Origin of the sequence: Paenirhizobium naphthalenivorans (assembly GCF_007992095.1) — a bacterium.
In the GTDB taxonomy this organism is placed as follows: domain Bacteria; phylum Pseudomonadota; class Alphaproteobacteria; order Rhizobiales; family Rhizobiaceae; genus Allorhizobium; species Allorhizobium naphthalenivorans.
The window spans coordinates 222,895-276,410 of record NZ_BJZP01000004.1 but is presented as its reverse complement, the minus strand read 5'-3'; the positions used below and the strand labels follow the sequence as shown (position 1 = coordinate 276,410).

General features: G+C 63.7%; 65 protein-coding genes and 1 pseudogene (2 of these 66 only partly in view). 31 read left to right on the top strand and 35 right to left on the bottom strand.

Annotated elements, in window-relative coordinates:
• Together RNA01_RS06480 and RNA01_RS06475 are read left to right on the top strand one after the other, a co-directional pair.
• Positions 1-87 carry the 3' portion of an antitoxin MazE family protein gene (locus RNA01_RS06480; RefSeq protein WP_147179132.1) on the top strand. Its footprint begins 135 nt before the window's first position, so the window shows 87 of its 222 coding nt (coding positions 136-222); the start codon falls outside the window, past its left edge; its stop codon occupies positions 85-87.
• A pseudogene (locus RNA01_RS06475) lies at positions 84-408 on the top strand (type II toxin-antitoxin system PemK/MazF family toxin). The gene RNA01_RS06480 and the pseudogene RNA01_RS06475 overlap by 4 nt, the downstream one beginning before the upstream one ends.
• A gap of 9 nt (positions 409-417) precedes the next feature.
• On the opposite strand, the gene RNA01_RS06470 reads toward RNA01_RS06475, so the two are convergent.
• From RNA01_RS06470 to RNA01_RS06460, 3 genes are all read right to left on the bottom strand, one after another.
• Positions 418-2,355, bottom strand: a complete 1,938-nt coding sequence (locus RNA01_RS06470; protein WP_147179131.1) for an FAD-binding monooxygenase — start codon at positions 2,353-2,355, stop codon at positions 418-420.
• Positions 2,356-2,630: 275 nt separating this feature from the next.
• On the bottom strand, positions 2,631-3,266 hold the full coding sequence (locus RNA01_RS06465; RefSeq protein WP_147179130.1) for an NrsF family protein: 636 nt from the start codon (positions 3,264-3,266) through the stop codon (positions 2,631-2,633).
• The gene (locus RNA01_RS06460) at positions 3,263-3,778 is read right to left on the bottom strand and encodes a sigma-70 family RNA polymerase sigma factor (protein ID WP_371864052.1); all 516 of its coding nucleotides are present in this window, start codon (positions 3,776-3,778) and stop codon (positions 3,263-3,265) included. The genes RNA01_RS06465 and RNA01_RS06460 overlap by 4 nt, the downstream gene beginning before the upstream one ends.
• 266 nt (positions 3,779-4,044) lie before the next feature.
• On the opposite strand from RNA01_RS06460, the gene RNA01_RS06455 reads away from it, so the two are divergent.
• The 5 genes from RNA01_RS06455 (at position 4,045) to RNA01_RS06435 (ending at position 6,845) form a co-directional block, all read left to right on the top strand.
• Entirely contained in the window at positions 4,045-4,317 is a 273-nt protein-coding gene (locus tag RNA01_RS06455) for a BufA1 family periplasmic bufferin-type metallophore (protein ID WP_147179128.1), read from the top strand.
• A 38-nt stretch (positions 4,318-4,355) separates the two neighbouring features.
• On the top strand, positions 4,356-4,646 hold the full coding sequence (locus tag RNA01_RS06450; protein WP_147179127.1) for a BufA1 family periplasmic bufferin-type metallophore: 291 nt from the start codon (positions 4,356-4,358) through the stop codon (positions 4,644-4,646).
• 75 nt (positions 4,647-4,721) lie between these two features.
• The gene (gene bufB / locus RNA01_RS06445; protein WP_147179126.1) at positions 4,722-5,576 is read left to right on the top strand and encodes an MNIO family bufferin maturase; all 855 of its coding nucleotides are present in this window, start codon (positions 4,722-4,724) and stop codon (positions 5,574-5,576) included.
• A gap of 7 nt (positions 5,577-5,583) precedes the next feature.
• A complete protein-coding gene (locus RNA01_RS06440) occupies positions 5,584-6,354 on the top strand; it encodes an HvfC/BufC N-terminal domain-containing protein (protein ID WP_147179125.1) in 771 nt (256 codons plus the stop codon).
• Complete coding sequence (locus tag RNA01_RS06435; protein WP_147179161.1) at positions 6,354-6,845, top strand: DoxX family protein; 492 nt, start codon at positions 6,354-6,356, stop codon at positions 6,843-6,845. The genes RNA01_RS06440 and RNA01_RS06435 overlap by 1 nt, the downstream gene beginning before the upstream one ends.
• A gap of 103 nt (positions 6,846-6,948) precedes the next feature.
• On the opposite strand, the gene RNA01_RS06430 is transcribed toward RNA01_RS06435, so the two are convergent.
• Together RNA01_RS06430 and RNA01_RS06425 are read right to left on the bottom strand one after the other, a co-directional pair.
• Positions 6,949-7,572 carry an FMN-binding negative transcriptional regulator gene (locus RNA01_RS06430; RefSeq protein ID WP_147179124.1) on the bottom strand — a complete coding sequence of 208 codons (624 nt, stop codon included), beginning with the start codon at positions 7,570-7,572 and terminating at the stop codon, positions 6,949-6,951.
• Between the two features lie 187 nt (positions 7,573-7,759).
• On the bottom strand, positions 7,760-8,230 hold the full coding sequence (locus tag RNA01_RS06425; protein WP_147179123.1) for a YcgN family cysteine cluster protein: 471 nt from the start codon (positions 8,228-8,230) through the stop codon (positions 7,760-7,762).
• Positions 8,231-8,443: 213 nt separating this feature from the next.
• On the opposite strand from RNA01_RS06425, the gene RNA01_RS06420 reads away from it, so the two are divergent.
• Together RNA01_RS06420 and RNA01_RS06415 are read left to right on the top strand one after the other, a co-directional pair.
• The gene (locus tag RNA01_RS06420; protein WP_174824538.1) at positions 8,444-10,615 is read left to right on the top strand and encodes a transglycosylase domain-containing protein; all 2,172 of its coding nucleotides are present in this window, start codon (positions 8,444-8,446) and stop codon (positions 10,613-10,615) included.
• Between the two features lie 191 nt (positions 10,616-10,806).
• Complete coding sequence (locus RNA01_RS06415) at positions 10,807-12,030, top strand: GGDEF domain-containing protein (RefSeq protein WP_147179122.1); 1,224 nt, start codon at positions 10,807-10,809, stop codon at positions 12,028-12,030.
• 48 nt (positions 12,031-12,078) lie between these two features.
• Here RNA01_RS06415 and RNA01_RS06410 read toward each other — a convergent pair whose 3' ends face one another.
• Entirely contained in the window at positions 12,079-12,288 is a 210-nt protein-coding gene (locus RNA01_RS06410) for a hypothetical protein (RefSeq protein WP_147179121.1), read from the bottom strand.
• 236 nt (positions 12,289-12,524) lie between these two features.
• On the opposite strand from RNA01_RS06410, the gene RNA01_RS24320 reads away from it, so the two are divergent.
• The 8 genes from RNA01_RS24320 (at position 12,525) to RNA01_RS06375 (ending at position 18,036) form a co-directional block, all read left to right on the top strand.
• On the top strand, positions 12,525-12,656 hold the full coding sequence (locus tag RNA01_RS24320) for a hypothetical protein (RefSeq protein WP_268906685.1): 132 nt from the start codon (positions 12,525-12,527) through the stop codon (positions 12,654-12,656).
• Between the two features lie 68 nt (positions 12,657-12,724).
• The gene (locus tag RNA01_RS06405; protein WP_147179120.1) at positions 12,725-14,416 is read left to right on the top strand and encodes a DUF6119 family protein; all 1,692 of its coding nucleotides are present in this window, start codon (positions 12,725-12,727) and stop codon (positions 14,414-14,416) included.
• Between the two features lie 311 nt (positions 14,417-14,727).
• A complete protein-coding gene (locus tag RNA01_RS06400; RefSeq protein ID WP_147179119.1) occupies positions 14,728-15,054 on the top strand; it encodes an ArsR/SmtB family transcription factor in 327 nt (108 codons plus the stop codon).
• Positions 15,051-16,118, top strand: coding sequence for a permease (locus RNA01_RS06395; RefSeq protein WP_147179118.1), 1,068 nt, complete (start codon positions 15,051-15,053; stop codon positions 16,116-16,118). The genes RNA01_RS06400 and RNA01_RS06395 overlap by 4 nt, the downstream gene beginning before the upstream one ends.
• 13 nt (positions 16,119-16,131) lie before the next feature.
• Positions 16,132-16,368, top strand: a complete 237-nt coding sequence (locus RNA01_RS06390; protein WP_147179117.1) for a thioredoxin family protein — start codon at positions 16,132-16,134, stop codon at positions 16,366-16,368.
• Positions 16,368-16,772, top strand: coding sequence for an OsmC family protein (locus RNA01_RS06385; protein WP_147179159.1), 405 nt, complete (start codon positions 16,368-16,370; stop codon positions 16,770-16,772). The genes RNA01_RS06390 and RNA01_RS06385 overlap by 1 nt, the downstream gene beginning before the upstream one ends.
• 131 nt (positions 16,773-16,903) lie before the next feature.
• On the top strand, positions 16,904-17,488 hold the full coding sequence (locus RNA01_RS06380; RefSeq protein ID WP_147179116.1) for a DUF1214 domain-containing protein: 585 nt from the start codon (positions 16,904-16,906) through the stop codon (positions 17,486-17,488).
• Positions 17,485-18,036 (top strand): DUF1254 domain-containing protein, encoded by a 552-nt coding sequence (locus tag RNA01_RS06375; RefSeq protein WP_147179115.1) that lies wholly within the window; start codon positions 17,485-17,487, stop codon positions 18,034-18,036. The genes RNA01_RS06380 and RNA01_RS06375 overlap by 4 nt, the downstream gene beginning before the upstream one ends.
• A gap of 193 nt (positions 18,037-18,229) precedes the next feature.
• Here the strand turns inward: RNA01_RS06375 and RNA01_RS06370 are convergent, their stop codons facing one another.
• Positions 18,230-18,400 carry a hypothetical protein gene (locus RNA01_RS06370; protein WP_235916456.1) on the bottom strand — a complete coding sequence of 57 codons (171 nt, stop codon included), beginning with the start codon at positions 18,398-18,400 and terminating at the stop codon, positions 18,230-18,232.
• Positions 18,401-18,739: 339 nt separating this feature from the next.
• On the opposite strand from RNA01_RS06370, the gene RNA01_RS06365 reads away from it, so the two are divergent.
• Entirely contained in the window at positions 18,740-19,951 is a 1,212-nt protein-coding gene (locus RNA01_RS06365) for a DUF2336 domain-containing protein (RefSeq protein WP_235916454.1), read from the top strand.
• A gap of 126 nt (positions 19,952-20,077) precedes the next feature.
• A complete protein-coding gene (locus RNA01_RS06360; protein WP_147179114.1) occupies positions 20,078-20,494 on the top strand; it encodes a rhodanese-like domain-containing protein in 417 nt (138 codons plus the stop codon).
• Positions 20,495-20,507: 13 nt separating this feature from the next.
• Here the strand turns inward: RNA01_RS06360 and RNA01_RS06355 are convergent, their stop codons facing one another.
• From RNA01_RS06355 to RNA01_RS06330, 6 genes are all read right to left on the bottom strand, one after another.
• Positions 20,508-20,858 carry a DUF1491 family protein gene (locus RNA01_RS06355; RefSeq protein WP_147179113.1) on the bottom strand — a complete coding sequence of 117 codons (351 nt, stop codon included), beginning with the start codon at positions 20,856-20,858 and terminating at the stop codon, positions 20,508-20,510.
• Positions 20,859-20,993: 135 nt separating this feature from the next.
• Entirely contained in the window at positions 20,994-21,461 is a 468-nt protein-coding gene (locus RNA01_RS06350) for a YbhB/YbcL family Raf kinase inhibitor-like protein (RefSeq protein ID WP_147179112.1), read from the bottom strand.
• 260 nt (positions 21,462-21,721) lie between these two features.
• Positions 21,722-22,843 carry a glycoside hydrolase family 25 protein gene (locus RNA01_RS06345; protein WP_147179111.1) on the bottom strand — a complete coding sequence of 374 codons (1,122 nt, stop codon included), beginning with the start codon at positions 22,841-22,843 and terminating at the stop codon, positions 21,722-21,724.
• 158 nt (positions 22,844-23,001) lie between these two features.
• Positions 23,002-24,453 carry a methyl-accepting chemotaxis protein gene (locus tag RNA01_RS06340; RefSeq protein ID WP_147179110.1) on the bottom strand — a complete coding sequence of 484 codons (1,452 nt, stop codon included), beginning with the start codon at positions 24,451-24,453 and terminating at the stop codon, positions 23,002-23,004.
• Between the two features lie 148 nt (positions 24,454-24,601).
• On the bottom strand, positions 24,602-25,573 hold the full coding sequence (locus RNA01_RS06335) for a peptidoglycan-binding domain-containing protein (RefSeq protein ID WP_147179109.1): 972 nt from the start codon (positions 25,571-25,573) through the stop codon (positions 24,602-24,604).
• Positions 25,545-27,074 (bottom strand): sensor histidine kinase, encoded by a 1,530-nt coding sequence (locus RNA01_RS06330; RefSeq protein ID WP_147179108.1) that lies wholly within the window; start codon positions 27,072-27,074, stop codon positions 25,545-25,547. The genes RNA01_RS06335 and RNA01_RS06330 overlap by 29 nt, the downstream gene beginning before the upstream one ends.
• 473 nt (positions 27,075-27,547) lie before the next feature.
• Between RNA01_RS06330 and RNA01_RS06325 the strand changes: the two genes are divergently transcribed.
• Together RNA01_RS06325 and RNA01_RS06320 are read left to right on the top strand one after the other, a co-directional pair.
• Entirely contained in the window at positions 27,548-27,985 is a 438-nt protein-coding gene (locus tag RNA01_RS06325; protein ID WP_147179156.1) for a DUF5330 domain-containing protein, read from the top strand.
• A gap of 296 nt (positions 27,986-28,281) precedes the next feature.
• Positions 28,282-28,698 carry a SufE family protein gene (locus RNA01_RS06320; RefSeq protein WP_147179107.1) on the top strand — a complete coding sequence of 139 codons (417 nt, stop codon included), beginning with the start codon at positions 28,282-28,284 and terminating at the stop codon, positions 28,696-28,698.
• A gap of 13 nt (positions 28,699-28,711) precedes the next feature.
• On the opposite strand, the gene RNA01_RS06315 is transcribed toward RNA01_RS06320, so the two are convergent.
• The 10 genes from RNA01_RS06315 to RNA01_RS06270 form a co-directional block, all read right to left on the bottom strand.
• Positions 28,712-29,524, bottom strand: a complete 813-nt coding sequence (locus RNA01_RS06315) for a DUF6456 domain-containing protein (RefSeq protein ID WP_147179106.1) — start codon at positions 29,522-29,524, stop codon at positions 28,712-28,714.
• Complete coding sequence (locus tag RNA01_RS06310; protein WP_147179105.1) at positions 29,521-29,931, bottom strand: helix-turn-helix domain-containing protein; 411 nt, start codon at positions 29,929-29,931, stop codon at positions 29,521-29,523. The genes RNA01_RS06315 and RNA01_RS06310 overlap by 4 nt, the downstream gene beginning before the upstream one ends.
• A 228-nt stretch (positions 29,932-30,159) precedes the next feature.
• Positions 30,160-30,588 (bottom strand): Ros/MucR family transcriptional regulator, encoded by a 429-nt coding sequence (locus RNA01_RS06305; RefSeq protein ID WP_147179104.1) that lies wholly within the window; start codon positions 30,586-30,588, stop codon positions 30,160-30,162.
• A gap of 455 nt (positions 30,589-31,043) precedes the next feature.
• Entirely contained in the window at positions 31,044-31,388 is a 345-nt protein-coding gene (gene mnhG / locus RNA01_RS06300) for a monovalent cation/H(+) antiporter subunit G (RefSeq protein ID WP_147179103.1), read from the bottom strand.
• Complete coding sequence (locus RNA01_RS06295) at positions 31,385-31,834, bottom strand: cation:proton antiporter (protein ID WP_147179102.1); 450 nt, start codon at positions 31,832-31,834, stop codon at positions 31,385-31,387. Before RNA01_RS06295 ends, mnhG begins: the two co-directional genes overlap by 4 nt.
• A complete protein-coding gene (locus RNA01_RS06290; RefSeq protein ID WP_147179101.1) occupies positions 31,831-32,304 on the bottom strand; it encodes a Na+/H+ antiporter subunit E in 474 nt (157 codons plus the stop codon). The genes RNA01_RS06295 and RNA01_RS06290 overlap by 4 nt, the downstream gene beginning before the upstream one ends.
• Positions 32,301-33,920, bottom strand: coding sequence for a Na+/H+ antiporter subunit D (locus RNA01_RS06285; protein ID WP_147179100.1), 1,620 nt, complete (start codon positions 33,918-33,920; stop codon positions 32,301-32,303). Before RNA01_RS06285 ends, RNA01_RS06290 begins: the two co-directional genes overlap by 4 nt.
• 219 nt (positions 33,921-34,139) lie before the next feature.
• Complete coding sequence (locus tag RNA01_RS06280; RefSeq protein ID WP_147179099.1) at positions 34,140-34,517, bottom strand: Na+/H+ antiporter subunit C; 378 nt, start codon at positions 34,515-34,517, stop codon at positions 34,140-34,142.
• Positions 34,517-34,936, bottom strand: coding sequence for a Na+/H+ antiporter subunit B (locus RNA01_RS06275; protein ID WP_147179098.1), 420 nt, complete (start codon positions 34,934-34,936; stop codon positions 34,517-34,519). The genes RNA01_RS06280 and RNA01_RS06275 overlap by 1 nt, the downstream gene beginning before the upstream one ends.
• Positions 34,933-37,320, bottom strand: coding sequence for a putative monovalent cation/H+ antiporter subunit A (locus RNA01_RS06270; RefSeq protein WP_147179097.1), 2,388 nt, complete (start codon positions 37,318-37,320; stop codon positions 34,933-34,935). Before RNA01_RS06270 ends, RNA01_RS06275 begins: the two co-directional genes overlap by 4 nt.
• A 373-nt stretch (positions 37,321-37,693) precedes the next feature.
• Here RNA01_RS06270 and msrB point away from each other — a divergent pair, with 373 nt between their 5' ends.
• Together msrB and RNA01_RS23640 are read left to right on the top strand one after the other, a co-directional pair.
• The gene (msrB, locus tag RNA01_RS06265; protein WP_147179096.1) at positions 37,694-38,104 is read left to right on the top strand and encodes a peptide-methionine (R)-S-oxide reductase MsrB; all 411 of its coding nucleotides are present in this window, start codon (positions 37,694-37,696) and stop codon (positions 38,102-38,104) included.
• Between the two features lie 221 nt (positions 38,105-38,325).
• Positions 38,326-38,469 (top strand): hypothetical protein, encoded by a 144-nt coding sequence (locus RNA01_RS23640; protein WP_170253361.1) that lies wholly within the window; start codon positions 38,326-38,328, stop codon positions 38,467-38,469.
• 31 nt (positions 38,470-38,500) lie between these two features.
• Here RNA01_RS23640 and RNA01_RS06260 read toward each other — a convergent pair whose 3' ends face one another.
• The 3 genes from RNA01_RS06260 to RNA01_RS06250 form a co-directional block, all read right to left on the bottom strand.
• The gene (locus tag RNA01_RS06260) at positions 38,501-39,568 is read right to left on the bottom strand and encodes a DMT family transporter (RefSeq protein WP_147179095.1); all 1,068 of its coding nucleotides are present in this window, start codon (positions 39,566-39,568) and stop codon (positions 38,501-38,503) included.
• Between the two features lie 185 nt (positions 39,569-39,753).
• Positions 39,754-39,999 carry a hypothetical protein gene (locus RNA01_RS06255; RefSeq protein WP_147179094.1) on the bottom strand — a complete coding sequence of 82 codons (246 nt, stop codon included), beginning with the start codon at positions 39,997-39,999 and terminating at the stop codon, positions 39,754-39,756.
• 52 nt (positions 40,000-40,051) lie between these two features.
• On the bottom strand, positions 40,052-40,399 hold the full coding sequence (locus RNA01_RS06250; protein WP_147179093.1) for an HPF/RaiA family ribosome-associated protein: 348 nt from the start codon (positions 40,397-40,399) through the stop codon (positions 40,052-40,054).
• A gap of 499 nt (positions 40,400-40,898) precedes the next feature.
• Between RNA01_RS06250 and RNA01_RS06245 the strand changes: the two genes are divergently transcribed.
• From RNA01_RS06245 to RNA01_RS06235, 3 genes are all read left to right on the top strand, one after another.
• On the top strand, positions 40,899-41,063 hold the full coding sequence (locus tag RNA01_RS06245; protein WP_147179092.1) for a DUF3309 family protein: 165 nt from the start codon (positions 40,899-40,901) through the stop codon (positions 41,061-41,063).
• An 89-nt stretch (positions 41,064-41,152) separates the two neighbouring features.
• The gene (locus RNA01_RS06240; protein ID WP_147179091.1) at positions 41,153-42,046 is read left to right on the top strand and encodes a transglutaminase family protein; all 894 of its coding nucleotides are present in this window, start codon (positions 41,153-41,155) and stop codon (positions 42,044-42,046) included.
• Between the two features lie 93 nt (positions 42,047-42,139).
• Positions 42,140-42,949: a transglutaminase-like domain-containing protein gene (locus RNA01_RS06235; protein ID WP_147179090.1), complete on the top strand. Its 810-nt coding sequence runs from the start codon at positions 42,140-42,142 to the stop codon at positions 42,947-42,949.
• A gap of 29 nt (positions 42,950-42,978) precedes the next feature.
• Here RNA01_RS06235 and RNA01_RS06230 read toward each other — a convergent pair whose 3' ends face one another.
• Positions 42,979-44,130 carry an AraC family transcriptional regulator gene (locus tag RNA01_RS06230; protein ID WP_235916450.1) on the bottom strand — a complete coding sequence of 384 codons (1,152 nt, stop codon included), beginning with the start codon at positions 44,128-44,130 and terminating at the stop codon, positions 42,979-42,981.
• Positions 44,131-44,263: 133 nt separating this feature from the next.
• Here RNA01_RS06230 and RNA01_RS06225 point away from each other — a divergent pair, with 133 nt between their 5' ends.
• The gene (locus tag RNA01_RS06225) at positions 44,264-45,001 is read left to right on the top strand and encodes a hypothetical protein (protein ID WP_147179089.1); all 738 of its coding nucleotides are present in this window, start codon (positions 44,264-44,266) and stop codon (positions 44,999-45,001) included.
• A gap of 45 nt (positions 45,002-45,046) precedes the next feature.
• Here the strand turns inward: RNA01_RS06225 and RNA01_RS06220 are convergent, their stop codons facing one another.
• Entirely contained in the window at positions 45,047-45,547 is a 501-nt protein-coding gene (locus RNA01_RS06220) for a GNAT family N-acetyltransferase (protein WP_147179088.1), read from the bottom strand.
• A gap of 26 nt (positions 45,548-45,573) precedes the next feature.
• Here RNA01_RS06220 and RNA01_RS06215 point away from each other — a divergent pair, with 26 nt between their 5' ends.
• Positions 45,574-46,143 carry a helix-turn-helix domain-containing protein gene (locus RNA01_RS06215; RefSeq protein WP_147179087.1) on the top strand — a complete coding sequence of 190 codons (570 nt, stop codon included), beginning with the start codon at positions 45,574-45,576 and terminating at the stop codon, positions 46,141-46,143.
• 3 nt (positions 46,144-46,146) lie between these two features.
• Here the strand turns inward: RNA01_RS06215 and trhA are convergent, their stop codons facing one another.
• Positions 46,147-46,800 (bottom strand): PAQR family membrane homeostasis protein TrhA, encoded by a 654-nt coding sequence (gene trhA, locus RNA01_RS06210; protein WP_147179086.1) that lies wholly within the window; start codon positions 46,798-46,800, stop codon positions 46,147-46,149.
• Between the two features lie 193 nt (positions 46,801-46,993).
• Between trhA and RNA01_RS06205 the strand changes: the two genes are divergently transcribed.
• Together RNA01_RS06205 and RNA01_RS06200 are read left to right on the top strand one after the other, a co-directional pair.
• Positions 46,994-47,377: an MAPEG family protein gene (locus tag RNA01_RS06205; RefSeq protein ID WP_147179085.1), complete on the top strand. Its 384-nt coding sequence runs from the start codon at positions 46,994-46,996 to the stop codon at positions 47,375-47,377.
• A 225-nt stretch (positions 47,378-47,602) separates the two neighbouring features.
• The gene (locus RNA01_RS06200) at positions 47,603-48,520 is read left to right on the top strand and encodes a hypothetical protein (protein ID WP_147179084.1); all 918 of its coding nucleotides are present in this window, start codon (positions 47,603-47,605) and stop codon (positions 48,518-48,520) included.
• A 181-nt stretch (positions 48,521-48,701) separates the two neighbouring features.
• On the opposite strand, the gene RNA01_RS06195 is transcribed toward RNA01_RS06200, so the two are convergent.
• The 4 genes from RNA01_RS06195 to RNA01_RS06180 all read right to left on the bottom strand — a co-directional run bounded on the left by RNA01_RS06195 (position 48,702) and on the right by RNA01_RS06180 (position 51,433).
• Positions 48,702-49,520 carry a class I SAM-dependent methyltransferase gene (locus RNA01_RS06195; protein WP_170253377.1) on the bottom strand — a complete coding sequence of 273 codons (819 nt, stop codon included), beginning with the start codon at positions 49,518-49,520 and terminating at the stop codon, positions 48,702-48,704.
• A 10-nt stretch (positions 49,521-49,530) separates the two neighbouring features.
• Positions 49,531-50,445, bottom strand: a complete 915-nt coding sequence (locus RNA01_RS06190; protein WP_147179082.1) for a metal-dependent hydrolase — start codon at positions 50,443-50,445, stop codon at positions 49,531-49,533.
• Positions 50,446-50,647: 202 nt separating this feature from the next.
• Positions 50,648-50,968, bottom strand: a complete 321-nt coding sequence (locus RNA01_RS06185) for a TraR/DksA family transcriptional regulator (protein WP_147179081.1) — start codon at positions 50,966-50,968, stop codon at positions 50,648-50,650.
• A gap of 54 nt (positions 50,969-51,022) precedes the next feature.
• Positions 51,023-51,433, bottom strand: a complete 411-nt coding sequence (locus RNA01_RS06180) for a universal stress protein (protein WP_147179080.1) — start codon at positions 51,431-51,433, stop codon at positions 51,023-51,025.
• Between the two features lie 225 nt (positions 51,434-51,658).
• Here RNA01_RS06180 and RNA01_RS06175 point away from each other — a divergent pair, with 225 nt between their 5' ends.
• Complete coding sequence (locus tag RNA01_RS06175; RefSeq protein WP_371864051.1) at positions 51,659-52,642, top strand: VOC family protein; 984 nt, start codon at positions 51,659-51,661, stop codon at positions 52,640-52,642.
• Positions 52,643-52,684: 42 nt separating this feature from the next.
• Here RNA01_RS06175 and greA read toward each other — a convergent pair whose 3' ends face one another.
• A complete protein-coding gene (gene greA, locus RNA01_RS06170) occupies positions 52,685-53,167 on the bottom strand; it encodes a transcription elongation factor GreA (RefSeq protein ID WP_147179078.1) in 483 nt (160 codons plus the stop codon).
• Between the two features lie 138 nt (positions 53,168-53,305).
• Positions 53,306-53,516: the final stretch of a polysaccharide deacetylase family protein gene (locus tag RNA01_RS06165; RefSeq protein ID WP_235916448.1), read on the bottom strand. Its footprint extends 626 nt past the window's final position; only the last 211 of its 837 coding nucleotides appear in the window; its start codon lies beyond the right edge, outside the window; the stop codon is at positions 53,306-53,308.

Genomic DNA, 53,516 nt, shown 5'->3' with positions numbered 1-53,516 from the left:
GCGGTTGTCGTCGCCGATAGGAACGACCGTGACCTTCAAGACCTGCTCGACGCGGCACTAGCCGATATTGCCGAGGATGAAGAGTGAAACGCGGAGACGTCGTCACCGTCGCAATCTTCGGTGATTTCGGCAAGCCGCGCCCGGCCGTCGTCATCCAGGCCAGCGCCTTCGACGCAACCGGCACGGCCACGGTTCTGCTGGTGACCAGTACGCTAACCGATGCGCCGCTGCTGCGACCAACCATCCAGCCCGACGCCGAAAACGGCCTCAGCAAGCCCTCGCCAAGTCATGGTGGACAAGGCAATGTCGGTCCGGCGCGAGCGTGTCAGGCCACCACTCAGACGGCTCGACGACGATACGCTACTTTCCATCACACGGGCACTTGCCGTCTTTCTCGGGGTAGCCTGAGCCCTTCCCTCACCCTCTCGCGACCATGAAGCCCTCGAAATAGGCCGCAAGCGCATCATACGCATCGAGCGGCAGGACATGGGCGACATATTGGTCCGGGCGAACAACGACGACACAGCCGCTCTCCCGGTCGACGCCGCGCAGGTCGAAGATGTCGGGACCGTTCTTCAGGTCGGGGCAGAACATCTTCTCGTAGTCGATAAGGCCGTGGCGTCCCTTGGCGGGCCTGAGCAGATCCGGCATGGCGTCGAGCGACAGCGTGCGGTGGCCCTGCTGGAAGATCGCCCTGAGATCGATCAGCGCGTCGACGTCTGTGCCGGCCGGGGTGAAACGGCGCATCGGCGATTGCGGCGAACGCGCGAGGAAATCGCAAAGCGAGCGGATCGCCGAGGTCGGAGCGGCAGGATCCTCGCGCCCGGCGAAGGCATAGAGCCGAAAGCGGCCGTCAGCCTCTGCCACATGGCCGAGCTGGACAAGCTTGGCGTCGGCCAGGCGAACGACCGGGGCGGAATGGAAGCGCATACCGATGGTAAATCCCTCGGCCAGATGCTGGTGGGTCGGCTCGCCCTGGATGATCGACGGGCGGTAGCGCGTCGCGGTGCCGGCGGTGAAGCGGCCTTGCTTGACGAAATAACGCTGGAACTCCTGCGGATCGACAGCATCGGCGCCGGCGCCGGCAGCGCCCTTCGGCGGGGCGCTGAACATCTTGGCGAATTCGCGGTCGAAATCGATCAGCTCCTTGGCGATCGCCTGGCGTTCGGCCGAATAGGTGTCGAGCAACTCCGGCTGGCCGATGCCGCGCAGCACGGCGGCCAGCTTCCAGCCGAGATTGAACGTGTCCTGCATGGAAACGTTCATGCCCTGCCCGGCCTTGGGGCTGTGGGTATGGCAGGCGTCACCGGCGATGAAGACGCGTGGCTGCTGTTGGCCGGCGTGCCCGTCCGGCACGTCGTCGAACTTGTCGGTCAGCCGCTGGCCGATCTCATAGACCGACCACCAGGCTATCTCCTTCACGTCGAGCGTATAGGGATGGAGAATGCGCTTTGCCGCCGCCACCAGCTGGTCGGCGGTGATGGCGCGGTTCGACACCCGCTCGTCGGCCTTCAGCTTGTCGAGCTCGATGTAGAGCCTGACCAGATAGCCGCCCTCGCGCGGAATGATCAGTATATTGCCCTCATTGGCCGAGTGGATCGCCGCCTTGAGGCGGATGTCGGGGAAATCGGTGACCGCCAGAACGTCCATCACCCCCCAGGCCTGATTGGCGGAATCGCCCTTCAGCTCCCGCCCGATCGCCTTGCGCACCGCGCTGCGCGCGCCGTCGCAGCCGACGACATAGCGCGCCTTCACGGTCTCCACCTCGCCCTCATGGCCGCCGTCGAGGCGCTCGAGCCTGACCGTCACCGGATAGCCGGACGTGGCCGAGGGGTCGATCTCGAGATCCAACAGGCGGCGCGCATAGTCCGGCTCCAGCCGCTGCGGCGCGTTGCGCATCACGTCGAGGTAGAAGTCGTGCACGCGGGCCTGATTGAGGATCACATGCGGAAATTCGGAAAGGCCGTCCTCGGTGTCCTCGATCCGGCCATGGCGGACGATGGTCTTCAGCCCGGCATCGTCCGGCTTCCAGAAGGTGGTCTCATTGACGAAATAGGCTTCCCGCAACACACGGTCGGCAAAGCCGAAAGCATTGAACATTTCCATCGTCCGGCAAGCGATGCCGTCGGCCTGGCCGAGCGTCAGCGGGCGATCGCGCTGCTCAACGATGCGCGTGGTGATGCCGGGAAAGGCACACAGCTGGGCGGCCAATGTCAGGCCGGCCGGGCCGCTGCCGACGATCAGCACGTCGACCTCGCCGGAGGGCGTGACCGCGTGGCCGTCGTCCTTGCTGGATAAAAGCGGCTCGGCGATCGCCGGATCGCCGGTGCGGAACCCGTTCAAATGAAACTGCATGGCTTTTTTCCTCCACCCTCTTGTCCGATCGGCGCCAGCCGGCCACTTGGCCGCCCGCGCTCAACCATACCTCCGCCACCCTCCCGGTGGATCAGTCAATTTAGTTAGTATACTTCCTATATAGCTCTGTCAATCGGCAGGATCATTCCGGGGATCGGCTGACGGACAGGCCTCCGCAGCGGGGACGATATGTTCAAGCCCCCGGTCGCCAAGGGTACAGAGAACCATGGCAGACCGGCGCAAAAAAGCGACCGATCAGAATTCTCCCTCGCCCGCTACCAGCGCAGAAGGCGGCGACCGACGGCATAGCCGGCGGCAATGACCAGCAGGATTGCCAGAGTATACCAAGCGGCACCGAAAAGCGGGCTGTCGTCCGGGCAGTGCCAGGCATAGAGCGCAGCCCCGATCGCGCCGGCGGCAAGGCCGGCGGCGGCACCGGCTAGGCCGGGATTGTCCGGCGCGCCGTTGCGTAGCGCCGCGAGGAAGCCCGTAAGCGGCGCAAGCGACAGCAGAGGAATGAAGAACAGGCAGAAAGCGGCATTCTGGCCAATGAGCTTTGCCGCCCAGGCATCCTTCGGCACAACCACAAGCTCAACTCCGACGGCCACGACCATCAGCGCAAGCGGCAAGAGAAGCGTAAGCGCCCAAGGCCGCAGCGGCACACCCGGCCTGCCAATCCGCGAGACTAGGCCGACGGCCGCAATGGCAAGCACAAGCGTCATGCCGATTTTGAAGGCGACCCGCGCGGTCTCGATGGCGCTTTCGAGATCGTCGCGCAACCCGACTGTCGACAGCAGCAGCGCGGCCGACACCGCGACACCGGCGACGACGGCAAGCGCCAGCATCCGTCCGAGGCGCATGCGCACCGGCGCGTCTTGCGATAGCAGCCTGATCAGGTCGTCCGTCTTCACGTCTCACTCCGATAAAGGGCGGCGAGGGATTTCAACGCCCGATGCAGCGCCACCCGGACCGCACCTTCGCTCATCTTCAGTCGCTCCGCCGTCTCGCGCACCCCGGCCCCCTCGAGAGAAATGGAGCGGACGATGTCGCGCTGCGGATCTTTCAACCGCGCAAGCACGGTTTCCGCGTCCATCCGGTCGGTCGCATCGGTCCGCTCGGTGGCTTCGAGCGTCTCGATCACGTCCTCGATCGGCACGTTGACATGGCGACCCCGGCGCCTGAGGCTGTCGATCAGCTTGTGGCGCACGATGGTCGAGAGCCAGGGGCCGATCGGTCGCGCCGGGTCCCAGCTGCCGCGCTTCAGGTGGACCGCGAGCAACACCTCCTGCACAATGTCCTCGGCCTCGCCGGCCGGCGCGCCATACTGCTCACAGCGGCGTCTGGCCATGGCGCGCAGATGCGGCGTCACAGCGACGAGAAAGCGCTGATAGGCCTGCGCATCGCCATCGAGGGCGCTGCGCATCCATTCCGCCCATTCGCTCTCGCGCTCTGCCTGCCCCACATCAACCTCTACGTTGGCTCACACGTTTTTGTTACCGGCACATTCCATAGATCTTGTAACGTCAGCCAAACCTCGGAAATCGTTCTGGTTTTTCCGCCTGAAACCAGAACCGGCCCGCAGAGAGGCGGAGAAAACCGACAAACCTCGGCGTAACGTTTCCCCAGCCGCCCCCGTAGCTCCCAGTGTCCAGGCCAATTCCGGCTTGTCACTCCAAGGGAGAACTAACCATGAAAAACGGATTTGTCACTCTGGCGCTTGCCGGCTCGCTCGCAACCGCCCTCGCCTCCATCGCCGTCCCCGCCGCCGCCCAGGATGCCGGCAAGGAAAAGTGCTACGGCATCGCCATGAAGGGCCAGAACGATTGCGCCGCCGGCGCCCATGATTGCGCCGGCCATTCGACGATGGACTACGACAAGCAGTCCTTCAAGCTCGTTCCCACCGGCACCTGCGCGACGATGATGGCACCGGATGGCAGCCACGGCTCGCTGACCCCGGCCTGATCGTCACAATATCCGCCATCATCGCAAAAGGACAAGACATGACCAAAACAACCTACACACTCGCCGCCTCGCTCGCCGCAGCACTCACCCTTGCCGCCGCCCTGCCCGGCGCCGCCTCCGCCGAGGATGCGACCAAGGAGAAATGCTACGGCGTGGCGCTCAAGGGGCAGAACGACTGCGCCGCCGGTCCCGGCACCACCTGCGCCGGAACCTCGAAGATCGACTATCAGAAGAACGCCTGGAAGCTCGTGCCCGCCGGCAGCTGTATGACGATGATGACGCCCGACGGCGGTCACGGCACGCTGGAGCAGGGTCCCGCACCGGTCTGAGCCAGCCTTGAACCAAAAGCTGCGGCGCGGGTCTTCCGCGCCGCGCCCTCCCCCTGTCCAATCGGAGAAAGCCCAATGAAACCGTCCAAGCTTCCGTCCCGCGCCGGCGTCGGCTTCAAGCCCGAGCATTTCGCCGCGATCGACGCTTGCCCCCAGCCGCTCGGCTTCTTCGAGGTTCATGCGGAAAACTACATGGGCGCCGGTGGCCCGCCGCATGCGAAGCTTGCGCGGCTCAGGCAGGACTATGCGCTCTCGATCCATGGCGTCGGCCTGTCGATCGGCACGATGCAGCCGCTCGACCGCGACCACCTTGCCCGCCTGAAAACCCTCTGCGACCGCTACGAGCCGGAGAGCTTTTCCGAACATCTCGCCTGGTCGAGCCATGGCGAGGTCTTCCTCAACGACCTCCTGCCTCTGCCCTATACCGAAGCGACGCTGGCGCGTGTCGCCGAGCATATCGATAGGGTTCAGGACGTCTTGCAAAGGCAGATGCTGCTGGAAAACCCGGCGACCTATCTCACCTTCGCGGAAAGCACGATCGAGGAGACCGAATTCCTCGGCGAACTGGCGCGCCGGACCGGCTGCGGCCTGCTGCTCGACGTCAATAATGTCTTCGTCGCCGCGACCAACCACAATCTCGACCCGCGCGCCTATCTCGCCCGTTTCCCGCTCGCCGATGTGCGCGAAATCCACCTGAGCGGCCATTCGGAAACGGTCGACGATACCGGCGAAACCCTTTTGATCGACAGCCACGACACGCCGGTCAAGGACCCTGTCTGGGCGCTCTACGAGGATGTGCTCACCCGCACAGGTCCGGTCGCCACCCTGATCGAATGGGACAACGACGTGCCGGACTGGCCGGTGCTGCTCGACGAGGCGCGAGCGGCGGAAACGCTGCTGGTCGCCTGTGCCCGCAGCCGGGCGGCGTGAGCCGATCATGACAACCGTTCCGCAGTCCGATTTCGCCGCCGCCCTTGCCGACCTCTCCCGGCCCGTGCCGGAGGGGCTTGCCGCCTGGACCGGCCGCCGTCCCGAGCGCCGCTTCGGCGTTTATCGCAACAATGTCCGCGTCGGACTGACCGGCGCACTCGCCGCGCGCTTTCCGGCGACGGAAGCGATCGTCGGCCATGAGTTCTTCACCGCCATGGCGCAGGCCTTCATCACGCTCCACCCGCCGCGCTCGCCGCTTTTGCTGACCTACGGCGACGATTTCGCCGATTTCGTCGCAGACTTCGAGCCGGCGGCCGGACTTGCCTATCTGCCAGACGTCTTAAGGCTGGAGGCGGCGCGCAGCCATGCCTATCACGCAACCGATGCCGAACCGCTCGACGCCGCCGATCTCGCCCAGATTCCACCCGAGCGACTGGCGGATCTGGTGCTTGAACCGCATCCGTCGCTGGCCGTCCTGCGCTCGCCCCATCCGGTCGCCACCATCTGGGCGATGAATGCCGGCGAGATCCCGCTTGCGTCGATCTCTCCATGGGTCGGCGAGGATGCGGTTGTCGTGCGCCCGCGCATGACGGTGGAGGTCCATCGCCTGCCGCCGGGCGGCGCGACCTTCTTCGAGACGCTCGCGGGCGGGCAAACGCTTGCCGCAGCGGCGGAACGCGCCCACGCGGAAACGCCGGGCTTCGACCTTTCCGCCAGTCTCGCCGGCCTCATCACCACCGGCGCCTTTATCCAGCTCGCATTCAGGGAGGAAACATGATGTCCCACGATCTCGCTCAAAAAACCGCGCTGACACCTGCGGCACAACACCCGACGCTGCATCGGATCGGCGACACCATCGCCCTTGCCGAGCGCATACCGCACGATCTGATCGCGCTCATCGCGCGTCTGTCGATCGCCGGCGTGTTCTGGCAGTCGGGCCAGACCAAACTCGATGGCTGGCGGGTCTCGGACAGCGCGATTTACCTGTTCGAGAACGAATACCGCCTGCCTTTCATTTCACCCTGGCTCGGCGCCCATCTGGCGGCTTTCGCCGAACATTTCTTTCCCATGCTGCTGGTGGTCGGCCTTGCCAGCCGGCTTTCCGCGCTCGCCCTTTTGATGATGACGCTGGTGATTCAGATCTTCGTCTATCCCGGTGCCTGGCCGACCCATGGCACCTGGGCCGCATGCCTGCTCCTTATCCTCGCCCGCGGACCGGGCCGCGCCTCGCTCGACCACTGGCTCGCCGGCGTATTTGGCCGACGTTGAGGGATGGTGGAGACCACCACGGAGGAATGTTGGCCAACTCAAGCCGCACAGGGCCAAACCGCCGAAAGCCCTGGCGCGCTGACCACGGTTCACTCTGGCCCGTTCACTCTGGAATAAGGGCGCCGACGATGCGGTCCATCGGATCTGCGCTTGCGGCGAGTCCGGTTTTCACTCCGGCGCGGTCCGCTTCCGGGCGGTTCTGACTGAGCTTCTTCTTGCCGATGACCGCCGTGATCGGTATGCGCAGGCCGACGATGCCGCGAAGGTGGGCGGCGATGAAGGCTTCCGGTGCGTCGGACACCGCCCAGGGCGCCGCTCGCTGCCCCTCGTGCCGCTCTGTCAGGCGGGTGACGCAATCGCGCAGGCGGGTGGGATCATCGAAGAATTCGACCGGGCCGCGCGCCTCGACGGCGACATAGTTCCATGTCGGCACGACCTTGCCGTGCTCGGCTTTGGCGGCATACCAGGACGGCGACACATAGGCATCCGGCCCGGAAAAGAGAGCAAGGCTGTCGCCGATCGTGGGCACCTGCCATTGCGGATTGGCGCGGGCCATATGACCATAGAGCGTGCCGTGCGGCCCCTCGTGCTCATCGAAGATCATCGGCAAAGGTGTGACAAGCGGCCCCTGGTCGGTGGCGGTGACAAAGGTGGCGAGCCGGCAGGCGTGCACGATGGCACGGATCTCCTCGGCATCGGAGACGGAGAAGGCGGGCGGGCTGTACATGGCTTGTCTCTCTTGCGAAGAAGCGAAGGATGGCTCATCCGGTAAGCGACGACGCGCCGTCCCGATAGGTCCAGTTCGGCGGAATAGCGCCGGACCAATCGTCATCCGCAATCAGCGGCCAATAGATAGCGTCGCGGCACACTCTTGCCCCGTCCTGTGCGGGCACCCCTTCCGACAGGGCAGACGATCAGCCCTGCTCCGCCTCGTTCCCCACCGTCAGCGGCCAGTCGACCACGTAATCCTCGAAGTCGTCGACGTCGACCTCGTCTTCGGAGATCGTCCGGCCGCGCGCCGAGATTCCGGCCTCGTGCACGGTCTCACGGTCGCCGGAGACCAGATAGTGCCACCAGTAGAGATCGCGCCCCTCACCGACCAGACGATAGGCGCAGGTCGGCGGCAGCCAGGAGATCTCGTCGACGCCCTCGACGGTCAGCTGGATGCAGTCCGGCACGGTTGCCTGGCGGTTCTCGTAGTCCTTGCAGCGACAGCTCTGACCGTCGAGCAGACGACAGGCGACCGAGGTGAACACCACATCGCCGGTGTCCCAGTCCTCGAGCTTGTTGAGACAACACAGGCCGCAGCCGTCGCACAGGCCCTCCCACTCGGGGTTGCTCATTTCGGCCAGCGTCTTGGTCTTCCAGTAGGGTAAATCGTTCATCCGTCATCACCGGCTGCCCGCCGGGCCCTGGCCAAAGGCCATGCCCGATAAAGGGCGCCGCCTCGCTTTTTTCTTGTCCTTTGTCGGCAAATCGACAATCTATCAGCAAATCGAGACAAATGCCGTTTTGCCGGCGCAAGGCTTGCTCTTGAGCCCTGCCGGCACGCACGTCAAGGGCGAGGTGCCCGTCTCTTTTGCAGGGATTGTTTGGAAGTGGCCGAGGATCGCGAACCGGAAGACGGAAAGCCGGAAGACAGGAAGCCGCGTCTCAAGCGCCACATCCTGCTGCGCGTCGACAGCTGGATCGATTCCTCGATGTGGAATGCCGGTTTCGAGCTGTCGGAAGCCTGGGAGGAGATCACCATCTTCTTCCGCCGGTTTCGCGTGCATGGCTGGAAGAAACTGTTCTTCGAGATTCTCGGCGAAGGCATGACGCTCGGCACCGCCGGCGCCGTGCTGATGCTGGCGCTGGCCATGCCCGCCTTCGAGGAAACCAAGAAGGACTGGCGCAATCACGACGACTTCGCCGTCACCTTTCTCGACCGCTACGGCAACCAGATCGGCCATCGCGGCATCATCCACGAGAATTCCGTGCCGATCGACGAGCTGCCGGACCACCTGATCAAGGCGGTTCTGGCGACCGAGGACCGGCGCTTCTTCGAGCATTTCGGCATCGACTTCCTCGGGCTCGCCCGCGCCATGAGCGAAAACGCCAAGGCCGGCGGCGTCGTGCAGGGCGGCTCGACGCTGACCCAGCAGCTGGCCAAGAACCTCTTCCTGACCAACGAGCGCTCGATCGAGCGCAAGATCAAGGAGGCCTTTCTGGCTCTGTGGCTCGAGGCTAATCTGACGAAAAAGGAAATCCTCTCGCTCTATCTCGACCGCGCCTACATGGGCGGCGGCACGTTCGGCGCGGCGGCGGCCTCGCAGTTCTATTTCGGCAAGCCGCTGACCGAGGTCAATCTGGCGGAATCGGCCATGCTCGCCGGCCTGTTCAAGGCGCCGGCCAAATATGCCCCGCATGTCAACCTGCCGGCGGCGCGGGCGCGCGCCAATGTCGTCTTGTCCAACATGGTGCAGGGCGGGCTGATGACCGAGGGCCAGGTGATCGCCGCCCGGCGCAATCCGGCCAGCGTCATCGACCGCGACGAGGCCGAGGCGCCGGACTATTTCCTCGACTGGGCCTTCGACGAGGTGCAGAGGATCGCCGGCAAGTTCAAGAACCATACGCTGGTGGTGCGCACCACGATCGATACCGGCCTGCAAAAGGCGGCCGAGGCGGCGGTGGCGGCGAGCCTGCGCGAATATGGCGAGCGCTATAACGTCAAGCAGGCGGCGCTGGTGCTGATCGAGAACGGCGGTGCGGTGCGGGCCATGGTCGGCGGTCGTGACTACGGCGAAAGCCAGTTCAACCGCGCCTCGCGCGCGCTTCGCCAGCCGGGATCCTCGTTCAAGATCTACACCTATTCGCTGGCGATGGAGAAGGGCCTGACCCCCGATTCGCCGATCACCGACGCGCCGATCTCCTGGGGCAACTGGAGCCCGCACAATTACGGCAACTCCTATGCCGGCCGGATCGACATCAAGACGGCGCTGGCGAAATCGATCAACACCATTCCGGTCCGCCTCGCCAAGGAAAAGCTCGGCCCGGGCGCGATCGACCAGATCATCGCCGAGGCGAAGAAGTTCGGCGTCGAGACACCGATCCGCAAGGACGTGACCATTCCGATCGGCACGTCGGAAGTCACCGTGCTCGATCAGGCGACGGCCTACGCCGTCTTCCCCACCGGCGGCTACCAGTCGCGCCGCCACGGGATCGCGCAGATCATGAACTACGATGGCGACGTGCTTTATGATTTCGCCCGCGACGCGCCGCCGGCGACCCGTGTGCTGTCGGAAACGGCCGCCGCCTACATGAACCAGATGCTGACCCGCGTGCCTTATGTCGGCACCGGGCGGCGCGCGGCGGTCAACGGCGTGCTGACCGGCGGCAAGACCGGCACGACGCAGGGCTATCGCGACGCCTGGTTCTGCGGCTTCACCGGCAATTACGCCGCCGCCGTCTGGTTCGGCAATGACGACTATACCTCGACCAACAACATGACGGGCGGCTCGCTGCCGGCGATGACCTTCAAGACGCTGATGGACTATGCCCATCAGGGTATAGACCTCAGGGCCATTCCCGGCGTGGAAACTCCCAATCCCGAGGCGCAGAAGGCGATCGCCGCCGCAAAGCCTGCGGCCGGCGGCGAGGCGCTGCCGCCGATGGTGCGGCCGCGTTCGCTGTCGTCCGAGACGACCCGGATGATCCGCGACATCGGCCGGAAGCTCAAGGAAGCCAAGCCGCTTTCGCTCGACCCAGGCAAGGTGGCCAGCATCGACTGAGGCCACGCACCGGTCTTGAGGTGAGACTTGGGACGGACTGTGGACGCTCTGGGGAACCGTGCATTTACCCCCGGTTAACCGTGCCGGCCAGTCAGCATGGGCAAGGAGCAAAAACCCGCATATTTTAAGGGGTACTTAAGCGCCGCGACTCTATGGCCGCAGCTTCAACTCTCGTCATGTAACAGGCCTGGATGAGCATCGCACGCAGTATGGACCACTGGCTCGGCCTTGCCGCGCTGCCGCACCTGACGGAAGAACAGGCCGCGACCTACGAGCGCGGCCATACGGCCGACCGCCGCCGCATCCTGTCGGGCCTGACCGTCACGCTTGCGGCCCTCTACCTGCTTTACGCCGCCGTCGACACGATGATCCTGCCCGGTGTGGTCTGGCTGTCGCTCGGCCTTCGTTTTGGCCTGATCCTGCCGCTGGCGCTGGTGCTTGTCCGCTTCCAGGCGGTTCCCTCGCGGTCGATCCGCACCCAGGAAATCGCCACGCTCGCCGTATCGATGGCCGGCAATCTCGTCTGGTGTCTCGTGCTCGTCTTCAGCCACAGCCCAGCGGCGCTGGATTACTTCTATGCCGCGGTGGTGTTCCAGATGGTGGTGACGATCGCGCTTCGCCCGAGCCTCGACCTGGCGTTCAAGGCGAGCCTGGCCACGGCGGTGATCAACTATGCCTTCATCGGCTTCCTGGCGGGCGCCACGCCCGGCTATATCGCCTATCATCTGGCGCTCTATGTCCCGACCTTCGTGCTGACGCTGGTGGCGGCCCACCAGATCGAGGCCGAGCGGCGGCGCGCCTTTTTGCAATTGCACGAGAACGACACGCTGAAGCGCGAGCTGTCGCGCCAGAACGACGCGCTTGTGCGGCTGTCGGCCACCGACCCGCTGACGCAGCTGCCCAACCGGCGCGGCACGGAGACGGAGATCACCCGCATGCGCCGGGTGCTGAAAGCGCACGACTTGCACAACAGCGCCGTGCTGATGGTCGACATCGACCATTTCAAGGCGTTCAACGACAGCTATGGCCACGGCGCCGGCGACGAATGTCTGAAACAGGTGGCCGAGGCCATGCGGCGCGAGCTGCCGGCAACCATCCACCTCGCCCGCCTCGGCGGCGAGGAATTCCTCGCCGTTCTGCCGGGCTCGGAGGCCACGCGCACCGCCATTCTGGCGGAGCGGCTGCGCCACGCCGTCTCGGCCCTTGCCATCCGCCATGACCACACCGGCGACCGCAACAGCCATATCACCGTCAGCATCGGCGCCGCCTGCGGCTCGATCGCCACCGACGCGGCCTTCGCCCATCTGGTCGAGACGGCCGACGAGGCGCTCTATGCGGTCAAGGCGGCGGGCCGCAACGGCTGGCGGTTCGCCGAACGCCACAGCGTCCTCCCGGCCAAGGACGAAGCCGCCTGACATCCGCATCTCCGGTGCTTAAAGGCCCCCGGATGGCGTTTTTCCTGCCTATTCGGTGCTGACCGCGTCCCGCTCCGGCAGGCGCGATTGCTTGAGCAGCACGACATCGGCGGGCCCCGGCTGATCCACAGCAACACTCGCCGTCGTCATCGACCGGTCGACATCGGCGGACGCACTGGTCTGGTGAGAACCACATTCGCCAAAGGCGGCCCCCGCCGACAGCGACAACACGGCGGCAATCAAGACAAGAGTCTTCATGGCTCATTCCTCCGTTGACTTCACAGGCTGGAGAATAACGCGTTCTTGAGGATATGCTAAATCACGATTTCGAGGGTGGGGTGGAGGTGGACGCCAAGGATGGCGATGAATGACCGATTTGGGGCCGGAAATGGACTGGCAGGTTCAGGAATCTTACTGGGCCATGCGGACATTGTGCCAGGCAACCATCGCCTCCGCTTCGGGCCCCGAGCTGCCACGCAATCGGAGCCGAACCAATGACCATTTTCGCTGACCGTAGCCACTTCTATTGTGAATGCTTCACCTCAATGAACCGACGATGGCAGCATTTCGACCAGGTGCTGATGGAGGACATCATGGATGAAGCGGAGAGGCTAGTGGGACGTTAGGGGATTTGTCTTTGGCTTCTCTACTTATTGATGTATAAAGAGTCCCCTGATGCTCTAATGGGGTGGCGATGGCAGACAAGGCGCGAAACTTCACGGTGTTCTTACTTCGCGACGGGGTAGATGCCACCAATTGCCTCACGGATGAGCACAAGCTTTCTGGCACCTTCACAGCAAAGAACCTGCCTGAGGGGGCGACGCTATTTGTGTTGGACACCAAGGAAAGCGAGCCATGGTGGAAAAGCTACTTTCAAGTAGGTGGCAAGCTCCCTCAGGTAAGCAAGGGCGCTGTAATAGTTGTGCCTGTAAAAAATCGCCATTTCGCGCTTTGCTTTGGCCATGTTCAGCATAATCTTCGAAACGACGCCTATGTCTATGACTTTGGATTACGTGTCACACTCAATTCAATCGACCGTGAGAAGCTGAAGAGTACAGATACTCTGGAACCGGGCGCATCTAGACGGCGCCGGACGCAGCTTCCAAATGAGTCAGATCTAACGTTATTCGACTTTGACCAGGACAGCTCTATCCTCAGAAGCTTGACGGGAAAGGTCAAGCCAGAGCTGGAGGACCTCTTCAAGCACCCGACAGGTACGAGCAATTTGCGCCTGAGCACGAAGCGAGCGTCCAGCAAACTTCCGGAACTTTGCGAGAAGTTGCTCGAACTCTACGCATCTAAGGATTATGAGACAATCTTTCCCGATATTCGGAATATTGAACCGGTTCGGGATCCTACAACGATTGCATCTCTCAACGATAACCTCGTTGCGAGCATTCGTGCAAAGAGCAATGACGTCACCCTGACCATTCCTGAGATCGTAGACTACAGCAGGATCTCACAATTCACTCTTTCGGGCGCTGGCGCCGGCAAAGTGTATCAAGATATCTTCATAGGGCGCTACTACGAATATCTGGAAAACTCGAAAGTTGACCTGAACGACATAAACGTAGCATCGCTCGAGCGGTACCGATTGGTGGCACTAGATGACGATGAAAACCAAGTGAAGCCATTCTCAATATATAGATGTCTCGTATTTGACACGAAACTCAATGGAGACCCCGCGATCTACCATCTAGACGAGGGCGTGTGGTATAAGTTCGACGCCACATTGGTCGAACGCCTGAATACATACCTTGATCCATTATTGCGGGCTACGCCGGACCTCCCAGACTATAATCACGGAAGAGAAGACGCATACAATATCGCTGTTGAAAGGTCAGGCCTTGGCTACGGCAATCTCGATAAGAAAAACATAGCGCCCCCGGGCCAGAAGCAGATTGAACCCTCCGACTTAATTTCTCTAGAAGATGGTCAGGCAGTCTTTGTCCATGTGAAAATATCGACTAGTTCGAAAGAACTTAGCCACCTCTTCAACCAGGCGGTAAACTCGGTTGAGACTCTGCGCGATGACCCTGCCAGTGTAGAACGCCTCCGCATGCTGTTGAAGGGTTTATTCACAGATGAGAAGACGGATTCACTAATCAAGGCCGTCGAGGCTGGAAATATTTTGGTGCGCTACGCCGTAATCACACACAAAGACGCCAAGCATCTATCTGAAAATTTCCCCCTGTTTTCAAGGCTTAGTCTCGCCCGCGCCATGAAGACCTTGAAGAGAATGGGCGTCGCTCGAAGGTGTGAATTTGTTGCTGACGTCTCGGATCCGGATGGAGGAAAGAAGAAGACCCGTAAGAAGAAGGGCAAGGCGGCAGTCCCAGTCGAGGAAGCGGTAATCGAGGATGACGGTCCGGCTGAAGAAGCGTAGGCCGGCGCGGACCCACCACCTTCGCAAAGCAAACATGTGCAGCAAGCCGTAACCGTATCGAACGGCAGCTTGCGGGCGACGCTCCGGAGGGGCTGAACGTCCGGGATGAAGGCGCGAAGCTGCCCTCCCCCAGCGCCGCCCCCGCCGAGATCAAAGCCCCCTTGCGGCTGCGTTTTACCCCTGAGCATCCGCCCGGCGCACGCCCCCCAACCGGCTTTTCGCCGCCGCCCCATCGCGCTTGATCCATATCAAATACGACATATGTCGATGGTGATATATGGGCCTCTCGACGAAACAGGCGGGATTGTCTGATGGCTGAAATCGATTCCCTATTGGTGGCGCTGGCCCATCCGGCGAGGCGCGGGGCGCTCAAGCTTCTCACGGAGCGGGGCGAAATGTGTCTTTGCGAGTTCATCGAACAACTGCACATTCCGCAACCCAACATGTCGCGGCATATGGGCATGTTGCGAAAGGCCGGGCTGGTCACCGACCGGCGCGACGCCCGATGGGTCCGCTACAGGCGCAATGCCGCCCTGTCGGCCGATCTCGACGCCATTGTGAACGCCGTCATGAACGGCACCGATGTCCGCCCCGGTCAAGCGGATGACTTTACGATCCCACAGGAGGACGCGGCATGAACGCCGATACCGCTCTGACGCCGATCCCAAAATCGAAGTCGCCGAACCCCTTGCTGTGGAGCGCCGGCGCGGTCGCCTTCGTGATCGCCTGGTTCGTTGTCTACGGCTGGCTTGTGCCGTTCTCGGAATGGGCTGTCGCCATTCTTCCCCTCGACGCCAAAAGCCACGCCTACGAGGCGGCGAAGTTTTTTCTCTACGACACGCCGAAGGTGCTGATGCTGCTGACGCTTGTCGTCTTTGTCATGGGGATGGTGCGCAGTTTCTTCTCGCCTGAACGCACGCGCGCTCTGCTGGCGGGGCGACGCGAGGGCGTCGGCAATATCGCCGCGGCGTCTCTGGGTGTTTTCACCCCCTTTTGCTCCTGCTCCGCCATCCCGCTTTTCGTCGGTTTCGTCTCGGCCGGCGTGCCGCTCGGCGTGACCTTCTCCTTCCTGATCGCCGCGCCGATGATCAATGAGGTCGCGCTCGGCCTTCTGTTCGCGCTCGCCGGCTGGAAAGTCGCTTTGACCTATCTTGTCTTCGGGCTCAGTGTCGCCACCCTTTCGGGCTGGGTCATCGGCCGGATGCATCTGGAGGGCTGGCTGGAGGAATGGGTGCGCAACGTGCGCGCGGGCGTCGCCGACTTGCCTTTGACCTCCCTCACGATCGTCGACCGCATCAAGGCTGGGATCGAGGCGGTCAAGGATATCGTCGGCAGGGTCTGGATCTGGATTATCGCCGGCATAGCCGCAGGCGCGTTCATCCACGGCTATGTGCCGGCCGACCTTCTGGCCTCGATCATGGGACGGGACAGCTGGTGGTCGGTTCCCGCCGCGGTCGTGCTCGGCGTTCCGATGTATTCAAACGCGGCGGGCATCATCCCGGTTGTCGAGGCCCTGCTCGGCAAAGGGGCGGCGCTGGGCACCGTGCTGGCCTTCATGATGAGCGTGATCGCTCTCTCGCTGCCCGAGATGATCATTCTGCGGAAGGTCTTGAGCCTCAAGCTGATCGCCGTGTTCGCTGGTGTGGTGGCGACCGGCATCCTGTCCGTCGGTTTTCTCTTCAATCTCATCTTCTCGTCTTAAAAGGATCAAGACAATGAAAGACATCAAAGTACTGGGCCCCGGCTGCAAGCGTTGCCAGGAGACCGAGGATATGGTCAAGGCGGAGGCGGCACGCCTGGGCATTGCGGTGGCTGTCGAGAAGGTCACGGATTACGCGGCCATCGCCGGCTACGGCATCGCATCCACGCCCGGCATCGTCATCGACGGCAGGGTCGTCCATGCCGGCGGTCTTCCCAAGGCCGAGGATCTGGCCAAATGGCTGGCGGCGTGATGCTGGAATATAGGGTCGAGGCACGCCGCGTCGACAGCCACGGCAGTGTCGCCACGACGAAGGAAGCCGAGATCCGGCTCGACACCGATCCCGCCGGCCGGCTCGACGCCTTCAATCCGGCCGAACTCCTGCTGGCGTCGGTCGCCGCCTGCATGATCAAGAGCATCGAACGGGTCACCCCGATGTTGAAGTTCGATCTGCGCGGCGTCGTGGTGAAACTTCACGGCGTTCGGCAGGACAGCCCGCCGAAGATCACCTCAATCACCTATGAATTGATCGTCGACACCGACGAGCCGCAGCAGCGTCTGGAGCTTTTGCACAGGAACGTGGGCAAATACGGCACGATCTTCAATACCGTGGCGGAGGCACTGGTGCTTGAGGGCTCCATTCGCCGAGGCACCTGACCGCATCCGGCGCACGGCAGCCGTCTCCCCGTCACCAAGGGGAGACCGGACGTGTGCCTCCTGCCCTCGCTTCCCCTTGCCGGGAATCAATGCTACCCGTTTGACCGTCAGATCATGGTTCAAGGCATAACGTGTTTCGGGTTCCCCTGCTCATCGCCGTCGCGCTGGTCATCGCCTTTGGCGGCGGCATTTTGACGACGCTTTCGGCGCTCAACGCGTCGTCCGGTTTCGGCGCGATCAAGCTTGGCGTGTGGAGCGCCTTTCCCGCCGCGCAGACGGTTGATGCCGACCCTTACGCCAAGTCGCACCGCGCCAAGGCCGGGCGGCTGCTCTACGGTTCGGCCGAGGGGCTGACGTTCACCGCCGCCACCGACGAGGACGGCAACCAGCTGACCGGCACCTGCAGCTACCGGATCGTCGGGCGCACCCCGGCGGCGCGGCTGTGGACGCTCTATGCCGCCAATCCCGAGGGAGAGCCGCTTCCCGCGCGCGCCGACCTGCCCTTCGCCCATCATTCGCAGTCCATCCTGCGCAATCAGGACGGCACGTTCGAGATCGCCGTTTCGCCCACCGCCCGGCCAATGAACTGGCTGGCGCTGCCCGATACCGGGGCGTTCACCCTGGTGCTCACCCTGCTCGACACGCCGGCGGCCGGCAGTTCGGGGCTGATCGGGCTGGAAATGCCCAGGGTGGAAAGCCTGGGGTGCGGCCAATGAACCGTTTCCTCTATGCTGTGCTGACCGGGCTGATCGGCGCCGCCATCCTCCACATCGTCATCATCCTGTCCCTGCCGAATTTCACCGGCAAGGACGCGTTTACCCGGGTGAAGGCCATGGGACCGGCACACCGGTTCATCAGCCTGCCGGACAAGGCGGATGCCGCCGGGCTGTCCAATGTCGATCCTTTCCTCAAGGTGGCGGTCTGCCATTTCGACCTGTCGCACGCGCCGCTCCGGCTGCTGGCGGCCGCCGGTCCGAGCTTCTGGTCGATGGTGGTCTATGACAAGGATTCCAACGAGGTGTTCTCGATGAACGACCGCACCTCGGTGACCGGCGATCTCGATGCGCTGGTGGCGACGCCGGTACAGGTGGCGCAAATCCGCAAGGCGCCGGGCGCAGCATTGACCCAATCGATCATCATCGAGCACAGGGGCGCGACCGGTTATGTCGTGCTGCGCACCCTGGTGCCGGCACGAAGCCTCGAGAAACAGGCCCGGAGCTTCCTCGAAGAGGCGCTTTGCGCGCCGCTTCTCAGCGAGCCATGATCCCCGACGCGCCATAAGGGCCGGCAATTCCCGCAGATTTCCGCCCGCCTTCCCGCCGCGCGGCATACCGCAGCGTCAACCCCGTCGCTCACATGGGCCTCCCCGGACCGACGGGCGGCCACCCCCCGCGTCACGCGCCACGTGTACGCCGGGACCGACCGCCCTGGGCCGTGGTCCGACAGCCGAGGCTGTCCTATCGCTTGCCGCCCTTCGGGCGCGGCAGGGCCGGAAGCCGTGCCTCGGCCGGATCGCGCCGCTCGTAACGGATGCCGGTGAACAGAAGCACCTTGGCCACCGCTCCGTCGCATCGTCCCGTCCGCGCAATCGGCGACAGCCGATCCTTGATTCTGATAATTTCCGCCATGCTCGTCTCCATGATTGAAAATCGAGACGGATGAAGTTCGACCGATTTCACCCTGCCCTTCACCTGTAAGGGCCAGCGCAATCCTCGACCGCCGAGCCGCCGGGTCACCTGGGCGGACGGCGCCGGCCGAAGCCATCTTGCGCCTTTCTCTTGCGCGCTCATGAAGGGGGATCGGGTCCTGCCCTCCAGGGGCACGCAAACTGCGGTATCCGCGACGTCGGCGAATCATATCGCAAAGACTTCGCTACAGGCCAATTGAGCCAGACCTTAGTTAACAGGTTGCTAACAAATTCCCTCTAACCTGTATCAAACGGGTATTGCGTAGATGTGGATCTTGTCGTGATCGATCAGTTTCGGGAACTGGAGAAGCCGGTGGGCGCGAGGAAAAGGGACGTTGTGTTGATGGCGACGGTCACGAGTTTCGAAGCCCTGCCGTTTCCCGGCAAGTCAGAGCTCAGGCAGTTCGCCGAACTGTTCACTCCGCTCTACAAGGCTTCGAGCGAGGAGGCGCGGCGCCAGGCGGTGGCGGCGCTGTCGCAATGCCCGAACGTGCCAGGCGCCGTCGCCCTGTTCATCGCCTCGCAGCCGATCTCCATCGCCGCCCCCTTTCTTGTCGCCTCGCCCTGCCTGACCGACGATCTGCTGATCATGATCGCCCGCACGCAAGGGGGCGCCCACGCCCGCGCCATCGTCCGGCGCGCCGATCTGTCGCCGACCGTGATCGACGCCCTCGTCGGGCTGCGCCACAGTGAACCGAAAAGGACCGCACCGCGGGCTGAGAACATGGAAGCAGAAACCGAAACCAAGAGCTCCGCCGCAGTCGCCCCGGCCAAGGCGGAGCCCGTCGCGACACGCGTCGCCAAGAGGCTGATCGGCGGGTGGAAGACCACGAAAACCGCCAAGCCGGCAACGCCCGCTTCGGCGCCCGCCGCATCATCTGTCGCAGCGACATCGCCGGTTGCGGAAACCGACGCCGCACGGCCGGGCCTCGACGCCGCGGAGCGCGAGGAACAGTTGCGCGACCAGATCCGCCAGCTCACCATCCATATGAACCGCCCGTCCGCCGACCGGCTCGGTCTTCGCACCATAACGCCGATCCAGGCGGCGCTGCTGGTGCGATTCGCCCGCACGCGCGAGGGCGGTGCCTTCGCCACGACGCTCGCCGACACCCTCTCCTCCAGCCGCTGGCTGGCCGAACGCATCCTGCTTGACCTGTCCGGTCACCAACTGGCGACCACGCTGATCGGCATCGGCATGGAGCCTGACGACGCGCTTTACGTGCTGGAAAGGCTCTATCCGCATCTCGGCCAGCGCTTGCCCGCCGCAACCCGCGCCGCGCACCTGTGGAACAGCCTCGACCCGGTCGAATGCGAAGCGCGGATCGAGACCTGGCGACGCGCCGACAGCTATACGTTCCGCCCGCAGGAGGCGGCTCCGCCCCAGCCGGCCGATACGCCAGCCGCCGGGGCACCGGCCGCGCGGTCCGCTCCCGGCCTTAGCCTTGTGTCAAACGACCAATCCCGCCAGGGCCTGCGCCAGCGCGCGGGCTGATCGGCGCCGTCCCTTGGCGCCAGCGGCGTCAAAACCATGCCCTTTTGTTGCCGGTCCTGCGGTTGACCGTCACGACACTATGCCTAAGATCGCTGTCAGCATCGGCACGACGGGAGGCGACGGACGATGAGGAAGGGTTACAAGGAGCTGCTGGCGGAAGCCAACGCACAGGTCAAGGCGGTCGAGGCGGAGGCGGCAAAACCGCTTTGCGGCCGCGACGGGATCGTCTTCGTCGACCTGCGCGATCCACGCGAGCGCGAGCGAGAAGGCAGCATTCCCGGCGCCTTTTCCTGTCCGCGCGGCATGCTGGAATTCTGGGTCGACCCGGAAAGCCCCTACGCCAAGCCGATCTTTGCCGAGGATAAGCAATTCATCTTCTTCTGCGCCAGCGGCTGGCGCTCGGCACTCGCCGCCAAGACGGTCGAGGACATGGGCATGGAGGGTGTCAGCCATCTCGCCGGCGGCTTTACCGCCTGGAAGGCGGCCGGCGGTCCCGTGGAGGAAATCCACGCCCGCCATCCCGCCCGGCCAGTGACCGACTAATGGGTCCGGCTGCTCAGACCTTGTCCTCGTTCGCCAGCGACAGGAGATCGCCGATCGCGTCGATTTCGATTTCGACCACCCAGAGATCCGCATCCCATTTGCGCTCGCGCTCGATGAGCGCGTCGACGGCGGCGGCTTCGGCGCGCTCGAGCCGGATTTCGAACATGCGATCGTCACGGTCCTCCTCGGCCATCAGTGCCTGCGGTGCCGGACCGTAGAGCGTCTCGGCGCCATCACGAAAACGTTGGCGCACGAAGATGGCGCCGGCCTCCTCCACACCCTTGTGCTCCACGGCGGCGAAACCGCCCGCGGAAAAGACACGGCGGATAAGGACGGCGACAAAGAGATCTGAACGGACGCGCATCATGCAACTCTAGGCGAAAGGCAGGCCGATGGAAATGGGGCGGGCGGTACTGTCACCATCATCGCCCCCAGCGGGTGCGGCAATGATCTGGCGCAACAGAGGAGATCGGCCAGTGTCATCGTTTGCGCTTCCCCCTCACCGCTCGAACAGCCCCACCAGCTCGGCCATGCCGAGACTGTGCCGCCGCGCCTCCGCCTCGACCTCGCGACAGTGGGCGGGCTCGTCAAGCGCGAGACGGGCGGCGTCGAGGGCATAGAGACGGAAGTGATAGTGGTGGAGCCCGTGGCCCTTCGGCGGGCACGGGCCGCCGTAGCCGAGGCGGCCGAAACTGTTCTCCACCTGGCGCAGGCCGCCGGGCAGTTCCGCCTGCGGCGGCAACGCCTCGTCAAGGCCATGACGGTCGGCCGGAATGTCGAAGACGGCCCAGTGGAAAAAGGTGCCGAGCGGCGCGTCTGGATCGCTGCACACCAGGGCGAAGCTTTTCGTGCCGTCCGGCGCCCCGCTCCAGGCGAACGCCGGAGAGAGATTCTCACCGCTGCAGGTGTAGCGCAGCGGCACGTCCGCCCGGTTGTCGAAGGCGGGACTGATCAGGGAAAATGGCATGGCGCTCCTCCTTGCGGTCCGGGTGGTGGCCCGCGGTGCCCTCGCGTTGCGGCCAGCAACGTAGACGACCGGACGACCCGGCCACGATTGCCACCAGCATATCACGACAGGGGCCATCGCGCCTCGCCGTTTCTGCGCGCCGTCTGGACAAGATCGAGAGAGACAAGGGGTATCGTGCCGCGGTACCGAGCCTCAGGCTAGGGCACCTTTCCGGCAAAGCAGGGGCAGAACGAAAGGCGGCGCGCTGGCGGCGCTCGCCCTCAACTCCGCCCTGCGTTCACCCATTGGTGCCAGTCGGCCTCGCCGCCCCGGAAGACGTTGAGGTCGATCTTCTCGTTCACGCCATGCGACAGGCCCGAACCGGAGTATTGCCAGAACAGCCACTTGCGGCCGGGATAGACCTTGGCGGGATGAGCAGCGACCGAGCGCAGCCAGAAGGGATAGTCGAGGAAGGCGTTGCGCAAATTGTCCTTGTAGAAGTCGGGCGCGGTGTAGATGACCGGACGCTTGCCGTAATGACGCTCAAGCTTGTCCATGAAGACCTGCATCTTCTCGCGCACCTTCTCCACCGACAGACGGCGCTTGCAACTCGATTCATGGTTGTATTCGACGTCGATCACCGGCGGCAGAGCGTCCGGGTCGCGTGGCACGTTGCGAATGAACCAGTCGGCCTGTTCGCCCGCTGTGCGGCACCAGTAGAAGAAATGGTAGGCGCCGCGCCGGATGCCGGCCTCCTTGGCCTTGCGCCAGTTGGTCTTGAACATCGGATCAATATGATCGCCGCCGTCGGTCGCCTTGATATAGGCGAAGTTGGCGCCCTGCGTGCGCAGCTTCGGCCAGTCGATGTCGCCTTGCCAGCGCGAGACGTCGACACCGTGGACGGCATATTTCTTCGGTGAGGACTTGCCGAAATTGATCGGCTTGGCGTCGCGGAACTGGCGGCTGTAAATCCGTGAGCGGCCCTGTGGCGCCGTGCTCACCGGCGGTTCGGGCGCAACGAGCGCGGCGACCGGCTTTTCCGAGGGAACAGGCATTCCGACCGTCATCGCGGTCGTGGCAAAGGCCTGCGGCTGGGGAATATTGCCGGCCCAGGCAAGCTCGGGCGCGTCGTTCGGCCGCGGGGCGGCGACGCCCGCCGCCGGCACGGAGGCGGCCGGCAGGGGAACGGCCTGAGCCGACAGCCCTTGCGCGGGTTGGGCGGCTGACTGCGCGGAACCGCCCCCGATGTCGGCGGCGGGAACGGGGCCTGAGCGCTGCGCAACCGCGCCGGTCGTCTCGGCGGAGGGACCGGGTGAAAGGACACTCTCCGTATCCGAGCCGGATATGCAGCCCGAGAGGGCGAGGCCCGCAAGGAGGATAGCTGGGAAAGCTGAAAGACGCATCTGGAACCCGTACGCACAACAAAGGGATGACCGTCACTCGCGCGGCTATACGACCGCCGGCACGAATTGCTAACGGAAGCTTACCGCGAAAGGCTTAATTCAATCTTTACGAATGGCGGCCCAGCGCGCTGGCAGGTGTGCGCTTGTCGGCGCGACGTCTAGCCCCGGATCGCCAGCCGCAGACCACCCCAGTGGCGGCCGCCAACGGTAATCGGTGCGGAAATATCCTTCATCACGACGAAATTGCCGCCGCCCATGTCGCGCCGATAGGTCTGCACCAGGAAAGGCGCCGTCGAGCGACCGGCCGCAAGCCCGACACGGTCGTCGAAGATACGGCGGTTTCGGCAATTGGCGGTGTTCCACACCGGGTCGCCCGGACGCTGGGGAGCGGAGAACTTCCTGTTGTGGGTCGGCAGGTAGCCGTTGGTGTCGACTGCCGCGCAAAAGCCGATGCGATCGCTGAGGTCGAGCACCGGCTCGAGGATGCCGGGCAGAACCTGGTCGGCGAACTCGGTGAAGGCCGCCATCATCTGCACCGGGTCAGTGCCGGGGATCGGCCGATAACTGCGGTCGAACAGCGCGGCAAGGCCGATCCGGCCGCTGTCGACGCCGCGCTGGAAGGCGGCGGAAATCGACGCTGCGACATCGCAGGCGGCGTTGATCCACGGGCTGTCGGCGGTCTCGATGCCGGCCGAGGCGGTGAGCTGGATCAGCGTCTCGGACAGCGCCACGACGCGATCGACGCGGATCGCGGCATTTTGCAGCGCGTTGTCGGATTCGAGCACCTCGTCGGCCATGGAATTGAGCGTGCCGACAAATTCGCCGCATTGGCGGTCAACGGTCTCGGTGGTCCTGGCCATCACCGTCGAACCGTCGAGGATGCGGGTGATCACCTGCTCCATGGCGCCGAAGGAACTGTTCATCGCCTGCGAGGTCTCGCGCACGTCGAGCGCGCTGTCGCTGGCGCCTCGGCCGGCGTCAGAGAGCTTCTTGATCTTGCCGCGAATCTCGTTCAGCGTCTGCTGGATCGAGCCGGTCGCCTGCGACGTCTGCAAGGACAGCGCGCGGATCTCGGCGGCGACCACGGCGAAGCCCTTGCCGGCCTCGCCGGCACGGGCCGCCTCGATCGCGGCATTGAGCGCGAGCAGATTGGTCTGCCTGGCGATCGAGCTGATCTCCTCGGCGACCTTGTCGACATTGCCGAGCGAAACGGAAAAACTGCCGATCTCGGTTGAGATCTCTTCCGAGGCGGCGACCATCAGGTCGATCTTGCCGACCGCGCCGGTCAGCCTTGCCGCGGAATCGCCGAGCATACGGCGAGCTTCCGTCGCCGTCTCGTCGGTGGCGCGCAGCGATGTGGCGACATTCTTGTTGGTTTCGGCGATCGAAAGCGCCGTCCTCGTCACGTCGTCAAAGGTCGACGTATGGCGCTTTGACATGCCGGCCACATGCTGGATCGCCCCGGCGATGTCGACCAGATCTATGCCGAGCGTCGAGGCCTCGTTGGCAAGCTTGGCAATGATCCCGCGCAGCGCGTCCGCATCCGCGCCTTGTTCCGGCCTCTCCTCGGACGGCCAGTCGTTTATCAAAGCTCCACCGTGTATAGTCATAGGCGCAATCCTCCCACGGGCGCTACTATGACTTGTCAACGTTAAGAATTTGCATATCTGCTAATAAGTGAGAATACTTCTTATTGTGCGCCGCCGCAGGACTTGCGGCGTCGACAGGCCCTCAGGCAGGCGCGCGCTTGCGGACCGGTCAAAGCGCGCCGATGTCGCGCAGCTTCTTGAGTACAGTGGCGCTTGGCTCACCGGTCTCCGGCAGGCGGTAATGCCGCTCGAAGCGACGAATGGCGGCGCGCGTCTGCGCACCCGCCACGCCATCGACGGTGACATCCGTATAGGCGATGTTGGCCAACCCCCGCTGGATCTCCATGACAAGAGCCGCATCGGCGGCCGTACCGCTTATGGAGACCGGGACGGCGGCCGGCGGCGTGACCCTGACGGGGGCTTTCGCAACCGGCGCGGTGACGACGATCTTGTTGGCGTTGCGGATCGCGGCGGCGACCGGGTCGACCGCCCCGGCGCTCAGGTCCTCGACCGGACGGCTCTTCGGCACGGCGGCGGTGACGCCGCGGTCGAGCTTGAGGAGGTCGAGCAGTTCCGGGCTGACGAGACCATTCGCCTCGACGCCGACCGATTTCTGGAAAACGCCGACCGCTGCTTCGGTACGCGGACCGATGACGCCATCGGCTGCACCGTCATAGAGACCCCGCCGTCCAAGCTCCTGCTGTACAGCGACGACCAGGCCGGCATTGTCCACGTCGCCGGCAGCGGACGACGCCAGCGGCGTTGCCACCGGCGCTGGCGAAGCGACTTCGGCTTCAGCTTGCGAGGCTGCGGCCGGGGTACTGGCGTCTTCGCGCTCGATCTTGAAGGAGGTGACGGCGCCGGAACCGGGCTCGAGCTGGGCGTGACGCGTCACACCGGCGAGTGCGTTGAAATCGCTGACGTCGCGGGTCGAGAAGATCGGCGATGGATGATAGCCCGGCTGGTACCACAGGGCATTGGCGGCGACGAAACCGAAGGCGACGGAAAACGCCGCGAACCCGCCCACCGACCGCGGATAGCGGCCGACGAGGCGTGCCAGCGCGCCAACGCCATTGAGCAGAACGGCGACCGCGCGCGGTGCCGGCTTCCTCTCAGGCGATTTTCGCTTTCGCTTCGTCATACACAGTCTCTCTCTCGCTTTCCTTCACGGCCGGACGATCCACCGGCTTCAGCCGCGGCGGGAATTCGACCGTGTTGTGCTCGCCGGCGGCATCCGCGCCAGCGCCCGAGCCATCGGCAGGCAGACGAACGGTGACCACCGTGCCCTCGCCCGGACGGCTTTCCATCAGGAACGAACCGCCATGCAGGGCGGTCAGTCCCTTGACCAGCGACAGGCCGAGGCCCGATCCCTCATAGCCACGGCTCAGATCGTTGTGGACCTGGGTGAAGGGCCGCCCGATCAGCTCCATTTTTTCCGGCGCGATGCCGATACCAGTGTCGGAGACGACGATCTTCAGGTCGCAGCCATCGCGGCTCGCATCGACCATCACGGCGCCGCCCGCCTCGGTGAACTTGATGGCATTGCCGACCAGATTGATCAAGACCTGACGTACGGCGCGCTGGTCGGCGACCACCTCGCCAAGACCCCGGGCAATGCGACTGGTCAGTGTAACGCCCCTGTTGCCGGCCTGCAACGACAGCATTTTCTCACATTCATGGACCGCCTCGGCGATCACAAACGGCTCCAGCATGAGTTCGTAGCGGCCGGCCTCGATCTTCGACATGTCGAGCATGGCGTTGACGACGGCGAGCAGATGGGCGCCCGACTGGCGGATCAGCTGGACATATTCACGCTGACGGTCGTTTTCCAGCTTGCCGAAATACTCGCCGGCGAGGATGTCGGAAAAGCCGAGAATGGCATTGAGCGGGGTGCGCAGCTCATGACTGACGGCGGCGAGGAAGCGCGACTTGGCCTCGTGGGCGGCGACCGCCTCGTCTTCCTTCAGGCTGGCGTCGGCACGGATCGAGATTTCGCCGGCGATGTCGAGCAACTGGGCATAGACGCCGGACAGCTCGCCGTCGGAGCCGCGCGTTGCGGTCATGTCCATGCGCACGTTCATGAACTGGGCCTGATCGATGCCGATCACCGGGCGGTGGAGGCGCAGGTCGATAACGACGGCATCGGCGCCCTGGCGCAGCTCGTCGAGTGCCTGGACGAAGGCGATGCGGTCGGAGACATGGACCTGCTCGGCAAACGGCCGGCCGAAGGGATCGCGCAGAAAGGACAGGAACAGGGCGCTGTCGCGGCCGGCCGACTCATGCACGATGCCTGCGGGATCGAGAGTGAGGATGAGACCCGGGCACAGATCGAGCGGCGAGACGCGCGACGACTCATCGATGGCCGGAGCGACGGCCTGCACCGTCGGGCGGCCAAGCGAGATCAGCACCACAGCGCAGACGAGGAAGAGCGAGACGACGGCGGCAAAGCCGAGCGGCAGCGCGATCGCCGCGCCATAATAGAAAGAGAGCACGCCGGGGACGGCGACCAGCAATACGGCCGAGCCCATGGCAAGGCGGCGCAACGCCGCGACGTCGCGCGGATCGCCAGGCTCCACGCCCGTCACCGACGCCAGGCACCAGCCGGCCATGCGATCGGGAACCGCCTTCGCCTTATCAGCCATTTTACGCAATACCAGCACGCTTTAAATCCGCGAAATGCTTCGTTTTCAGAGGCCCAACTTTAGGCCCGCCGCGCTTAAGGAAAAGATAAGGCTACCCCTTTCGGAAGCCTGAGGAGGCCCTATAGAGGCCCAGTTTGGCACACATGGAGCATGCTTCCTCCAACGTGGTTAACGGGGCGTAAGCAGCGGATTTGTCTGCGTTTTCCCAATTGCGTTAAGAATTGTGTCCAGCCCCCGCGCCGGAAAGCCGTGGATTACCGGCCGACCGCCACATTTATGCTTAACGGCACTCGCTAAAGTTTGAGCGAAATGGACGGCAAACGGCGGAAGATCCGTATTTCGTTCAAATTTGAAACAAACCCGAATGGCTTTTGCAAAGCGATCTTTGCACCCCGCCGATAGCTTGACGCCACAAGTCGGGAGCAACCCGGCGAGACCCGAATGAAACGGGCATGATGGGATTGGTGAAGACGATGTGGTTTCTGATCAAGGGAACGTTCTGGTGCGCGATGACGCTGGTGGTGCTGTCCTTCTTCAGCGGCCGGCCCGCAGATGAGGCCGCCGGCGAGCAGCGCCTGGCTATGGGCGACGCCATCGCCGTGGTGACGGACGCCTATCAGTATCTCTCCGCCATCTGCACCGAAAAGCCGGATGTCTGTGAAAAGGGTGCAGAAACCCTTCAGGTTCTCGGAGAGCGGGCCCGCGAGGGAGCGCTGGTCGCCTACCAGATCCTCGACAGCCAGCTTGGTGGCAGCGACGAGACGACGGCTGCCCACCCGTCGCTGACGGCGGAAGCCGCGCCCGCCGAGGCAGCGCCCGCCACCGACGTCGTCATCACCGGAACCGTCATCCCCTCACCCAGGCCGAAGACCGGCAAAGGCCCCAAACCCTACACCCCGCCGAAGTCGTAAGAGACGCCGGCACCGACCGCCGCGGCCACAAGGTCCGGTATCCCCAAGAATTCCCGAGGCCCTTCGCCGGCCTTGGCCTTCCGCTTGCGTCGGAGCATCTCTCGGCCCTATGGGCGACGATGCTCGGTTGCCTGTCTGCCTGTCCCACAGGAAACTTCGGCCTTTTGCCGAGCCGCGAGGACCCCGTGTCCTCGCGGTTTTTCTTTTTCCCGCCGTCCCCCGCCGCAAAGGTTCAAATGACCGAGCGGATCGCCTATACCGGGGCGGACTGTTGCCTGAACCGGATGTGACGCACGATGACGACGCTTGAGCAGATGACCGAGGATTTCGCCTTCCTGGACGACTGGGAGGACCGGATGCGCTATGTCATGGAGCTCGGCAAGGCGCTACCAGACCTGCCGGATGAGGAAAAAACGGCGGAGAACAAGGTCAAGGGCTGCGCCAGCCAGGTCTGGCTCTCAAGCCATCCGCACGAGGGCAAGGACCCGGTGATCGACTTTTCCGGCGATTCGGACGCCCATATCGTCCGCGGCCTGGTGGCGATCGTGCTGACCGCCTATTCGGGAAAGCACGCCTCGGAGATCGTCGCCTTCGACGCGATCGAACTGTTTTCCCGGCTCGGCCTGATCGAGCACCTTTCGGCCCAGCGCGCCAACGGCCTGCGCTCAATGATCCAGCGCATCCGCGAGGAAGCGGCCAGACGGCTGATCTAGAGAACGGCGCCCCTCAGAACTCCGGCCGATACCCCTCGACACCCCAATGATGGCGGCTGCGGCCCTCTCCGGCGGGCGGCGGGGCGTAGTGGCGGGCAAGCGCCAGAAGTGCTGTACGCAGCATGAGCTTGGCGGACCGAGCCGGCCACTGGCGCTCGCGCTCGACCGTCTCCAGCCCCTTCATGAAGCAGCAGACATCGAGCGCGACGCCCGCGAGTTCCGGCCCCATGGCCTCGATCGCCGCGCTCACCCGGGCGCGGGCACCGAGCGCCGAATCGGCGATCTCGACGGATGACGGCGCAGCACCCCGCACCTTGCTCGACAGCCGGGGCTCCCAGGAGGCGGTGATGCGTGGCTGTAGCCCGGCCCGCTCGAAATCGGCGGCCAGTCTCTCACCGGCGGCGATCGCCTCCTCGGCGTAATAGGCGGCGCCGGAGCGATCCTTCAGCCGGGCAAGGCCCGACAGGGGGGATTCGGCGAGATTGCGCCGCACCGGACGGCGCTCCCCCTCTTCAACAAGGGTTTCGCCCACCGTCACGCGGTGCTGTTCGAGAAAGGCCTCCCCGCCGGGTTCAGCCAGGGCACGGCGGAGGTAGGTTGCCGCCCCCTCGCCGGCCCGGATCCGCAGCCCGTCGCGCAGGATCAACCCGTCGGCCACCAGATCGCGCAGCAGGCGCTGCGGCACGTTCCTGATCTCCATGTCGGCACTCGCGAGATGCAGCGCACCGCCCTCGTCGGCCACGACCGAAAGCGGGCCACGCAACGAGAGCCGCAGGACGCGCAATAGCAGCCGCCGTTCGGCCGGCGTCCGGCCGGGCCCGCTCATACCGACCTCCCGGCGACCATACCGACCGCCTCGGCCAGCCGCTCGACGGTGCCGACGAAGATGTCGAAGCCCGGATCGTCACGCCGGTTCTCGACCATATGGCAGGCATGGGTGACCGTGGTGCGATCGACGCAGAAGCATTCGGCGATGTCGCCATAGGACATGGAGAGGGCCACATGACAGACATACATGGATATCTGTCGCACATGGCAACAAGCCCGTCGCCGGGCGCGTCCAACCTCGCCGGGTTCGCCGGTCAGCGCCAGCAGCTCGGAGGTGATCTGGCGCACGACAAGGCAGACAAGGCGCCGATCGGACAGGGCCGAGGGTACGGATCGGGAGACGAGAGTTTCCGGGGACACTGTTTTCAGCCCCGATGCCGGGGAAAGAGGCAATTCAGACGGCATACGATCACTCCCAGTTGATAGGAATTAATTCATACACCTCTAGCAGAAAATGAGGATGTTGAAAGGGTCGGCATCGACACGTTTCAACTGTTTTTGCTCAGAAATTACGTCAGATTGAAAATAATATGAGGATTTATTTCCTCAAAATCAGCCATAAAAAAACCGGGCCGCGAGGCCCGGTTGTCGATCGTGCGCGGCCGACCCTGAGGGCCGACGCGGCTTCTCTGATCACTTACCGCGCTTGCGGCGCTGGCCGAGACCCATTTCCTTGGCCAGACGCGAGCGCGCTTCGGCATAGGCCGGAGCGACCATCGGATAGTCGATGGGAAGATCCCACTTGTCGCGGTATTCTTCCGGACCGAGATTGTGGTGGGTCATCAGGTGGCGCTTCAGCGACTTGAAGGCGCCGCCGCATTCCAGGCAGATGATCTGGTCGTCCTGGATGGACTTGCGCACGGCGACGGCGGGCTTCTGCTTTTCGACGATCGAGACGACCGGAGCCGGCGATGACGTATTGCTCAACGCCGAATGCACATCGGCAATGAGGTTGGCGATATCGCCAGCGGGAACCACATGGTTGCTGACATAGGCCGAAACGATGTCGGCGGTCAGCTCCACCAGCAGTTCATGGCTGGCGCCATGAGCGTTTTCTGTCATTTCAATGAACTCCTGTTCAACTGTGCTTGCCAGGCGCCGCCGCAAGGCAGGCGCCACTCGTTAAAGCAAAGAAACAAAAAACGTCGCATCAGCCTTGTCGTTGTCGACATGAGATCCACCCCTAGATCCCGGGCCAGATGCTTGGCATTTTGCTTCAAAAGATCCTCTACGGTCGTAGCTCGGCTGAACACCCGACAAGAGAAGCGTTGTGAATACAACTTCCGCTCGGGAATTGAGCGCGCGCGTCAAACCAAGTCCGCGAGATCAGTGCTCTAAATTCTGGTTATCATTATTCCGTCAAAAATCCACGAAATATTTTTCACCAGAAATGGGGAGGGAAAGGCGCTTTAGCTTAAGCACCGCCAATATTCGACTTGCCACAAATACAAAGGCCGCGCGAATACCCGAAAAAATTGCAGACAACCATCGGGATTTACTTGCCGCGCCGGTGTGCGTCAGCCCAAGCCGTCCTTACCCTTCAACTCGTCCAGCACCGAGACGGGTGACAGCTTGTAGCCGACCTGATGCGCCGCCTTGGCCAGCAGATGGGCGGAAACCGGCGCCGTCAGGATGAAGAAAAAGAAACCGGCGATGGCGCGCGAGAAGGTGGCAAGGTCGCCAGCGTGCAGACCGACAGCCAGCAGAAGCAGGCCGGAGCCAACCGTGCCGGCCTTTGAGGCAGCGTGCATGCGGGTATAAAGATCGGGAAAACGGTTCAGGCCGATCGCGGCGACCAGCGCAAAGAGCGCGCCGCCGACGATCAGCGACGCGGTGAACAGGGCTGTGGCGTAGGCGATCATTTCTTTCCCCCTGTCTTGGCCGGAGCGCTGGCCTTCTTGCCGCCGCGCGGCTTGGCCGGTGCGGGTGTAGCCGCGGTGGAAGCAACGGGCTTGATCTTCTTGCCACCCTTCGCCTTGGCCACTTGCGGGCGCAGCACCGGAGCGTCCTCCAGCGGACGCTCGCCAACCACGCCGCGCGCCAGAATGAAGCGGGCGAAGGCGACGGTCGCAAGGAAGCCGACCAGGCCAAGCGAGATGGCGATGTCGATATAGAGCGTGTAGCCGGTGCGGATGGCGATTACGGCAATGAAGCCGATGGCGATACCGACCAGCATGTCAAGCGCGAGAACCCGGTCGGGCAGCGTCGGCCCCTTCACCACGCGATAGACGGTCAGGAAAAAGGAGAGGCTGAGAACGACCAGGGCGAAATTGCAGACGGTCGCGATGATGCTTTCCGGCGAAATCATGCGAAGGCCTCCCGGATCTTGCGCTCGAAGCCTTCGGCGATCTCGCGACGCGTGCCCTCCGGATCGGAGCAGTCGATGGCATGGACGTATAGCACGCTCTTGTCGTCGGAGACATCGACCGACAGCGTACCGGGCGTCAGCGTGATGAGATTGGCGAGCAGGGTGATCTCGAAATCACGCGTCACCGTCAGCGGATAGGCGAAGATGCCCGGCTTGATTTCGAGATTTGGGCTAACCACCATGATGGCGACCTTGAAGGCCGACTTCGCCAGTTCAATGAAGAACAGCCAGATGAGCGAGGCGACGCGCAGAGCCCGGCGGATATAGCCGGTGCCGTTGATCTGGTCGCGGATCACACCAAGCGCCAACGTGGAGAGAAGGAAGCCAAAGACCAGGTTGTACAGCGAAGCGCTGCCGGTGATCGCCGCCCAGACGATGGCCATGAGGAGGTTGATGGCATAGAGGATCATGGCTGACCTCCCGACGGAAAGACGGACTGGAGATAGGCAGTGGGGTCGGCGAGCCCCATTGCCGCCCGCTGGCTGAGCTCGATCAGCGGCTCGGGGAAAAGGCCGAACCAGACGACCAGAGCCGAAAGGGCGAGGATGGGCAGCATGGCTGCGGCACGCGCCGACGTCGGCGCAGCGACGGCAACCTCGGCAGCCTCGCCAATGGGCGACCCGGCGGCTGTCTCGGGAGGAGACTCAACGGCGGATGGAGCCGGGCGCCAATAGGCGAGCAGGAAAACACGGCCGAAGGCAATCGTGGTGAGGAAGCCGGAAAGGAGAACAGCTCCGGCCAGCCACCAGGCGCCAATGTCGAGCGATGCCTTGACCAGCATCGCCTTGGGCCAGAAGCCGGAGAACGGCGGCAGGCCGGAGCCGGCGAAGAACAGCGCAAGCGAGAGACCGGCAAAGGCGGGTCCGGCCGCCCACAGCCCGGACAGGTTTTCAAGCCTGTAGGAACCGCCACGGCGCGCCGCTTCGCCTGCCAGAAGGTAGAGCGCGGTCATCAGCACGATCGAATGCAGCGCGTAGAAGATCGCCGCCGACAGGCCGGCGGTGCCGGCGATCGCCGCGCCGGCCAGCATGTAGCCAATCCCGGAGACGACGACAAAGCCGAGGAAGCGGCGGATGTCGGACTGGGCCAGCGCCCCCATGGCGCCGAGCACCATGGTGAGTGCTGCGGCGACTGCAATGACGAGGCTCAGCGCCTCGCGCTCGACCGGCAGGAGCATGACCATGACGCGCAACAGGGCGTAGACGCCGACCTTGGTCAACAGACCGGCAAACAGCGCCGACACGACGATGCGCGGGGTGTGATAGGAGGCCGGCAGCCAGAAATTGACCGGGAAGGCCGCAGCCTTCATGCCAAAGGCGAAGACGAACAGCGTGCCGAGCGTCAGCAACGGAGCGCTATCGCGCAAGGATCCGGCTTTTTGCGCGATGTCGGCCATGTTGAGCGTGCCGAAGATGGCATAGAGATAGCCGACGGCGATCAGGAACAGCGTCGTGCCGATCAGGTTCAACACCGCGTATTTCAGCGCGCCGTCGATCTGCTCGCGCTCGGAGCCGAGGATCAGCAGGCCGAAGGACGAGATCAGCAGGACCTCGAACCAGACGTAGAGATTGAAGATATCGCCGGTCAGGAAGGCACCGGAGACGCCGGCCATCAGCACCATCAGGAAGGGATAGAAACCATAGCGCCGGCCGCTGGTATTGATGTCGCCGAGCGCGTAGATGCTCCCGGCCAGCGCCACGATGGCGGCCGTCAGCGCCAGAAGCGCGCCGGTCAGGTCGACGGTGAAGGCGATGCCGAAGGGCGGCAACCAGCGGCCCATCATCATCGTCACCGGACCCTGCGTCGCGACATGCGCGAGCAGCAGGATGTCGACCAGCACCATCAGGGCAAGGCCGGGAATGGCGATCAATGGATGAAGCCGGGTCGAATGGCGCAGCATCATCAGCACGGCGCCGCAGCCAAGGCCGATGGCCACCGGCAAAATGGTCAGCCACTGGGCGGCGCTCGTGGGCTCCATCACCCAGAAAAGCGAGGGATCGAGGTGGGAGGAAGTCGCAGAAGCCATCAGTGCACCGCCCCCTCTGACCTGCCGGCCGCCTTCCCCACAAGGGTGAAGAGACCGAGGCGTACGGTCCTCGCCAAGCCCTGCGGGCCGAACGAAGGCGACATCTTCACGGCATGAGTTTTGAACGCGGCGCCGGCCGCTGAGCGGTCTCCCCCCTCACGGGTGAGTTGGCAGGCAGGCCGGAGGGTGTTCAGATCAGGCACAGGCATTCTCATGCAATCAATATCCCATCGGCGGCAGCGGCTCGCCCTTCGGCTCAGCCACGCGCATCTCGTCGGTATCGTCGGTTCCAAGGTCCTGGTAGGCCCGATAGGTCAGCACCAGAAGGAAGCAGAAGAAGGAGAAGGAAATGACGATCGCCGTCAGGATCAGCGCCTGCGGCAGTGGATTGGCGGCACCGGCGCTCAGCGTATCCGCACCGGCGGCGATGATCGGCGGAACCTCACGGGTCAGCCGGCCGGTGGTGAACAGAAGCAGGTTGACCGCATTGCCGAGAATGACGACGCCAAGCAGCACACGAACGATATGCTTCGACATCATCAGGTAAAGGGCGCCGGCGAAGAAAATGCCGACCAGACCCGACAGCAGCGTTTCCATCAGTCGCTCTCCCTTTCCTCAAGCGCCAGCGCGATCGCGGTGATGGCACCAACGACGACAAGATAGACGCCGACGTCAAACGACATGACGGTGGCGAGCGGCACCTCGACGCCGAACAGTCGCGGATAGATCCACAGGCCCGTCATGAAGGGCACGCCGAAGACGGCCGAGATCAGGCCCGAGACGGTCGACAACAGCAGGCCCGCACCGGCGATAGACAAGGGTCGGAACCACAGTGCGCGGCGCACGGCCGACACGCCGAAGGCGATACCGTACATGGCGAAGGCCGAAGCGGCGATCAGCCCGCCGATGAAGCCGCCGCCCGGCTCATTGTGGCCTCGCAGCAGGACGAAGATCGAAAATAGCAGCATCAGCGCGGTCAGGAAGGGGGCGACGGTGCGGAAAATCAGCGTGTTCACTTGCGCGACTCCTTCTCGGCGTTCTTGCGCCTGATGCCGGCGACGCTCGCCTGGGCGGCGGCGATCGGCACGACGCGAATCCGGATCAGCGCCAGGATGGCAAGACCGGTAATCATCACCACCGAGATCTCGCCCAGCGTGTCGGTGCCACGGAAGTCGACGATGATGACGTTCACGACATTGGCGCCGTGGGCGACGACCTTGGAATAGGCGTTGAAGAAATCGGTGAGCGTCGTGTCGAATGGCGCCTGCGTCGATTTCAACAGCATCAGGGCAAAGCCCAGCCCCCCGGCGATGGCGATCGCGCCGTCAGCCAGAACCTGGCCCCAGGTGCGGTGGTCGGAGGGCGAAAGGCGCAGCCGCGTCATGACCAGCGCGAGGATGACGACCGACAGCGTCTCGACCATGAACTGGGTGAACGACAGGTCCGGCGCGCCGAACAGCAGGAAGATCACCGCCACGGCGAAGCCCTGGATGCCGAGCGAGACGATCGCCGTGAGGCGGTCCTTGGCGACCAGAACGGCCAGCAGGCCTACGACGGCGATGATGAAGAAGGCGAGTTCGTGGAAACGGATGCCGGACGGCCAGGACGGCATGACCGGCAGTTCACCGCCGACCAGGGGCGGAACAAGCAGGACGACGGCCAGCAGCAGGAAGGTCGCGGTGATGTAGACCTCGAGCCGTCCGTTCTGCACCAACTGCGTCACCCGCCAGGAGAGTCGAACAAGACCGGCGATGAAATGGTCGAAGCCGCGATCAGGTCCGGGGCCGAGGGCATCGAGCAGGCGGGCGACAATGGCACGGGCGCGGGCGAGACCGAGGAAAACAAGAATGCCAAGCACCACCGTCAGCACCGACAGCGCGAGCGGCACGCCAATATGGGGCACGAGGCCGACGGTCACGGTCTCGGCTTCACCGGCGACCGCGCTGGCCATCGGCGAGGTGACAAAGGCATGGGCCAGCGGCGAGAACACGGCGGCGGCAAGACCGATGAGCGACAGGGTCAGCGGTCCCAACCACAGAAGCACCGGCCCCTCGTGGGCATGTTTCGGCGTTTCGACCTTGGCGCCGAGGAAAGGCTTCAGCGCCACGGCAAAGGCGATGACGAACATCAGCGCGTTGCCGACAATGGCGACCGCGGTGAAGAGAACGGAACGCGGATCACCACCGGCCAGCGCCGCATAGATCTCCTCCTTGGCGAGGAAGCCGAAGAAGGGCGGCAGGCCGGCCATGGATATGGCGGCGAAAAGGGCGGCGACGAAAGTGATCGGCATGGTGGAGCGCAGGCCGGAGAGCCTGGTCACGTCGCGCGTGCCGGTCTCGTGATCGATGATGCCGGCGACCATGAAGAGCGCGCCCTTGAACAGGGAATGGGCGACCAGATAGAGCACCGCCGCCTCGATCGCATAAGGTGAGCCGAAGCCGGTCAGCATGACCAGAAGGCCGAGCGAGGCGACCGTCGTATAGGCGAGCATCAACTTCAGATCGGTCTGGCGGATGGCGAGAACGGCACCGACCAGAAGCGTGACGCCGCCAAAGAGCGGAAGCAGGATTTCCCAGGCGGGTGTTCCACCCATCACCGGATTGAGCCGCATCAGCAGATAGACGCCGGCCTTCACCATGGTCGCGGAATGGAGATAGGCCGAAACCGGAGTCGGCGCCTCCATGGCGTTGGGCAGCCAGAAGTGGAAGGGGAACTGCGCCGACTTGGTGAAGGCGCCGCCGAGCACCAGAATGAGTGCCGCAGCGTAGAACGGGCTCTCGCGCAGGAGGTCACCGGAGTGCACCAGCAGCGACATCTGCGTCAGGCCGGTGACGTTCCAGATGAAGATCAGGCCGGCCAGCAGGGCGAGGCCACCGCCGCCGGTGACGACCAGAGCCTGCAAGGCGGCGCGGCGCGAGGCCGCACGCTCATGGTCGAAGCCGATCAGCAGGAAGGAGGTGATCGAGGTCAGCTCCCAGAAGACGAAGAGCATCAGGAAGCTGTCGGACACCACGACGCCGAGCATGGAGCCCATGAACATCAGCATGAAGGAGAAGAAACGACCCAGTTGCGGATGACCCTTCATGTAACCGCCGGTATAGAGCATGATCAGCGTGCCGATACCGGTGACCAGCAGCGCGAAGGTGAGCGACAGGCCGTCGAGGAACCAGGAGAAGGACAGGTTGAGGCTCGGCACCCAGGCATAGCCGCCGGTTACCACCTCCCCGGCCGCGATCGCCGGCAGGAAACCGGCGAAATGGGCGAAGGAGGCAAGCGGCGCGAGCGCCAGAACCCAGGCGGCATTGGCGCCGAGCCTGGCTGTCAGGAAGGGAGCGAGCAGCGCGCCGGCAAAGGGCAGAAACAGGGCCATCAATGTCACAGCGGCGACGTTCTCAAACATTCCGTATCCTTGTGAGCGCAGTTCGGCATGAGCGCGGTCTGGCGCCGCCCCCGAGAGGACGGCACAAATTGCGCATGGTGTTAGGACAAACCGTGTCGCGCCTCAAGGGAAAACGGGAAGAGCCGTGTTCACATCGGCGTTTGTCAACGGATTCCGGCGGCTTCCACTGGCCGAAACGCATCCGTTGCGCCCGCCGCAGGCGGTATATTCATGGCCGTTGTTTTAGCCCGTCGCTCACTCGCCGCGACATTACTTCGCCGTGCGAACCGGATGATGTCGGACCGTTCGGCAAAGGCGACCTCTCCGACACGCCGGCGATTGCCGCAGCGCCTTCTCCACCCTATTTAGTCAGCTGAACAACGGAGCGACACCCATGAGCGAGACAGCCAAGCCGACAATCGACAAATCCGATGCCGAATGGCGCGAGCAGCTGACGGCGGAGCAATACCGCATCCTGCGCGAACACGGAACGGAACGGCCGTTTACCGGCCCGTATTGGGACAATTTTGAAAAGGGCCTCTATCGCTGCGCCGCCTGCGATACGCCGCTGTTTTATTCCGACACGAAATTCGACGCCGGCTGCGGCTGGCCGAGCTATTTCGAACCCGCCTCCCCCGGCGCCGTGACCGAGCATCGCGACGCCTCGCTGGGTATGGTCCGGACGGAAATCCGCTGCGCCAACTGCGGCGGCCATCTCGGTCACGTCTTCCCCGACGGCCCGAAGCCGACCGGCCTGCGCTACTGCATCAACGGCCATTCGATGGTGTTCGAGAGGGTGGAGTGAGGGTTTTACGCCCTCGAGCCGGCGCCGAGATCGCCTCTGCGCACTGGCCCTCGTTGCAGGAGAGGCAGAGGAAGACACCACGAAGCGAACTTCGACGCTCGCCAAGCCCGACGCCTTCTCGCGGCGGCCGAAGGCGACATGCCGTTGGCGAAAGCCGACGTATCAGGACTTTCTCAATCTCCTCAGGCGTAAGGTCGCTGCAACAGATCAGGAGAATGCCCGTGTCGAATGTCGTCGAATTCAAGAAGCCGCCGAAACCGAAGGAACCGAAAAAGCCCAATCCTCGGCTGAAGACAGCGCTCATCGCGCTTGGCGTGGTCACCGCTTTCATCATCGCCTGGGCCTATTTCCAGTTTCTCGGCTGAGCGAATCCCCAGCAGGTGCTCGTGCGCTCCCTCACCCGTGGCTGTGACTGTGGCCATGGTGGAGGTCAGGGTAATGCGGGTGCTTGTGGCGCAAGGGCTCGTGGCGATGCGGATGCGAGTGGGGCTCGGTGACCGGGCCGTCATGATCATGCTGATGATGCGCATCATGGACATGGGCATGCTCGTGCTCCATCGCCTCGTGACTGTGCTCATGCTCATGTCGCTCGGTCAGATGCAGCCAGAGCCCGAGCGCCATTAGCGCGCCGGCCAAAACCAGCTGCGGCGTCACCGCCTCGCGGAAGATGATCAGCGCCAGCACGGCACCGATGAAGGGGGCGAGCGAGAAATAGGCGCCCGTGCGCGCCGTGCCGAGATGGCGCAGCCCCAGCATGAACATTACCAGGCTGATGCCGATGCCGAACAGGCCAACGACGGCGCCGGCGGCAACGAGCATGGCGCCCGGCCAGGCGGCACCGAAGGCGAGCGCGAGCGCCAGATTGGTGGCGCCCGCGGCAATTCCTTTGATCATGGCGATCTGTACGGGATCGGCCGAGGAGAGCTTGCGCGTCAAGTTGTTGTCTATGCCCCAGCACAGGCAGGCGGCGGCAACGAAGAGGCCGCCCGCATCAAGGCTCAGGCCCACGCCGTTCCACGACAGCAACACCGCACCGGCAAGGATTGCGGCAGCGCCCAGCAACAGGCGCCGGTCGACATTTTCGCGAAACACCAGCCAGGCGATCGCCATGGTGGCCAGCCCTTCGAGGTTGAGCAGCAGCGAGGCGGATGAGGCCGAGGTGAGCGACAAGCCGAGCATAAGCAAAAGCGGGCCGAGCACGCCGCCAAACAGGATGACGGCGGCAAGCCAAGGCAGATCGGCTCGCTTCAGCGGCGCCTCTTCATTGCCAAGGCCGATGAGCGCCCGCGCGCCGCTCAAGAGACCGAGCCCCGCCCCTGCGCCGAGATAGAGGATGCCAGCCAGCAGCCACGGATCGACCACCCCGATCAGAAGCTTGGAAAGCGGTGCCGAAGCGCCGAACAGCACAGCAGAGCCGAGTGCCAGCGGCACACCGGGCCAAAGGTGGGAATGCGATTTCGCCATGCTGGACTGCCTCCGAACTGCCGCGAGTTTAACAGACCATCCGGAAAAAGCTGGGGGAAATCAGCGGGCCGGCTCCATTTGGTTATAAACCAATAGTGCCGAACCGCCTCTTGTCGCTGCAATCCTGCCGCCTCGAAGGTGCGATGCGCTATGAGAACGATGCGCCGATCCAGTCGAGTTTCGCTTTACTTGTTTTCCCCTCGACGGCCGGGCAAGCTTCGATCACGGCTGTCTTCGGATGCGTCCTCGCCCAGGCCAAGACCTGTTCCTGCAGTCGTTTTGCCGGTTGAACCACCCAAATCAAAGCCGGGTCGATCCACTGCGACGGGTTCAGACTTCTGGCCCGTGGCTTCGCTTGTGGTTTTGTGCTGATCGGGCTCTTTGGGTTGGCCGCTTTTCGGATCTGACTCAGCAGGCTTTTTGTCTACCATAATCTCACTCCTCTTGACGCGCTGGGTTCCGTAATCGGTGGCCTCAGCCCCGTTAAAGACCGCCGGTTCGTATTGTGTCGGCGCCCTTGTGATGGTTGAGCTTTCCAAGCGTATGGTCCAGCGAGCTATGCAACTTATTGATCGCGCCGGAAATCGCGCTCTCAAGCGTGTCAGCCTGATCGGTCACCACTTCTGGCTGGCGGCCCTCCAGGCGCACTTCAATGACGCAACGTTTGTCGACTTCTCCGGATTTGTCGCTGTTGGTATCGCTAAGATGGACCTCAATCCGCGTGATGTGCTGGCTGAAGCGGTCGAGACGGTCGCGAATTTGGGCCGAAATTTTCGCAGAAAAATCTGCCCCACCGTCGATATTTTCGTCAGTATTGATTTGAATTTGCATGTGCCGACCCTTTCTGGCCCAGGACCCACCAGCGCAAAGATACCGTAGGGGTGGCGGTCAATTGAGGTGACTGACTCAAGCGGACTTGAAATCAGAACAGTTCCCTATCGGTGTAACCATAACACAATTCCAACTATGTCGGGTGTGAAATACGTGCCACCCGTCGGTCTTCCTGGGATTCGATGGAGTGGAATGGGAGTGGCCTGCCGCTGTTATCGTCACGTGCTTTTCGAGTCCGGCCGCAAGAAGAGTCCACGCGTTCCGCAACGCGGTCCCTTTGCCTTTTCCGGATGGGCGCCGATCCCACGGTTGTGAAACGCGGGCACGTGCTGGCCGCGCGATCCCAGGGCCGCTTCCCCTGTACAAAGCCGTCCACGCATTGTACTCACTGTTAGCGGAGGCCTGATCGTGGCCTCCCTGCCGTGCCGCCCACAAACAGTCCCTTGGCTCGGATACGCAAATGTACTGGCCATTGCGAATAGCAACGGAGACGAAGTGCATGTCGCTCGGAACAATACTCATCATCATCCTGATCATTGCCCTGCTTGGCGGGTTTAGCGGTCGCTTCGGCGGCTATGGTTATGGCTTTGGCCACGGCGGGGTCAGCGTTCTCGGCGTCGTGCTGATCATTCTTGTCATCCTGGTGCTGACCGGTCGCCTGTAAGGCCATCCTGCCCTTGCGCCCGGGCAACCAGCGACAAAGCGTTGGCTCAGGTCGGGCGCAAGAAAAACGCCCCCGGGCGGGAAGCACTGATGACCATATTCTCGGTACGCCATATCACCGACTATCAGTACAAGCGGCCCGTCAAGCTCGGCGAGCACCGGCTGATGTTTCGACCACGCGACAGCTTCGACCAGACGCTGCTCAGCGTCAGCCTCGTGGTCGAGCCGCCGCAGGATGAAATCCGCTGGATCCACGATCCCTTCGGCAATTGCGTCGCGCTGATCAATTTTTCCGCGAAAACACGCAGCCTTCGGTTCGAGAGCAACATCCGGCTTGACCATACGCCCCATGCGGCGCTCGACTTCCCCATAGAGGCGACCGCGGTCGACTATCCGTTCACCTATGATGCCGAGGAACTGCCTGACCTCAAACCGACCATGGCCCGCCATTTCGCCGATCCGGCCGACCTGGTCGGCACCTTTGCCCGGCAGTTCGTGCACACCGGCCAGCCGACCCGCACCAGCAGCCTGCTGATGAGCCTGTGCTACATGATCCACGACAGTTTCGCCTATGCGCGGCGCTCCGAGCATGGGGTGCAGACGCCGTTGCAGACGCTTGAACTGAGAAGCGGCACCTGCCGGGATTTCGCGCTGCTGATGATGGAGGCGGCTCGGGCGCTCGGCTTGGCGGCCCGCTTCGTCACCGGCTACATCTATGTTCCCTACCGGGACGGTTCGACGACGCTCGGCGGCGGCTCGACCCATGCGTGGTGCCAGATCTATATTCCCGGCGCCGGATGGGTGGAGTTCGACCCGACCAATGGCATTGTCGGCAACCGCGACCTGATCCGGGTCGGGGTGGCGCGCGACCCGCACCAGGCCATTCCTCTGTCCGGCAGCTACGACGGGCGCGCCTCGGATTTCAAGTCACTGACCATTCAGGTCAATGTCACCTCCGATCAAGAGGTGCCAGCACCGCCCTGACCAGCAAGCCCTGGAACACCCAGGAGGCCTCTCGCGTTTAGCAACACACCCGCCGCTCCCGGCGACGCCTCCTCCCCGTCAAAGGATCCGAGAATGAAGATACGTGCCGGCTTCCACATTGCCTATGAATGCGAGCACGATACCGCGATGCTGCTCGTTCTCAATATCCACCCGTCTCGCCGGCCCGATCTGCTGACAAGCCAGGTACTGAGCTTCGACCGCCCGATCGAGGCGCGCGACTATATCGACGGCTTCGGCAATGCCTGTAGCCGGATCACCGCGCCGGCCGGGATCACCACCATTTCCACGCAGTTCGAGATCTATGACAACGGTCAGCCGGACGTGCTGCCCGAAGGTGCCTTCCAGCACGACATCAAGGATCTGCCGAACGACGTGCTCGTCTTCCTGCTCGGCAGCCGCTATTGCGACACCGACCGGATGGCCGATTTCGCCTGGGCGACCTTTTCCGATACCCCGCTCGGCTGGCCACGGGTGCAGGCCATCCTCACCTTCGTCCACAATCACATCAGGTTCGATTACATGAAGGCGGATTCGACGCGTTCGGCCCATGACGGTTTCGTCGCTCGTACCGGCGTGTGCCGAGACTTCGCCCATCTCGCCATCACGCTGTGTCGCTGCATGAACATCCCGGCGCGCTACTGCACCGGCTATCTCGGCGACATCGGCGTGCCGCCCGACGGCAATCCGATGGATTTCAGTGCCTGGATGCAGGTCTATCTCGGCGGCCACTGGCACACGGTCGACGCCCGGCACAACAGACCGCGCATTGGCCGCATCCTGATGGCAACCGGTCGCGACGCCACCGATGTCGCGCTGTCGACCGCTTTCGGGCCGGCGCGACTTGCCCGCTTCGACGTGGTGACGGATGAGATAGCCGATTAGGCCGCGCGGCGGCGGGAGGTCGATGCGGCTCAGCCGCTCGTGGTGCCCGCCGCGCCGGCTGCCGCCTGCGCCTCCCGCCAGGCGGTCGGGCTCAGGCCCGTCACCCGCAGGAACTCGCGGTTGAAATTCGACTTGGTCATGAAGCCGGCCTCGAAGACGACGCGTGTCACCGGCATATCGGTCGCGGACAGAAGCCGGCAGGCCTCGGCCACGCGGAAATTGTTGACGTATTGCGAGACGCTCATGCGGTGCACCCGGTTGACCGCCTGCGAGACCGCACGGGCCGGCAGGCCCATACGCCGCGCCAGCTTGCCGAGATTGAGGCTGGTGTCGGCGTAAAGCCGGCGTTCGTCCATCAACCGGTCGAGGTTCGCCGCCACCACCTCATGCTCGTCGGAGGCGGGTTGCGGCACAGGCGCGGCAACCGGTGGCGCCAAGGTCCGCGCCAGGGCCGTTCCACTCTCCGGTCCCTCCGCCAGGTCCGCCCCTTGCCCCTCTCCCGCCCCCTGGCTCTCCCCTTCGCCATCGCCTTCCTCCGCTCCCGCCACGGCGGCGGCAATGCCGAGCAGGAGCAGGATGACAGTGGTGGCGGCCGAGACCACCAGCGCCGAATGCCGTCCGCCGCCCAGCAGCATGTCGAGGCTGATGCCTACGTCGGTCAGCGCCGAGGCGACGAGCGCCACGCCCGTCAACTGCAAGGAGCGATAGGAGCGCAGCGATCCATCGAGCCGCGATGCGATCAGGCCGTCGGGGCCCAAACGCGCCAGCCACAGCAACCACAGGCCATAGGCGAGAAACTCGCCGATGATCAAAAGGTCGACCGGGTCGCGCCAGACCGAAAGTAGCACCGCCAGCACCACGGTGGGCAGCAGATGCGGCCAGTCGCGCGGCGAGATGCCGCCCCCCTCTTCGCGAACGAGATCGCGAAACGCCAGATAGGAGAGCGGCGGGATCACGCTGGCCAGCAGCGACAACAGCGGAAGAACCGCCGTCACCCCATAACCCCAGCGCAGGCCGACCAGCATGGTCTGCACAGCGTAGACGGCGATCAGCGCCACGAACAGCCGGTTGCGCGACAGGCTTTCGCGCCCCCGCAACAGAAGCCGCACGAGAAAGGTGACGAGGAACAGCGAGACGGCGAAGGACAGCGGAATGAAGATCATGGGCGGGTGGACAAGCAAGGCCTTTCGAGGGAACGGACGCCATCATGACCGCAAGCGCGTTCGAGGTCGACCTGAAACGTGATCAAGGTCGCGCAGCGCCTGCCCGAGGTGCTCGATGGGATCATCAACAGCCCAACAAGGAGCACCTCCCATGAAAAAGCGAACCGTCCTTCTTTCCATCGCCGGCGGCATTCTCGCCATCGCCACGCTCGACGCGGCGGTCAACCTCGTCACCACCCGCGCCAGCATGGCAGGACCGCTCGACCTCAGCCATGTCCAGACAATCCGGGTCGAAGGTGCGGCGAGCGACATTCAAATCACCGCAAGGGCCAACGGACCGCGGGTTGCTGAACTGAAGGGCGAGCGGCGCGGCTGGGGCGCCGTCTGGCATTCCGGATGGTTCTCCGATGCCTGCCCGGTCAACGGCAGCATGCGCATCGAGGGCCAGACACTCACCGTCGATGTCGGCAAGGCGGCCCGCCTCTTCGACTGGTCGGACTGCACCATGGAACTCACCGCCAATCTGGCCCCCGAAGCGGCCGTCATCATCGACCAGAAGGCGGCGCGCACCAGGCTCGACGGCGATTTCTCGATGATCGACGTCCGCAGCGATGCCGGCGACGTCAGCTTCAAGGGACATGCGCGGGCGGTCTCGATCTCCGGCGCGGCCCTTCGCGCCTATCTCGCCTACGAACAGGTGACGCACGACGAGACGATCGCGCTCTCCGGCAAGATGCTGGACGCCACGCTGAAGTTCATCACCCCGACGCCGGTCAGCTATCTGGTCGAGGCGGTCGCCTCCTATATCGACAGCGCGCTGCCCAACACACCCGGCGCCAAGCCGGCGATCACCATTCGCGGCGAGATGGTGCACGCGCGGATCGAATAGGCATCCAGGGCCGCGGCCCGGGCGCACGCCTCGGGCCGCATTCCCTCAGAGCTTCAGCTCCATCATCGCCAGATCGAGCCAGCGGCCGAACTTTGTGCCGACCTCCTGGTGTACGCCGACGAGGCGGAAACCGAGACGTTGGTGAAGCGCGATCGACGGTTTGTTCTCCGCCTCGATCGCGGCGATCATGACGTGCTTGTCGCCCGCCCGCGCCCGCTCGATCAGCGCCTGCATCAGCTGCTTGCCGATACCGCCGCCCCGGCAGTCCTTGTCGACATAGACCGAATGCTCGACGGTGTGGCGATAGCCGTCGAAGGCGCGCCAGTCGCCATAGGAGGCGTAGCCGGCGACCTTGCTCTCGCGGATCGCCACCAGAACCGGAAAGCCCTTGGCCCGGCGCTGTTCCATCCAGGCACGGCGGTTGTCGAGATCGACCAGAACCTCGTTCCAGATCGCCGTCGTGTGCTCGACCGCGTGGTTGTAGATGTCGCGGATGGCGGCAAGATCAGCCTCGGCGGCATCGCGGATAAGAACGGATTGATTCATGGCGATTTGTCCAATATATTAAATTCATGTCCAACTTATCAGACAATCTCGATCGCTGTCTAGGGGAGAGAATTCGCCTCGAACGGCTGGCGCACGGATGGTCGCTCAGCGATCTGGCGACCCGCGCCGATGTCTCACGGGCAATGATCCACAAGGTCGAGCGCGGGGAAAGCAGCCCGACGGCGGCCCTTCTCGGCAAGCTCGCCGGGGCGCTGTCGCTGAGCGTTTCGACGCTGATCGCGCGCGCCGAGGCGAGCGGGAGCCGGCTGATGCGGGCAAACGACCAGCAGGTCTGGGTCGATCCCGAGACGGGATACCGGCGCAGGCTCGTCTCGCCGGTCGTCGACATGCCGCTCGAGATCGTCTCGGTCGACCTGCCGCCGGGCGGGGCGGTTCCCTATGGCGCGGCGGCCTTCACCTTCCTGCGGCAAATGATCTGGGTGCTGGAAGGCTCCCTCACCTTCATCGAAGGCGAGACCGTGCACCGTCTTTCCACGGGCGATTGCCTGGCGCTCGGGCCACCTTGCGACTGCTGTTTCAGCAATGAGACCGGCCGGCCCTGCCGCTATGCCGTCGTGCTGTTGAAATCGGACTGACGCTCACAGGCCAAGGGCCGTCAGCACCGCCGAATAATGCACGGCCGCCGCGGTCACCACGAAGCCGTGCCAGATGGCGTTCTGGAAGCGCAGGCGCTCCCACACATGGAAGATCACGCCGGCCGAGTAGATGCAGCCGCCGATGATGATCAGAAGCATGGTGATCGAGGGCAGGTTTTGCGAGATCGGCCCGAGCGCCAGGGCGCCGCTCCAGCCCATGCCGAGATAGAGCAGGATGGCGAGCTTGTCGTAGCGGCCGGGATAACGGCATTTGAGCGTGATGCCGATGGCGGCCGTCAGCCAGATGCCGACAAGCAGCGCGAGGATGACCCAGTCATCGGCGCCCTTGACCAGGAAGGGCGTGTAGGTCGCGGCGATCAGCACGAAGATCGCCGAATGGTCGAAGCGGCGCAGGATCCACTTGGTGCGCGAATGCGGCCACATATTGTAGGTGAACGAGACGGCAAGGGCGATGACGAGGCCGAGACCATAGATCCAGGCGGCGGCCATTTCCGCATAGCTCGACCAGACCGTGGCGTAGAAGATCAGCGCCGTCGCGCCGATCAGCGCGAAGACCACGCCCACGCCATGAACGATGCCGTCGGCAACCAGCTCATGGAAATCATAAGGCCGCCCGAAGCGGAACTGGTCGGTCATATCGATCAAAGTCCTCAAGCTCGAATTTGCCTGCGCGATCACACGCCATCATGGGCAGATTTCGCGCCATCTTCAAGGATGGCCATGGCGATTGTGAGGCGAGGCCGCGCGCAAACCGTCGTCTTGCGCGACCTTTTCCCTTCGCCTAGCATCCGATCCTTGCCTCTCCCCCGACAGCCCGAGGAATTTTCCGATGCGCTTTACCGTTCTCGCCACCTTCGCTGCCCTCATCGCCTATGTCTGGTTCCTGCTCAAGGTCGCGCGGGCGCGTCGGCAATTCGGCGTCGAGGCGCCCAGGACGACCGGAAACGTCAATTTCGAGCGCATCTTCCGGGTGCAGCAGAACACCGTCGAACAGCTCGTGCTGTTCCTGCCCTCGCTCTGGCTGTTCGGATTTTATGTCTCGGACGCGCTCGCCGGCCTTCTGGGCCTCGGCTGGACGGCATCACGCGTACTTTATGCCACGGAATATTACGCCGACGCCAAAAAACGAGGCCCGGGCGCCGCGCTGACCTTTTTGATCGGCATCGCGCTGCTCGTCGGCGGGACGATCGGAGCCTTGGTGAAGATGGGGTGAGTGGGGAGGCGGGAACGTGGCGTTCTTACCCTTGTAGTAGGGAGGAGACGCGATGAGAGGCTGTCTTTGGGCGGTGGATGGACCTTTCATGCGCCACAAAACCAAGAGCTGTTAAACGACACGAACTAGCCTTCGGCCGCATATCGATGTTCTGGGTCCGAGCTATCGACTGAACATAACATTTTAGCAAATAATTCCGACACTTGAAACAGGGGCTGATTGCGAATGACTTCCCAAACCGCGGAATTCGGCTACTGGCCAGATAATATCAGCATCCGGAATGCAGAGGTTACTATCGAGCCTCTGCCCGGCCTTAGAAAGGTCGTCGCCAGCGTAAATGACGATGAAGGTGTTGAAAATGATTGGCTCTACGCGCCGCCGCAGCAGGTCGTCGGCTTAGGAACTGGCGTGCGCACTCTACCGTATCCCGCGCGCGTCTTCGGCTTACCAAAAACGCACCGCATCACACTTGCAAACTCTGACGACCCGGAACATATCGCATTTCATCTCTGGGCACTGTCGTTCTTCGTTGGACTTAGACTAACAGCAACCGAGGCCGGCTTCCTAGATGCCACCCCAATCAGGTCTGGCAAACTTGTCGACTTCGTGCTGTTGAGAACCGGTTTGGAGACAGCTGTCGATCTTGCTGAACAATTCTGGATTACGAATAGAGCCAAGGCCCAATGTGCGAGACTCTTCGGCGGGAGTGTCCACGCTCTATTTTTGGCGCAAAACCCTCGTCACTTACAGTTTGAAAAGTTCATTTTGCTTTACACCGCGTTTGATGCCTGCTTTGCGCTCGCGAAATTACTTCATCCGCAGCGGCCGCGACCCAGTTGTCACGCAGAACGAGTCCAATGGATGTGTGAACTCCTCGGTATATCTACGCCCGCGTGGGCAGATCCAAGTACACCCGCAGGACCCGAAGTGGCGACGTTGCGGAATGCGACGCTTCATGAAGCCTTGTTCATGGGGCAGCCTTTGGGCTTTGCCGTTCACGGTGTCGGTACGAACCAGAACTTGACTCTTGAAATGCAAGCTCTCACCTGTCGGTTGCTTGTCGCCCTGATCGGCGGTGCGGCGTCGACCTACGTTCGCACGCCGACGAACACGCGTCAGCGCCACGCGATGGAGCTACCATGAGAGGGTAGAGGTACTGCTTTCGTCCAGGGATAAACACTGGTCATTTGCGGTATTGAATCAAGAAATACGCCAAGCGACCGCGCGCCTCATCCACCGCCCTGCCCGGCCCCTCGCCTTCGCTCTGGGCGTTCGTCATTGGAAACGATCGTCGGATCGTTTCGTCGGCTTCGCCAGCCGTCCCTCACCCCGCCTTGCGATAGCGTCTCGCCTGATAGACCACGCCGCCGCCCGACAGGCCCTTGTAGAGCATGGAGCCCTTGGAGCCGGAGAATTCGCTCATGAAGCGGCGCAGCAGGGGGATCTTGCCGATGCGCGCCTGCTTGCGGGCTTCGGCGGCATTGAGGGCGGCGACGACGTTTTGCGAGATATTGCGCTTGTCGACCAGTTCGAGGCCGGGCGCGCCGAGCTGCTGGTCGAGGGCGGCGAGCTGGTTCTTCGGCCGCATGTCGGCGAAGGTAAACCAGCCGCCGGGCTTCAGCACGCGGGCGACCTCGCGGGCGAAGGCCGGCACGTCGCCGTAGCAATGCGAGGATTCGATGTTGACGACAATGTCGAAGGCGGCGTCGGCAAACGGCAGGTTCTCGGCATCGCCCTGCGTGAAGGTCAGCGCCGCCGTATCGGCATTGAGTTTTTGCGCGCGGCGCACGGTTTCGGGGGAATAGTCGAGGCCGGTGACGGCGCTAGGCGCATAGTAGCGGGCGATGTAGCGCGAGCCGCCGCCGCGGCCCGAGCCGATCTCCAGCACGCGCGCGCCTTCGACCTGCAGGCCGTCGAGCGCCTGATGGTAAAGGCCGATGAAGGCGCGTTCGGCCTCATCCTCGGGCTTCAGCGGAAACGGCGCACCCGTGGGCACAAAGCCGTAGTTCATGAAGCGCCAGTCACTGTCGCCCCAGAAGCGCGACAGCATGTTGTAGATGCGGCGCCAGACCCATTTCTGCGTGCGCGGAAACTTGCCGAGGGCGGCGACGTCGAGGACGCGGGAAAACAGACGGCTGCTCATCGGCGCTCTTTCACTCGGCGGCGGCGGGGGCGGACGCGGCATCGAGCGCGGTGAATTCCTTATAGAGCCAGTCGCGGCCCTTGAGGACCAGCGCGTGGTCGTCCTTGTTCACCGGGCTGAAGCCCGGCAGGTAGTATTTGAAGAAGAGCGGCGCGCAGCGGCCCCAGAAGCCGGGGGAGATCGTCACGGTATAGAGGAAGCGCAGCCAGAAGCGCGGGCCCGTCTTGATGCCGTCGACACGGGTGAATTCCTTCACATTGCGCAGGAAGATGAAGAGGAAGGGGATGATGGTGGCGTTCATCGCCATGACCCGCAGCAGATAGCGCTCGACGCGGCTCATCTTCGGTGTCGCCGCCTTCAGGACGTCAAGCGCCACCGCCTTGTGCTCCAGTTCCTCCAGCGCATGCCACATCCACAGGCGCCGATAGGCGGGCTCGGCACCGTCGAACAGCTCCGGATAGCGCAGCGTGACGGTCGAAAGCGTCGCCGTCAGGTGCTCGATGGCGCAGGTGACCGCCAGGCGATGCAGCGGATTCTTGCCCACCGCCAGCGCATCGGCCACGCGCTTTTCCATCATCGGAATATCATAGCCAAGCTTGACCATGGCCTTGTTGTAATCTTCGTGCTCGCGGGTGTGAAAGGCCTCCTGCACCGAATAGCCGGTGATCTCGGCGGCCAGATGCTTGTCCTTGAGCTTCGGCGCATAGTGCTTCAGCGAGCGGATGAAATAGCGCTCGCCTTCCGGCAGGAAGACCGACAGACCGTCGGCCAGCAGCGTCTTGATCGGGTCGCCGCCATACCAGTGGCGCTTGGGATTGGAGACGATGCCAAAGCGTATGTCGCGAGGAATGATCTCCTCGTCGTCATTGCCCGGTGAGGCTCCAGCCCATTTCGCCGTCTGGCCGGCCGTCTCCGAAATCGCCATAACTCGCACTCCGCCTTGTCTCGCACGCCCGTCCGACCGCAGCGCAGCCGCGGCGCCGTTCGCTGTTGCAATCTTTAACGACTTCGCCGGACAGGGGCAACACGCGTGCACAAGTCTCGCCCGCGGCGGCAAGGAACCGAAGACCTCGAATCAAAAAAGGGGGCGCCCGGCGCCCCCTCCCCGCATTCTCATGCGCGCAGGTTCACTCGCCCGCCGCGCATTCCTGGCACAGCGCCGCGGAGGGCACGGCATCAAGGCGCGCCTCGGCGATCGGCTGGCCGCATTTGGCGCAAATGCCGAAGGTACCCATGGAGATGCGCTCCAGGGCCGCGTCGATCGCCTTCAGCTCCTTCTCGCCGACCTGGCCGAATTCCTCCAGCACTTCGTCGTTTTCCGCTTCGGTCGCCTGTTCCTCGCTGTCCTTGTCGCGCGGATTGCCGAGGTCGGTGTCGATCTTGTGCAGCCGGGCGAAAATCTCGCGCTGGCGGTCCTTCAGGATCTGCTCGTATTTTTCCGTGTTCATCCGGGTGTTTCCTCGTTCTTGTTGTTCAGATTGCGTACCGTCTCCGGCACCGCTTCAGCGGTCGACCAGGACCGAGCACTTGGCATGGCGCACGACACGGTCGGCGGTGGCGCCGATCAGGTAATTGCCGAGATCCGGGATATGCGAGGCGACCAGGATGAGGTCGGCGCCGTGCTCATTGGCGGCGGCCAGGATCTCGCGGGCCGGTGCGCCGGTGCGCAACTCGACGCGGGCGGCGATGCCGGTCTTTTCCTTCAGCTCGACGAGCTTGGCCTTGCCGTCCTTGATCGCGCCCTCGACGGCATCGACCGGCAGTTCGATGGTGATATAGCCCGGCATATCCTCGATCACGGTCATCAGGATAATCTCGCCGCCGGCGTCGAGCAGGCTGGCCGCCTTGCGCAGGATCTTCTCACCCTTTTCGAGCGCGCCGCAATCAACCGGAACCACGATTTTCTTGTACATTGTCATCTCCTTGTGGCGACCCGTCCCGGCTCGCCTCCCTCTTTATGCACCCACAATCAATCGTCGGCGAGAGTCCCGCATTGATCAGGATCAATTTTTACCGTCCCGCCCGTCAACAAATGACGAACGATAAATCTCCGAAATGCAATCTTTCGTGAACGATAAGAACACCGCATATTCTTATCCAACAGACGACAAACCACAAGGACCGCTCCGATGAGCCAGATCACCCGCCGCACGATGCTCGCGCTTGGCGCCGGCCTCGCGGCCGTACCGATTTCATCGCGGGCGGACACAGGAGACAACGCAATGGATACCACAGGCCAGAATGCTATCGGCCAGAATGCTGCCGACCAGAGCTTCGCTCTGACCCGACCCGTCCATGTCGGCGCGGCGCATCTCGTCGTTTCCGACCTCGATGGCGTGCGGCAGTTTTACCAGACCATGCTCGGGCTGAAGGTGCTCGAACAGGGCATGAGCGGCACGGTGCTGGGCGCCGGCGAGCGGCCGCTGCTGACGCTGACCACCCGCGCCGACACACGCCGCGCGCCGCGCAACGCCGCCGGCCTGTTCCACACCGCCTTCCTGCTGCCGGACCGCGCCGAGCTTGGCCATTGGCTGGCCCATGCCGTTCATCAGGGCGTGCGGCTCGACGGCGCCTCCGACCATCTGGTCTCCGAGGCGATCTATCTATCCGACCCGGAGGGCAACGGCATCGAGGTCTACCGCGACCGGTCCCCGGACGAATGGGACTTCCACGCCGACGGCACGGTGGAGATGGCGACCCTGGCGCTTGACCTGCAGGGGCTCTACGACCAAGCGTCGAAGACCGCCTGGGGCGGCATGACCGACCGCTCGGCGATCGGCCATATGCACTTGCAGGTCGGCAACATCCCGGAGGCCGACCGCTTCTACGAGGGCGTTCTGGGGCTGAAGAAGATGGCGAGCTATCCCGGCGCGAGCTTCTTCGGCGCCGGCACCTATCACCATCATATCGCCGCCAATATCTGGAACAGCCGCGGCGCCACCGCCCGCGACGGCGCGATGACCGGCCTGTCCGGCTATTCGCTGACCTTCAACGACAAGGCCGCCCTCGACACGGCGCTGGCGACGCTGGAGAGCCTGGAAATCCCGGTCACGCGCACGGCCGAGGGCCATACGCTCAAGGATCCGTGGGGCATCGGGCTGACGCTTGGCGCCGCGGCCTGAGGCAGCGGTGACAAGGGGATGTCGCCGGGGAGCGACGGGATCTCACGCGATGGCGGTGATCTCTAACTCCCGACCGGCGACTTCCAGCACATCACCGACCGCCTTGCCCATCAGCAAGTGCGCCACCGGCGAGACGTAGGAGATTGACCCGGCCTTGGGATCCGCCTCGTCCTCTCCGACAATGCGATAGGTCTGCACGCGCCCGTCGTCGCGGCTGAAAGTCACCGTGCTGCCAAAAGCGACCGTGTCGCTCGACGTCGGCGCAGAAACCACCTGGGCCGTGCGCACCCTTGCCGCATAGTAGCGCAGGTCACGCAAGGGGGTTGCCGCCTGCCGGCGCCGCTCGTTGACGTCCTCGATCGTGCTCGTTGCGTCATAGGCCGCGCGCGCCTGCTGGAGCAGCCGTTCCAGAGCCTCCAATCCCGCCGCCGTGACCAGGTTCGGGTGGGAGGAAACAGGACGGTCAGGCAGCAGGGTTTCCGCAGCGGTTTCGGAACTCTCTTCCTTGGTGAAGGCGACGCTCAATCTCGAACTCCGTTCAGGCGTGGTGCGCTCGTTGAGCACAGGGGACGTTTGCCCCACCGGTTTGTCAGACCCCATCATACGATGACAAGGGCACAACCACCACCGTCCGTTCGGGCCGCAAGCCCTTCTCCCTCTCCTTCAACCGTCCTTGGCCACCGCCGCGAGTTGCGGCTCGCTCAGATCGCCGAGTTTGACGAAAACGGCGCCGCGTTTCTTCAGCACCGCCAGGCCTTCCGCGACGCCCGCGCCGGCGGGGCGGCTGGGCTGGTTGACGTGGGCGATGATGACGTCGCCGTCATGGGCGGCGGCGATGCGGCGCAATGCCGTTCTGGCGGCAACCGAGGCGCCG

Bases quoted from the DNA above. Each gene is read 5' to 3' on its own strand.
- RNA01_RS06370 (WP_235916456.1), bottom strand. From the start codon at position 18,400: ATGGCGGAAATTATCAGAATCAAGGATCGGCTGTCGCCGATTGCGCGG.
- RNA01_RS06385 (WP_147179159.1), top strand. From the start codon at position 16,368: ATGCTGGAATATAGGGTCGAGGCACGCCGCGTCGACAGCCACGGCAGT.
- RNA01_RS06330 (WP_147179108.1), bottom strand. From the start codon at position 27,074: ATGGCTGATAAGGCGAAGGCGGTTCCCGATCGCATGGCCGGCTGGTGC.
- RNA01_RS06325 (WP_147179156.1), top strand. From the start codon at position 27,548: ATGTGGTTTCTGATCAAGGGAACGTTCTGGTGCGCGATGACGCTGGTG.
- RNA01_RS06435 (WP_147179161.1), top strand. From the start codon at position 6,354: ATGTCCCACGATCTCGCTCAAAAAACCGCGCTGACACCTGCGGCACAA.
- mnhG (WP_147179103.1), bottom strand. From the start codon at position 31,388: ATGATCGCCTACGCCACAGCCCTGTTCACCGCGTCGCTGATCGTCGGC.
- RNA01_RS06410 (WP_147179121.1), bottom strand. From the start codon at position 12,288: ATGAAGACTCTTGTCTTGATTGCCGCCGTGTTGTCGCTGTCGGCGGGG.
- RNA01_RS06360 (WP_147179114.1), top strand. From the start codon at position 20,078: ATGAGGAAGGGTTACAAGGAGCTGCTGGCGGAAGCCAACGCACAGGTC.
- RNA01_RS06415 (WP_147179122.1), top strand. From the start codon at position 10,807: ATGAGCATCGCACGCAGTATGGACCACTGGCTCGGCCTTGCCGCGCTG.
- RNA01_RS06185 (WP_147179081.1), bottom strand. From the start codon at position 50,968: ATGAACACGGAAAAATACGAGCAGATCCTGAAGGACCGCCAGCGCGAG.
- RNA01_RS06240 (WP_147179091.1), top strand. From the start codon at position 41,153: ATGACCATATTCTCGGTACGCCATATCACCGACTATCAGTACAAGCGG.
- RNA01_RS06180 (WP_147179080.1), bottom strand. From the start codon at position 51,433: ATGTACAAGAAAATCGTGGTTCCGGTTGATTGCGGCGCGCTCGAAAAG.
- RNA01_RS06355 (WP_147179113.1), bottom strand. From the start codon at position 20,858: ATGCGCGTCCGTTCAGATCTCTTTGTCGCCGTCCTTATCCGCCGTGTC.
- RNA01_RS06285 (WP_147179100.1), bottom strand. From the start codon at position 33,920: ATGGCTTCTGCGACTTCCTCCCACCTCGATCCCTCGCTTTTCTGGGTG.
- RNA01_RS06425 (WP_147179123.1), bottom strand. From the start codon at position 8,230: ATGAACGATTTACCCTACTGGAAGACCAAGACGCTGGCCGAAATGAGC.
- RNA01_RS06260 (WP_147179095.1), bottom strand. From the start codon at position 39,568: ATGGCGAAATCGCATTCCCACCTTTGGCCCGGTGTGCCGCTGGCACTC.
- RNA01_RS06290 (WP_147179101.1), bottom strand. From the start codon at position 32,304: ATGATCCTCTATGCCATCAACCTCCTCATGGCCATCGTCTGGGCGGCG.
- RNA01_RS06375 (WP_147179115.1), top strand. From the start codon at position 17,485: ATGAACCGTTTCCTCTATGCTGTGCTGACCGGGCTGATCGGCGCCGCC.
- msrB (WP_147179096.1), top strand. From the start codon at position 37,694: ATGAGCGAGACAGCCAAGCCGACAATCGACAAATCCGATGCCGAATGG.
- RNA01_RS06350 (WP_147179112.1), bottom strand. From the start codon at position 21,461: ATGCCATTTTCCCTGATCAGTCCCGCCTTCGACAACCGGGCGGACGTG.
- RNA01_RS06190 (WP_147179082.1), bottom strand. From the start codon at position 50,445: ATGGCGATTTCGGAGACGGCCGGCCAGACGGCGAAATGGGCTGGAGCC.
- RNA01_RS06215 (WP_147179087.1), top strand. From the start codon at position 45,574: ATGTCCAACTTATCAGACAATCTCGATCGCTGTCTAGGGGAGAGAATT.
- RNA01_RS06450 (WP_147179127.1), top strand. From the start codon at position 4,356: ATGACCAAAACAACCTACACACTCGCCGCCTCGCTCGCCGCAGCACTC.
- RNA01_RS06205 (WP_147179085.1), top strand. From the start codon at position 46,994: ATGCGCTTTACCGTTCTCGCCACCTTCGCTGCCCTCATCGCCTATGTC.
- RNA01_RS06345 (WP_147179111.1), bottom strand. From the start codon at position 22,843: ATGCGTCTTTCAGCTTTCCCAGCTATCCTCCTTGCGGGCCTCGCCCTC.
- RNA01_RS06310 (WP_147179105.1), bottom strand. From the start codon at position 29,931: ATGCCGTCTGAATTGCCTCTTTCCCCGGCATCGGGGCTGAAAACAGTG.
- RNA01_RS06335 (WP_147179109.1), bottom strand. From the start codon at position 25,573: ATGACGAAGCGAAAGCGAAAATCGCCTGAGAGGAAGCCGGCACCGCGC.
- RNA01_RS06460 (WP_371864052.1), bottom strand. From the start codon at position 3,778: ATGCGCAGCGCCCTCGATGGCGATGCGCAGGCCTATCAGCGCTTTCTC.
- RNA01_RS06315 (WP_147179106.1), bottom strand. From the start codon at position 29,524: ATGAGCGGGCCCGGCCGGACGCCGGCCGAACGGCGGCTGCTATTGCGC.
- RNA01_RS06250 (WP_147179093.1), bottom strand. From the start codon at position 40,399: ATGCAAATTCAAATCAATACTGACGAAAATATCGACGGTGGGGCAGAT.
- RNA01_RS06470 (WP_147179131.1), bottom strand. From the start codon at position 2,355: ATGCAGTTTCATTTGAACGGGTTCCGCACCGGCGATCCGGCGATCGCC.
- RNA01_RS06395 (WP_147179118.1), top strand. From the start codon at position 15,051: ATGAACGCCGATACCGCTCTGACGCCGATCCCAAAATCGAAGTCGCCG.
- RNA01_RS06200 (WP_147179084.1), top strand. From the start codon at position 47,603: ATGACTTCCCAAACCGCGGAATTCGGCTACTGGCCAGATAATATCAGC.
- RNA01_RS24320 (WP_268906685.1), top strand. From the start codon at position 12,525: ATGACCATTTTCGCTGACCGTAGCCACTTCTATTGTGAATGCTTCACC.
- RNA01_RS06255 (WP_147179094.1), bottom strand. From the start codon at position 39,999: ATGGTAGACAAAAAGCCTGCTGAGTCAGATCCGAAAAGCGGCCAACCC.
- bufB (WP_147179126.1), top strand. From the start codon at position 4,722: ATGAAACCGTCCAAGCTTCCGTCCCGCGCCGGCGTCGGCTTCAAGCCC.
- RNA01_RS06390 (WP_147179117.1), top strand. From the start codon at position 16,132: ATGAAAGACATCAAAGTACTGGGCCCCGGCTGCAAGCGTTGCCAGGAG.
- RNA01_RS06455 (WP_147179128.1), top strand. From the start codon at position 4,045: ATGAAAAACGGATTTGTCACTCTGGCGCTTGCCGGCTCGCTCGCAACC.
- RNA01_RS06430 (WP_147179124.1), bottom strand. From the start codon at position 7,572: ATGTACAGCCCGCCCGCCTTCTCCGTCTCCGATGCCGAGGAGATCCGT.
- RNA01_RS06270 (WP_147179097.1), bottom strand. From the start codon at position 37,320: ATGTTTGAGAACGTCGCCGCTGTGACATTGATGGCCCTGTTTCTGCCC.
- RNA01_RS06235 (WP_147179090.1), top strand. From the start codon at position 42,140: ATGAAGATACGTGCCGGCTTCCACATTGCCTATGAATGCGAGCACGAT.
- RNA01_RS06220 (WP_147179088.1), bottom strand. From the start codon at position 45,547: ATGAATCAATCCGTTCTTATCCGCGATGCCGCCGAGGCTGATCTTGCC.
- RNA01_RS06400 (WP_147179119.1), top strand. From the start codon at position 14,728: ATGGCTGAAATCGATTCCCTATTGGTGGCGCTGGCCCATCCGGCGAGG.
- RNA01_RS06245 (WP_147179092.1), top strand. From the start codon at position 40,899: ATGTCGCTCGGAACAATACTCATCATCATCCTGATCATTGCCCTGCTT.
- RNA01_RS06340 (WP_147179110.1), bottom strand. From the start codon at position 24,453: ATGACTATACACGGTGGAGCTTTGATAAACGACTGGCCGTCCGAGGAG.
- RNA01_RS06440 (WP_147179125.1), top strand. From the start codon at position 5,584: ATGACAACCGTTCCGCAGTCCGATTTCGCCGCCGCCCTTGCCGACCTC.
- RNA01_RS06225 (WP_147179089.1), top strand. From the start codon at position 44,264: ATGAAAAAGCGAACCGTCCTTCTTTCCATCGCCGGCGGCATTCTCGCC.
- RNA01_RS06195 (WP_170253377.1), bottom strand. From the start codon at position 49,520: ATGAGCAGCCGTCTGTTTTCCCGCGTCCTCGACGTCGCCGCCCTCGGC.
- RNA01_RS06305 (WP_147179104.1), bottom strand. From the start codon at position 30,588: ATGACAGAAAACGCTCATGGCGCCAGCCATGAACTGCTGGTGGAGCTG.
- RNA01_RS06405 (WP_147179120.1), top strand. From the start codon at position 12,725: ATGGCAGACAAGGCGCGAAACTTCACGGTGTTCTTACTTCGCGACGGG.
- RNA01_RS06280 (WP_147179099.1), bottom strand. From the start codon at position 34,517: ATGGAAACGCTGCTGTCGGGTCTGGTCGGCATTTTCTTCGCCGGCGCC.
- RNA01_RS06295 (WP_147179102.1), bottom strand. From the start codon at position 31,834: ATGATTTCGCCGGAAAGCATCATCGCGACCGTCTGCAATTTCGCCCTG.
- trhA (WP_147179086.1), bottom strand. From the start codon at position 46,800: ATGACCGACCAGTTCCGCTTCGGGCGGCCTTATGATTTCCATGAGCTG.
- RNA01_RS06320 (WP_147179107.1), top strand. From the start codon at position 28,282: ATGACGACGCTTGAGCAGATGACCGAGGATTTCGCCTTCCTGGACGAC.